The sequence below is a fragment of the Vibrio anguillarum genome, assembly GCF_003390515.1.
GTDB classification, from domain to species: Bacteria; Pseudomonadota; Gammaproteobacteria; order Enterobacterales; family Vibrionaceae; genus Vibrio; species Vibrio anguillarum.
This window is the reverse complement of sequence record NZ_CP031478.1, coordinates 523,313-580,983: the sequence shown is the minus strand read 5'-3', so window position 1 is coordinate 580,983 and position 57,671 is coordinate 523,313. Positions and strand designations below refer to the sequence as shown.

Genomic DNA, 57,671 nt, shown 5'->3' with positions numbered 1-57,671 from the left:
CTACACAGTTTGGCTGTTTTTCCTTGTGGGGTTGATTTGGATTTTTGCCCACCAGTGTTGGCATAGCATTGAGTATCGAGTACTAAGATATTGATGTTTTCACCGCTGCGTAACACATGGTCAAGGCCGCCAAAACCGATGTCATAAGCCCAGCCATCGCCACCTATCAGCCATACCTGTTTTTCAATCAAATAATCAAGTAATAGCTTTAATTCGGCATGTTGAGTGTCTGACGTTAAGCTTGATTTTATATTGCTCAGTTGTTGTCGACGCTCATCAACGTCAGTGAGTAACTCATTGCTGCCGTGAAGGGAGTGTTGAGCAAAGGCCGTTTGTGCTCGCGCCCCTAAGGCTTTGACGGCTAATCGCATTCCCAGCCCAAATTCCGCGTTATCTTCAAATAGGCTATTTGCCCATGCAGGTCCTCTTCCTTGAGCATCTTGGCTGTAGGGTGTTGTGGGCAAATTGCCACCAAAAATGGAAGAGCATCCAGTTGCATTAGCAATATAAAGTCGGTCACCAAATAATTGGGTCAAAATCCGAATATAAGGTGTTTCACCACACCCAGCACAAGCATTAGGGTATTCGAAATAAGGCTCAACATGCTGGATGGTTTTGACATCAATACGGCTCTGTTGGTGGATGTTTTGCATTGGCAGCGCATTAAACAGGGCAAACTGCTGCTGTTCTTGTTCATAACAAAGCGGCTTACTGACCATAGTCAACGCTTTCTGCTCAGGGTCGCGCTTATCTTTGGCTGGGCAAACTTGCGCGCAGAGTTGGCAGCCAGTGCAGTCATCGGGCGATACTTGTAATGCGTATTGCGCATCTTGTTGATGACGAGAGCGATAAGACATGGTTTTAAGCGCGGTCGATGTTTGATGTGCTTCGTTGGGTTCGAACACCCGAGCACGAATTGCTGAGTGCGGACATATCGAGACACAGTAACCGCACTGAGTGCAGAGATCCGGATCCCAAACTGGTAATTGTTCGGAGATATCTCGTTTCTCTAAAGAAGAAGTATTGGTTGGCCAAATTCCGTCAGCAGGGTAGGCAGAGACAGGTAAATATCCCCCTTTCCCAGCGAGTAACCATTCCACCAAAGAACCGGGTTGGCTGCGCTCTTTGATCGCAAATGATGTTTGCGAGGTTTGTGCGGTGATGGTGAAAGGTGAGTCGTTTATCTCGTGCGCTGCTGCCTCAATGCACGCGAGGTTACGCTCGATAAGTGCGTCAGGTTTTCCTTGTAATTGCGTTTTGCACATTGCTTGCAGAACCAGCAAAGTTGCACGCTGTTGAGAAGGTTCTTGGCTTGGGCTGAGCAGTAAAGTCGCCGCTACTTGCATAGCTACGCTGGCTTTGTTTTTGAGTTGATGCTGAGCGCTTAACTTATCGGCATCGATCGTCACCACTTTGATCTGTTTAGCTTGAATTGTCGATTGCAATGCAAATGGCAGAGAATCCCACAGTGCTTGCCCTATAAGCGATGTGTTGATCAATAGTAGCGCGCGCTGACAAAATCGCTGCGTGATATCGATGTCTTTCAGTAGGCCTAATTGACTGAGCGAAATTAATCTGGCTTGCCGAATCGGGTACGGAGTTTGGATCGGTTGTTCGGAGAGTCGCAAGTGCGTCGTCGTAAGATTGCGTGATTTTTTCGAGTCGTACTCGAATTGAGCATTCACATACCAGTGGTTTTGCTTGCCAAGAGCTTTGAGCACGTTTTTTCCTGCCGAGATGCTACCATCACCACCGTAGCCGTACATCAACACCGTTTGCAGCGCCTCTTCTCGTTCAGGCTGTAAGGTGACGGGTAGGCTAAGGTGAGTGACGTCATCATCGATTCCTACCACGAATTCTCTTTTCCGGCCGTGCTCATTTCGCATCATAGCGAAAATGTGCTGCGCATCTTCTGGAAAGAAAGCTTTTCCCGATAAACCATAACGGCCTCGGAATAACTCAATGGGTCGACCACTTTGGTAAATGGCATCAAGCACATCCAGATACAGCGGTTCACCGCTACTTCCGGGTTCTTTAGTGCGGTCCAACACACTGATCTGCTGTACCGATTCAGGCAAGGCGTTGAGTAATGCTTGAGTAGGAAAAGGGCGATAGAGATGAACGGTGACAACACCGACGCTCTCATCTGGCTTGCTTTGAACGTATTGGTTGAGTGTTTCACTGACCGAGCCAAGAGCGATGATTACTCGTGTAGCTTGTGGATGGCCACAGTACTCTACTAAGTGATAGGCACGTCCAGTGAGCTGCGCAAACTCATCCATACAGGTTTGGACAACATCAGGTGCATGCTGTTGATAGCGGTTTTGCGCTTCGCGGCATTGAAAATAAGTATCTGGACCTGCCGTTGCTCCGCGTAAGGTTGGGCGATCGGGCGTTAAGGCGCGCTGACGAAATTCAAGCAATGCGCGATGGGGAAAAAGTTGCGCTACCTGCTCGGTGGTGAGCATGTCTATATTAGTTAAGGTATGAGAGGTGATAAATCCATCAAAAAAATGGACAAACGGTAACCGACTGCGCAGTGAAGCCATGGTCGATATCAACGCCATGTCTTGTGCTTGCTGACCGTTGCTTGCGCATAACATGGCAACGCCCGTTTGCCGAATCGACATCACATCTGAGTGATCGCAAAAAATCGATAGGGCATGGGTTGCGACACTGCGCGCGGCGACATGGATCACGCACGGAGTCAGCTCTCCCACCAATTTATATAAAGTGGGGATCATCAATAATAATCCTTGCGAAGAAGTAAACGTCGTGGCTAATGCACCGCTCATGGCGCTGCCATGCACAACCGCAATGGTTCCCGCTTCAGATTGCATCTCAATTACCTCGGGTGTCTCCCCTAAGATATTGAGCTGATGTTTTGCCGACCATGCTTCACAGCACTCGGCCATGGTGGTACTTGGCGTTATCGGGTATACGGCAATCACTTCACTTAATTGATAGGCTATATTTGCTACCGCAGTATTAGCATCAGTAATCCAATTCATTACTCTGGAAACCTCTTGTGTTTATCGCAATCGTTGCGACTTACGTCTGAAGATGTATGATTCCGTCACTAAGGTGACAAAATCACGAGAAACAAAGATGGTTAAGACGCTAAACATGGCGCGAGTAAACGAGACACAACGGGTCATCTTATTGATATGCCTGTATGTGTTGGTTACTACGGTGGGCGTGATTTACCGAAAAAATATCTTAGAAACAGACATGGCAATGCTGTTTTTATTGCTCAACATTGTTAGTGCTTCACTACTTCGTCCACTCAATGCATACCTCATGACCATTATGGGCGTCATAGTGTATTACTACTTCTTATTGCCGGATTACAGTTCGTTCCGTTTTAAGAATGCACAGCATGTGATTACTTTTTCGGTGATGGTGTTCAGTGGGATGTTCGCGATCAATATAACACAGTCACAGAGAAAGCAAATACAGAAAAATAAGCACCTCCAGATGCGCCATAAGACCTATTATCAGCTTGCTTGCCACTTGTCGGCACTGCGAACCAGTGAGCAAATTGCGCAGGCGACCGTGCAATTTCTTAATAAAGAGCTGAGCTTGCCGAGCGCGATTTTATCTGCTCACCCTCACTGGCATCTGCTTGCAAAAAACGATTCGTTTCCGTATGCCCAGCTAGAAGAATTTGATGGCCGTCATGTACCTGCGACCACCACCATTCACTGGCTTAAAGATCGAGAGACAGTATTGGGCGTATTAGCGGTTGAAAAAGATCAACAGGACAAAGTTACCCCGTGGGTCATTTCATTACTCAGTTTGTCACTGGCACGTTCGCAAGCTAACCAAGCGCTTGCGGAAGTGGAAACGGCTAATCAATTAGAAACCATGCGTAGCACGTTATTAGCGTCAGTATCTCATGATTTGAAAACACCATTAGGGACGATCATTGGCGTGGCAACGACGTTGACCGATGCGGGGTTGAAGCTGGATCAAGAGGTGCAAGATGAGCTATTGAAATCGATCGCTGAGCAAGGTGAGCGGCTCAATCGTAGTTTAACAAAACTGCTTGATATCACGCGTTACACTAGCGCGGCCCTCGTACCTAAGTTGGATTGGGTCGAACCTGAAGAAGTGCTTGGCAGTGCACTGAGCCGTTTATCTCGACGATTGCGTCACCATCATGTGAATTTAAAAAGTGAACCAATGTTGGTTGAACTCGATAGTTTATTGATTGAACAGGTTATCTCTAACCTGATTGAAAATTCAGCCAAATATACACCTAAAGGAAGTGAGATAGAGATCCAGATAGAATACCGCGATGAGGCGTTTATTTTAACAGTAGCGGACAATGGCCCCGGTATTCCTGAGCAAGAATTAACCCGAATTTTTGAGCGTTTTTATCGCCTCAACCATACCCAAGTCGATGGCACAGGGCTTGGCTTAGCGATATGCCAAGTGATCGTCACCGCACATCACGGTACGATAGTTGCTCGCAACCGTGAAAGCCAAGGTGTTAGTTTTACCGTGGCGATACCATGCCGACTTTACGATTTAAAGGGACTGTATGAACAGTGAAATTAAAATCTTGATCATTGAAGATGAAGCACCGATTCAACGTTTTCTCAACGTGTTGATCAGCGGTTATCAGTATCAAGTCAAAACGGCTGGAACAGCAGAGCAAGGGATAGCCTTAGTCGCAAACTGGAATCCGCATCTGATTTTATTGGATTTAGGCTTACCAGATATGGAAGGTATTGCTCTCACCAAAGAGCTTCGGGGTTGGACGCAGACGCCAATCATTGTCATCTCGGCCCGTGATAAGGAATCAGATAAGGTTCAAGCACTTGATGCGGGAGCCAACGATTACTTGATTAAACCATTTGGTAGTGAAGAACTGCTAGCGCGAATACGTGTCGCGTTACGCCAACTGAGCCAACCTCAGCCTCAAGAGTCGGTTTGCTACCAATTCGGCCAGATAGTTGTCGACTTGGCATTTAAGCAAGTGACTAAAAGTGGTGAACCGTTAAAACTGACCAAAACCGAGTACAATATTTTAAAACTTTTGGTGAGAAATATGGGCAAGGTTTTGACTCATAAGCAAATTTTAAAAGAAGTGTGGGGCAGTAACTACATTGAACATCATCATTATGTTCGTATTCATGTTGCCCAGTTGCGTCATAAAGTGGAAGAAAATCCAGCCCAACCTAAACATATTATTACAGAAACAGGGGTAGGATATCGGTTGGTAGAAGGCGAATCAGACCAGTTTGCGGTTTAGGCTACTTTATAAAATCTTTATATCGAGCCTTGCTATCCATACAGCATCTATACGAAGCGCTTGTTAGACTCAATATCGGTTAAGTACTCAGGCAGAGCCAGCGTGAAATGTTAGTGGGATGTTTTGCGAGATATTGGATTAGTGAGCACGTAACAAATACACACATCTTTAGCCGTTTTGTAAGGAGCGCAAGCTTTTTACATTTATAATTAATTATTCTGTTTTAGGGCTCTTTTGAGCCCTTTTTTTATCTATTGTCAGCGTGGCTCGCTGCTATGCTCATTCGATTACAAACGCCACGGCCATTTGAACCGTGGCGTAAGGCCGCTATAATTGGCTTTCTTCACTGATACGAGGGGCTTTTTGCAGTGAACGTTTACGCATTAACCAACCCACTAGTACCGTTGAGATAGCGATCAACAGTGTCATCAGTGGTGCTAATATCAACGCATGATTGGCTATTTTGGCAAGCTTGTCGGGCAAAAGAGAAATACCTAAGCCTGAGCCGACCAAAAACAGAATCCACGCCAGCGCGCTCAGTGGTGAGACGAGCAGGAAGCGTGTTGGTGTTACTGCATTACGCAGCCCCATTACCATAGGCAGCAAAGAACGAACTACCGGCAGAAAGCGCCCCATGAACATGGCCAGTAGCCCATACCTTTGGATCAAGTTATCGGTAGTGCGCCACTGTTTTTCTGAGACTTTGTTGAGCCAAGTTGAGACTAATCGCCACTCTTTAAGTTGGTGGCCTTGATAAAAGGCGATCGCACTGCCCAGCCAACCAGCAAAAACCAGCACGCCAATAATGGCATACAGGTTGAGTACCCCAACGGCCGCAAGGCTACCACACAGTACAATCACACTATCGCAAGGCAGCGGCGCTGCTGGAATAAATGCACTTTCAACGAAGATAAGTAACCCAATGCAGAGGTAAAGTAACGACAGATCGACCTGTTGTAGCGCAAACAGATCTTGATGCCATAAGGCAGAGAAAATAGACAAAAAAGTATTCATAACAAGCTTCCTCAATCAGTAAATAGTAATAATTGGTCCGATTGAAAAAGGTGTTAAGCGTGGGCGAAGCGTGAATACAGGTTGGAAAATTGCAGTGCTTTACGCACAAAAACGTGAGTTGATTGACCTATATACAGAGAACAAATGACGACAAACGCAGTGGTACTGAGAATGTAAGAAAGTAGGGTAGTTTCTGCGCTCGTCTTTTCGTCGTCATCTGAGATTAACCGAAGCCCACTGACTCGTGGCGTTTCATGCCTTGTGGTTAATATCGCTGCATCACGATCAACAAAAAATAGATGACTGGAAAAACGAACATGCTGGATTGTCGTAGACTCACTCGCCGAAAAGCTTTGTGTAGCATTGAGGTTGAGCGAGGAGAACAGGCTCAATAAGCTAAACAAGAAGGCAAACATCAATGACTGGATCATAACTATCGCGAGGCTACTTAAACTGAGGGTGAGTATGCGGCGTGTCAGCGGTGCGTGTAAAGGAATTTTAGCCCTGGAAAAGCGTGAAAAAGTGAGCAGCGCTGCTGCTCACTCATGATGGTTAGATATTAATGATGCAAATTATATTGCTGCCGCGGTTGAGCTCTCGCTCGCTTTTGCGCGGTTTTTAAGGAAGGCGTAACCAAAGCCAGTCACCGCCGTACCAGCCGCAATCGCGATTAGGTACATCAGTACAGGTGTAATCGCATTTGGTATCAGTAGGACAAATAAGCCGCCGTGCGGAGCCATTAATTTCGCGCCAAACAACATAGACAGTGCACCCGTTAACGCGCCGCCTGCCATACAAGCTGGAATAACGCGCATTGGATCTTTCGCTGCAAATGGAATTGCCCCTTCAGAGATAAAGCATAAACCTAGTACAAATGAGGCTTTACCCGCTTCACGTTCACCGGCTTCGAATTTGTCTCTGGCAAGGAAAGTCGCAAGGCCCATACCTAACGCTGGCACCATACCCGCAGCCATAATAGCGGCCATTGGTGCGTAAGTTTGCGAAGCAAGTAGACCAACACCAAAGGTATACGCTGCTTTATTAATCGGCCCACCTAAGTCAAAGCACATCATCGCGCCTAGGATTACACCCAGAAGTACGGCGTTGGCTGAGCCCATGTTGTTTAAGAACTCAGTCATTGCAGCCATGATGCTCGATACAGGGCCACCGACGATATAAATCATCACCAAGCCAGTAAAGAGACTCGCCACAAATGGAATGATGAGGATTGGTTTTAGCGCTTCCATCGATTGAGGTAAGGAGACTTTATCTGCAATGAATTTAGCAGCGTAACCTGCAATGAAACCGGCCACAATACCGCCAAGAAAACCGGCTCCGGTAGAGCTTGCCAGCATCCCGCCAATCAAACCAGGAGCAAGCCCCGGACGGTCAGCAATCGAGAACGCAATAAAACCCGCCATGACAGGGATCATTAATGCAAAGGCTGAACCGCCACCAATGGTCATCAGCGCTGCCGCCAATGTGCCTTGCTCTTTAAACGCTTCAATACCAAACACAAAAGAGAGTGCGATGATCAAACCACCCGCGACTACGACAGGAAGCATGTGAGATACCCCAGTCATCAGGTGCTTGTACACCCCTTTTTTCTCTTCGGTTTGATTATTATTAGACGCTGACGATTGCGTATAAATAGACGCTTGGTTAAACGCGTTGGTGATCTCTTGCTCGGTTTTTTTCAGTGCAAGGCCAGTACTGGTTTTGTACAGTTTTTTGCCGTTGAAACGATCGAGTGGCACTTCGATATCGGCCGCAATGATCACCAAATCCGCATCAGCAATCTCTTGTGCCGTGAGTTGGTTTTTCGCGCCCACAGAACCACGTGTTTCTACTTTGATCTGGTGGCCAAGGCGTTTTGCATGGTTTTCTAGCGCTTCTGCCGCCATAAAGGTGTGTGCAACACCCGTTGGACAAGCGGTGATAGCCACGATTTTTTTAGCAGCTTGCGTTACGACTGGCGCAGACACCGTTTTTGCCTCTTGCTCAGTTAGGATAGTCGCTGCACTTATCGCGCTGTTTAAAAAAGTAACGGGATCAGACGTGCAGGCTGAAATGTCACTTTGGTACACTTTTTTGCCGATAAAGCGGGTGGTATCTATTGGTGTATTACGAGCAATAACCACCACATCTGCGTTGTCGATTTCACTGCTAGAGAGCGTATGGCCTTGAATGATGCTGGAATGACATTCAACCACAGCGGTCCAATTGAGCGATTTTGCCGCTTGTTCAAGCAGCCCGGCAGCAATGATGCTGTTTGCAACACCACTGGGGCATGCGGTAATAATAGCAATCTTCATAGTTACGACCTTCTGTCCTTATGAGTTAGCGCTTAAGCTAACGGGTTGTAATTGGATTTGTTGTTGTAGGGTTTCGAGTTGTTTTCGGTTTGACATACCCACGCCGACTTGCGTAACAGCTAACGCAGAGAGGGCGGTGGCAAAAGTAAGCAGTTCTGTTTTTTCCATCTGCTGCATGTGTCCCCAGCAAAGGCCCGCGACTAAAGTATCGCCTGCGCCAACAGTGCTAACGACCTGCATACGTGGTGGTTTTGCATGAAGCCATTGATGTTGGTTCAACCACATCACGCCATTTGCTCCCATCGACACCACGATATTTTCAATGCCTTTTTCGGCCAGTTGCGCGGCGGCAGCTTGGCATTGCTCAGGAGTGTGTAGTTCACGCCCCATAAATTGAGAAAGCTCTTCATCGTTTGGTTTAATCAACCAAGGCTTTGCGTCAAGACCCGCTTTGAGGGCATCACGACTGCTATCAAACAGCACTTTTTTACCCATGGAGTGCAGTTTTTCGATCCACGAAGCACATAATGCAGGGGAGATGCCCTGTGGCAAGCTGCCTGCGAGCACAAAATAGTCGTGATCAGCGGCTAATCTATCGAGGGTGCGTTCGAACTGCTCAATGGCAAGCGGCGTCACTTCAACTCCGGGGAAATTGATGTCGCTCACTTCGCCCGATTTCTCGACCAATTTCACGTTAATACGGGTTGCACCATCAACACGAACAAACTCATCAATTGCGGCCATTTGATCAAATAGCTGACAGAACAACTCTTGGTTATCACGGCCAAGAAATCCGGTCACAGTCACCTTTGCACCGAGATCGCTCAGTACTTTCGCAACATTAACTCCTTTACCTGCGGCGTGAAGTGAACCTTGTTTGACTAGGCTCACTGAGCCAACATTCAGCACATCCAAGCTACCTGTTAAATCAAGCGCTGGGTTGAGCGTGATAGTGACGACTTTATTTGTCATGACTTAATCCTCACCCTTCACCTAGACCAGAAGCAATCGCTTTACCGATCGATTCTAATGCTTGCTCGGCGTCTGGCCCCTCAGCTGAAAACTGAAGCTGGTGGCCATGTTTTACGCCCAGCGCAATGACTTTCATCAGGCTTTTCGCGTTGGCTGTTTTTCCGTCGCCATCTAAGTTAGACACTTTGATATTGGCTTCAAATTTCTTCGCTTCGGCCACCAACATCGCTCCTGGACGAGCGTGCAGACCATGTGCGTTTTTGATTTTGAATACCGCAACCTTGCTTGTTGCGCTCTCATTTTTTGCCGGAGCTTGCTCATTGTCATTGCTGAAGAAAGCCAATAATTGGGCAGCATTCGCATTGAGCAAGGTTTCTTGTTGTTGCTGAAGCACAAGCTGCGTTAGCTTATCCAGAATGTTTTGGTGAGCATTATTACAAGCGGCAATCGCGATCAAGGCTTTGACGTTGAGTTGATTGTATTCACACGCATTGGCGGTTGACACAAACGAAATGCCCGTGCGTTTGACCGCTTTGTCACTGCTGATTAACCACAATCCCTTGCCTAGGTGGGTTGGCTCTTTCGTGACCAGTTCGGCAACAAATTCATTGTCGGCACAGCCGGTATTGCGTAGCAAACCGCCAGCGACGGCGCTCATCTGTACCATATCACTGGCAGGGAAAAGCAGTTGGATCAACGAAGCATCAAAATCAGGCTCAAATTGCACTTCACCATTGAGGAGTGCAATGACATCATTGGCACTGGACGCTTGTTTCAGTTTCTCTTCAACGCCATCGGCGGACAACACTTGCGTCAGTTGCTTCAGAATGCCCAAATGTTCATCGGATTTCGCTGCAATACCAATCGCGACATAAACGGTTGCGTCGTTACCCCAGTCAACGCCGTTGGGGAAGTGGTGAACAGCAACACCCGTTTGCTTAACCAGTTTACGTGTATCGGTTGTACCGTGTGGGATCGCGATACCATTACCAAGAAAGGTCGAATTCTGAGCTTCACGGTTAAGCATGCCATCGACATAACCTGCTTCGACGAACCCTTTGTTGGTTAGATCCGCTGCGATAGCTCGAATCGCCTCTTGCTTGTTCGTGGGTGATTGGCCCAAAGTAATATTGTTGGAATTGAGTTGCAGCATTTTGGCCTCTTTGCCTTACGGCTTAATTCGTTATCACTTTGAAGTATAGATTTCACCTAAGTGATAGTTTATTAATATGACTTATTCAAGCTGAATCGTTTCAGCTTTTTTCCAAAAAAAATTCAGCAAACCTATTTTTGACGAAAAATAGCGCTGTTCAACTTATTACTCGCACTGCCGCACTGCTCATTTTTTATAACACTCACATTTGGTGATCTTTACATCGATGAAGTGATGGTCAAATGTAGCCTTAGTTATCATTTTGTAATTTTGCTGAATCCTTTCAGCTTTTATACTGAATCGATTCAGCGTATAATTCAACTTCATCAAGGATCAAAAAATGAGTTCTATGATCCGACGCACAGAACAAGAGTGGTTGATATGACACTAGATGAGATAGCGAAGTTAGCGGGAGTCTCTAAAACCACCGCCAGTTATGTAATCAATGGCAAAGCGCAGAAGTACCGCATTAGTGAAAAAACCCAGCAGAAAGTGATGGCCGTGGTGGATGCTCATAATTACCGTCCCGATCACGCCGCTTCTGCTTTGCGAGCAGGAAATAGCCGTTCTTTTGGGCTCATCATCCCTGATCTTGAGAACACCAGTTACGCGCGTCTTGCTAAATTGTTAGAACAGAACTCTCGCCAAGCGGGTTACCAAATTCTCATCGCCTGTTCGGACGATGACCCACATACCGAGATGTCGGTGGTGGATGCCTTGGTCTCACGCCGCATCGATGCGCTATTTGTCGCCAGCGCGATTCCTAACGCCAGTGAGTTTTATCTCAAGTTGCAACATTCAGGCACTCCGGTTATTGCGATTGACCGCCCGTTAGATGATGAATTTTTTGCCTGTGTGATCAGTGAAGATTTCAACGCCGCGTTTGAATTGACTCACTCTCTATTAACGTCGGAGATTAAAACCGTTGGTTTGGTCGGTGCATTACCAGAGCTCAATATTTCGCAAGAGCGTCAGTTGGGTTTTGAAGCCGCGTTAAGAGCGAAAACTGTGCACAGTATCATCGGTTATGGCGCGCACTTTAATCGAGAAGAGGGCAAACGAGTGGTGAATGATTGGATCGCCAATAACAGTATGCCAGATGCGATCGTCGCGACTTCTTACACTCTGCTTGAAGGGATTTTAGATGTATTGTTTGAAAACCCAGGCTTGATGAATCGTGTGAAGTTATCGACATTTGGTGATAATCGTTTACTTGATTTCTTGCCGATTAAAATCAACTCGTTGCCGCAGCAATTTGAACTGATTGCCGACAGCGCACTCGCGTTGGCACTCAACGCTTCGGCAAAACGTTATCAAGCTGGGATCGAATTGGTGCCTCGTAAACTGAAAGTTCGTGAGACGCATTAGCCAAACATAACTTATTTGATGCTTATCGCACTGCAACAGCGATAACTGCTTAAGGCTTTATTGCTTCGGTTCTATCGAATTACGTAATAAAGCCTGCATTTATCGCAAACAATCTTCGTTAACATTCCAATAACATGAAGCATATTGCTAACTCCATGGACAAATAAGCTAGTAAAATTATTTTGTGATTTTGGTCGATTTATATTCTATTTAGTTAAATTAATGTCTTTTCACCCACATCACATAATTGCTTATCGATTCATTAATTTACTTTGTAAAATATATCTTAAATTGATGCGATTGAGCCGTGTAAATATAAAATCAAGTGGGGAGTTAAATGTTTAAAATAAATTACGTGAAACTCTACAACAGTAATAAGGGACAAATTATGTTGAAACCATTAAAAATGGCCACTGTCATCAGCACAATTTTGATGTGTGGTGCAAGTTATGCGAACTCTCTCACCGTTGGATTCTCTCAAATTGGTTCTGAATCAGGTTGGCGGGCCGCCGAAACAAGCGTGGCAAAATCAGAGGCAGAGAAACGTGGCATCATACTGAAGATTTCCGATGCACAGCAAAAACAAGAGAACCAGATCAAGGCGGTTCGATCGTTTATCGCTCAAGGTGTTGACGCGATTTTTATCGCACCCGTTGTGCAAACCGGCTGGGGACCAGTGCTGGAAGAAGCAAGAGAGGCCAAGATTCCGGTGTTTTTATTGGATAGAGGCATCACAGTGAACGACGATTCTCTCTACATGACATCGGTAGCCGCGGACAGTGTTCATGAAGGTGAAGTCGCTGGTAATTGGTTGAAAGAGGTACAAGCTGGAAAGCCATGTCATATCGTTGAACTGCAAGGAACGGTTGGAGCGAGTGTGGCCTTAGATCGTAAGCAGGGCTTTCTCAATGTAGTGAATAAGGCAGACAACCTAAAAATTATACGCACTCAATCGGGCGAGTTTACTCGCAGTAAAGGCAAAGAAGTGATGGAAAGCTTCATCAAGGCTGAAAGCAACGGTAAGAATATTTGTGCTGTCTACGCTCATAATGATGATATGGCGATCGGTGCTATTCAAGCTATCAAAGAAGCTGGGTTAAAACCAGGGGTAGATATTAAAATTGTCTCAATTGATGGTGTGCCAGATATATTTAAAGCGATGATGTCTGGTGAGTCGAATGCGTCAGTTGAATTAACACCTAATATGGCCGGCCCTGCTTTTGATGCATTACATGACTATCTAAATAATGGCACTCTGCCTCCTAAACATATTGTTACTGAGTCTAAGTTGTTCCTGCCAGATAGTGCTAAAACCGAATTAGCACTCAAAAAAGATATGGGTTATTAATCATTGTTGTTTAATTTGAATTTACCTTAAATAAAGTCTCATCATATTTTTCTATTATATAAAACATGTGTTGGGGAGTGTTGATGTAAGAAATATGGTGAGATGACTTGCGGTGCAATTATGTCATACAGTCAAGATGAACATGTATTATTGGATGCTAAAGGGATAACGAAAGAATTTCCTGGGGTTAGAGCATTATTTAATGTCGACTTTACACTGAGGCGTGGCGAGATCATGGCGTTGCTCGGTGAGAATGGTGCAGGGAAGTCAACGTTGGTCAAAACGTTAACTGGGGTCTACCAGCGCGATGAGGGGCAGATCTGCTTAGATGGAGAGATGATTTCGCCTCAAAGTACCGCACATGCACAAAATTTAGGTATCGGTACTGTGTACCAAGAAGTCAATTTGCTGCCCAACATGTCCATTGTTGATAACCTTTTTATTGGCCGTGAACTGAAGAAATACGGTCTTCTCGATCGTAGCAATATGGTGTTGCAAGCAAAGCAAATGATGAAAAGTTACGGCTTTGACATCGATGTGAGTTTGCCTCTGAACCAATATTCTGTTGCGATGCAGCAAATTGTTGCGATTGCTCGTGCTGTGTCGTTCTCAGCCAAGATCTTGATTCTTGATGAACCTACCGCCAGTTTGGATTCGCATGAAGTTGAAATGCTTTTTACCATTATGCGTCGGCTAAAAAGCCAAGGGATGGGGTTGGTTTTTATTACTCATTTTCTCGATCAAGTTTATCAAGTGAGTGATCGCATCACTGTTCTACGTAATGGTGAGCTGGTCGGGACGAAAATGACGGCTGAATTGAGCCAGATAGAACTAATCAAAATGATGCTTGGTCGCGATCTAGAGGACAATGCACTACACCGTGCGGGTAAAACGCGCTTAAGTGATAGCCCTTTGGTCAGTTTTGATAACTATGGCAAAAAAGGCACGATTGACCCGTTTTTCTTAGAAGTTCACCGAGGTGAAATTGTCGGGTTAGCGGGTCTGTTGGGTTCAGGACGTACGGAAATGGCACAAGTGATATTTGGCATTATTCCTACTGATGCTGGTTATTGCACTGTGGATGGTAAACCTGCAAAAGTTCGCTCTGCTCGGCAAGCATCATTAAATGGCTTTGGTTTTTGTCCTGAGGATCGAAAAACCGATGGCATTATCGCGTCAGCCTCTGTCCGTGAAAACATTATTTTGGCGCTGCAAGCTCAGCGTGGTTGGTTTAGCCCGCTCTCTAAACAAGAGCAAAAAGAGATTGCGCAGCGTTTCATTCGTCAGCTCGACATAAAAACGCCTACGGCTGAGCAGCCGATTCAGTTTCTTTCTGGGGGCAACCAGCAGAAGGTTTTGCTCGCTCGTTGGCTACTGACCAAACCGCAATTTTTGATCCTTGATGAGCCGACACGTGGTATCGACGTTGGTGCTCACGCAGAGATTATTCGATTAATTGAATCACTATGTGCAAATGGATTAGCAATGTTAGTCATTTCGTCAGAATTAGAAGAGTTAGTCGGCTATGCCGATCGCGTTATTGTACTGAAAGACCGAAAACAAGTCGCTGAGATCCCGACTGCTGATCTCTCCGTTCCTGCCATTATGAATGCCATTGCGATGTGAGGGTCAGTATGACGATGTCAGTTATCAAACCTGTCGATCAGGCAAATCGATGGAAAATAAAAATGCCGACAGGGTCGCCGCAGATTGTGGCGTTAGTGATTGTGCTACTGGTCAACGCGATTGTGGCCGATAACTTTTTTTCCATTAATATCCAAGATGGGCGGCTGTTTGGGAGCGTGATTGATATCCTCAATCGCTGTGCACCAGTGGCTTTACTTAGTATTGGAATGACGTTGGTGATCGCGACCGGAGGCATTGACCTTTCGGTAGGAGCGGTCATGGCGATCAGCGGTGCGACTTTGGCCAGCATGGCCGCTCACGGCACTTTTGGGGTACCGTTGATGCTGTTCTCTGCTGTTTGCGTTGGCGCACTTTGTGGCTTATGGAATGGATTTCTCGTTGCTATTTTCAAAATCCAACCCATAGTCGCCACTTTGATCTTAATGGTGGCTGGCCGCGGTATTGCACAGCTCATCACTGAAGGGCAGATCATCACCTTCAATAATGAAGCGCTATCGTGGATCGGCAGTGGCTCTTGGTTATTACTCCCGACACCAGTAATCATCACCATCGTCGCCGCACTCGGTATTTGGTTATTAACGAAAAAAAGTGCACTCGGTCTGTTTATTGAAGCGGTGGGCATTAATATTCGTGCGGCGAAAAATTCCGGTGTAAATACGCCGCTCGTTGTGATCAGTACTTATGTCATTAGCGGTATTATGGCCGCCATTGCAGGTATTATCGTTACGGCCGACATCCGTGGGGCAGACGCCAATAATGCGGGCTTATGGTTAGAGATGGACGCCATCTTAGCCGTCGTTATTGGCGGCACGTCGTTAATGGGTGGGCGTTTTAATCTGTTTTTAGCCATTGTGGGCACCCTCATTATTCAAGGTGTCAACACGGGTATTTTACTCTCAGGCTACCAACCGCAGTGGAACCTAATTGTGAAAGCAATTGTGGTGCTTGTCGTGCTAGTGATCCAGTCCCCTGCGTTAGTACAGTTTATCAAAGGGAGATCGCATCATGTTTAAACGGAACTTACCTTTAGTTATCACTATTATGGTGTTTGTGCTGGGTTATTTGGTTTGTTTATTTGAATACCCGACATTTCTCTCGACTCGTATCATTTGTAACATACTGACTGACAATGCTTTTTTGGGAATTATTGCCGTGGGTATGACTTTTGTTATCCTCTCCGGCGGAATTGATTTGTCGGTGGGATCAGTCATCGCATTCACTGGGGTGTTGTTAGCCAAGATGATTGGTGAATGGTACGTTGCACCAGCCATTGCTATTCCTGCTGTTTTAATGTTAGGCGCTCTATTTGGAGCGATGATGGGCTGGCTGATCCACACCCTGAAAATTCCAGCATTCATCATTACTCTTGCCGGAATGTTTTTCTTACGCGGTGCCAGTTTTTTAATGTCTGAGCAATCATTACCGATTGATCACCCCGTGTTTCATTCTTTGTCACGTATGTCATGGAAGGTGGTAGGGGGAGGCCGATTAAGTTTACTTGCTGTCATCATGTTAGTGGTGGTCGCCGTAGGCATGCTGATCGCTCACCGTACGCGTTTTGGCAATAATGTGTATGCGATTGGAGGTAACACTACTTCTGCGGAGTTGATGGGTGTACCCGTGAAGCAAACGACGATCGGTATCTATACGTTATCGACCCTCATTGCGAGTATTGCTGGTGTCGTATTTTCTATCTACACATCTGCAGGTTATCCACTAGCCGCTGTTGGCGTTGAGTTGGATGTAATCGCTGCGGTTGTTATTGGCGGGACACTACTTTCAGGAGGGGTTGGAACTGTATTTGGCTCGATGTTTGGCGTGCTGATACAAGGACTTATCCAAACCTACATCACCTTCGATGGGTCGCTTAGCTCGTGGTGGACAAAAATTATCATTGGAATTTTATTGTTTAGTTTTATTGGGTTACAGCGTCTGCTGATTATTTTTACGCGCAAGCAGAGAGTTAAGGCGAACTTATCGGTACAGTCTTAGTGGAGCAGTATTAGGCCTTCCATTTTTTGTTGAAGGTCTAAGCATATTCCGCAACTAATATAAGTCGTTTCAGCCGTCAATTTTTTCGATGAAGTGGTGTTTTTCTCGATCTTACGTCGCTTTTCTTGGTTAATCGCGTATTATGAAGCACTTTGATTTTCGCTATCTTTAGGGTTGGAATGAAGTTTCTTCACACCTCTGACTGGCATCTCGGTCGACAATTTCACAACGTTTCTTTATTGGATGATCAGCGCGCAGTACTCAATCAGTTGATTGAGTATCTGCAGTGTAATCGGGTGGATGCTTTAATCGTCGCCGGAGATATCTACGATCGTTCAGTTCCACCGACTGCAGCCATTGAATTGATGGATGATATAGTCAACCGGGTGTGCAACGAGCTTTCCATCCCCTTAATTATGATCCCCGGTAACCACGACGGGGCGAAGCGTTTAGGCTTTGCGGCCAAGCAGATGCAACACTCGGGCTTGCACATTATTAGCAATTTTGAACAGATGATGCAGCCTGTGGTGCTAAAATCAGCCACTGCTGGTGAAGTGGCATTTTATGGTATGCCTTATAACGACCCTGAAGTCGTTCGCCACCACTTTGGAGAGTCCGTAACCAGTCATGATGAAGCCCATCAATACCTTATTGAGAAGATTATATCGCAGTGGAATCCGTCACAACGTCACGTTATGATTGGCCACTGCTTTGTTGATGGCGCTATCGAATCTGACTCTGAACGTCCTTTGTCCATTGGCGGCTCTGATCGTGTCAGTCATCAACACTTTGTACCTTTTGATTATGTTGCGCTCGGCCATCTGCACCAACCGCAGAAAAAGGGGGAAGAGTATATCCGTTACTCTGGCTCTCTAATGAAATACAGCTTTTCAGAGCAGCACCACAAGAAAGGAGCGACCTTGGTTGAATTTGATGAACAAGGTTTTGCCAGCGCCACGCATGTGCCACTGACTGCTCCTCATAGCATGCGTATTATTGAAGGTGAGTTGCTGGAGATCATAGAGCAAGGCAAAACAGACCCACACAACCACGATTATCTGTTGGTTCGTCTTACCGACAAACACGCGATACTGGACCCGATGGAAAAACTGCGTCAATCCTACCCCAACGTACTGCATTTAGAAAAACCGGGCATGTTGGTGGGAGTTGATCAAGCAATGGGGCGTGCACGTTTGGCACGCGGTGAGGTGGATATGTTCCGCGATTTTTTCTTAGAAGCTAAGCAAGAAGCGTTAACCGCAGCGCAAGAGCAAGCGGTGATCGACGTCATTCAAGCACTAAAGCCGGGAGCCCAAGTCTAATGCGTCCAATACAATTGACCCTGCAAGCATTTGGCCCCTTTGCTCATAAAGAAGTGGTGGATTTTACCGCTTTGGGTGCCTCGCCGCTATTTTTGATTAATGGTCCAACCGGAGCGGGCAAAAGTTCACTGCTCGATGCCATTTGCTACGCTTTGTATGGTGAAACGACAGGCAGTGAGCGCACTGGTGATCAAATGCGCTGCGACTACGCGGCCCCGCACACGCTCACCGAAATCAGCTACCAGTTCGAGCTTGGCGGGCGAATCTACCAAGTTGATCGCTCGCCCGACCAAGAAGTGCCGAAAAAACGCGGTGAAGGCTCAACAAAAAAATCCCATGCCGCGAGCTTGTTTGAATGGGTCGATGGCGAAATGAAATTGCTTGCTAACAAACCCAATCCCGTCGGTAAAGCAATGGTGGAATTGATCGGTTTAGATGTAAAACAGTTTCGCCAAGTGATGGTCATCCCCCAAGGGAAATTTCGTGAATTACTGACTGCCAACTCCAAAGAGCGGGAGCAAATCTTTGGTCAGTTGTTTCAAACCCACATTTATAGCCAAATTGAACGAGCGCTGTTTGAGAAAGCGGCGGGGATCCGCAAAGCGAAAGAAGAATTTGATCACCAAATTAAAGGCGCATTGGACGTCGTGAACGCAACTAGCGAGTCACACCTTGAAACGTGCATTGCTGAGCTGTCACCGCAATTGACGGCCGCTCACGCAGCGTACCTAGATGCCCAGCAAAGGTTTGATGCAGCGAGCAGCGAGCAAAAGGCGGCGCAAACCCTTGCTAAACAATTTCAAGAGCAGCGTCAACTCGTGCAACTTAAAGCCGATCACGATGCACAATCGTCAGTCATCGATGCGGTAAAAGCTCAAAGGCATCAAGCCTTGCAAGCTACGCGCTTAGATTCACCCTATTACGAATTACAATCGTCACAACGTCAGTTAGAAGCGGCCAACCAAGCAAAAGTCGAAAAAGAACAAGCGCTTACACAGTCACAACAGCAGTGGCAACAAGCTAAAGTGGCTCAAGAAGACGCGGCAGAAAAAGTCAAAATAGTGCCGAATCTGATGCAACAAATTTATGACTTAAACCTAATCAAAACTAAGCTTGTTGAGCGAGAACATCATCAAAAAGCGCTGCAACAAGCCTTACGTGAAGTGGAGCTCGCGACGCAAAATCGCCACAACTTGCGCACCGCTGTTGAGCAGTTTGAGCAGCAAATTATGCTTAAGCGTCAAGAGTGCGAAAGAGTTAGCCAGCAGTTGGCTGAGTTAAAAGGCCAGCGCTTAGAGCTTGAAACCATCAAACAGCAGATTGATCGCTTATTAAAGCGGCAGCAGCTTGAACAGCGTTTAGCCACAGAGCAAGCTGCACTGAGCTATAGTCAGCAGCAGTTTGAGTTGGCGCAGCGCGCGACATTGGACGCGAAACAGCAAGCCGATAAATTAGAGCTGATTTGGCACACCAACCAAGCCGCCGAGCTGGCTCGAACCTTGGAGCAAGGCGACGAGTGCCCGGTGTGTGGCAGTTGCGATCATCCTAAATTAGCGCGTTATGCCGGAGAAACGGTGACTAAGGCGCAAGTGCAGCAGGCAAGAGCGATACAGCAAAACAAACTGGCCACAGAGCAAGAAACGCTAAAACAGCAACAGCAACGAGCGACCCAATACGCACGGCTTGAACAAGAGATGGCAAGTTTGAGGGAGTCATTATCTGGAAATACGCAAAGTTTAGTACAACTGCAGCAAGCTCAAAGCGATCTTGAACATTCCATTGCTCATCTTGAATCGCTCAATCCAGAGCAATTAGCTCAACAATTGGCAAAATTAGAACTGCAGTTAGCACAAGCTAAGCAAAATGCTGAAACGCAGCAGCATAAAGTCGAACAGGCCACCCTGACGGTTGCCAAAGAGCAGACCGAAGTTTCTGCCTTAAGCCAAGGGATCCCGGAGTCGTATCAAGACAGTTTGCATTTGAACGAATCTTTAACCCAGTTAGAGCTGCAATTGGCTAATCTCAACCGTTTAGATGCGGAAACCAAAGCGCGCTTCAATCAAGCGAACGCCGATTTTTCTGGTGCGAAAGCGGCGTTGGCGGCGGCGGTCGAACACCAGATACATTGGCAAAATGCGTTTACGCAGTCACAGCAGCAGTGGCACAGTGCGCTGATTGAGAGCCAGTTCGACGATACTGAGCACTATTTACAGGCGCGTTTATCTTCGCAGCAGATCGAGCAGCTTGAAAAGCAGATCAAACAATTTGACGAAAGAAGTACGACGTTAAACGCCCAGCTTCAAACATTAGCCAGTGAGCTGAGTGAAAAAAGTGAGCCCAATCTTGCTGAGTATGCAAGCGCGGTCGAGGCTGTAGCCATGTTACAGCAAAGCGCATTGGATCAATGGAGCACGTTACGGTCTAAAATGGATGCCTTAACCAGTGTGAAAGAAAAAATCGCTATTTTACATATAAAAAATGAAGCCTTAGAGCAAGAGTACCAAGTATTTGGGACTTTGAGCGATATCGCCAACGGCAAAACAGGCGCTAAAGTGAGTTTACACCGCTTTGTTCTTGGCGTGCTGTTAGATGATGTGCTGATCCAAGCCTCAATGAGGCTGCAGATCATGAGTAAGGGGCGTTACCTGCTCAAGCGTAAAGAAGATCGCGCCAAAGGTAATGTGGGTTCAGGGCTTGATCTGATGGTCGAAGATGGCTACACCGGAAAATGGCGAGATGTGGCGACCTTGTCTGGTGGTGAATCTTTTATGGCGGCGTTGTCATTAGCGCTGGGTTTATCGGATGTGGTGCAATCATACAGCGGCGGTATTAAACTGGATACACTGTTCATCGATGAAGGTTTTGGCAGTTTAGATCCTGAGTCATTGGACTTGGCGATTCAAACCCTTGTCGACTTACAACAAGGAGGCCGAACGATCGGCATCATTTCTCACGTGAGCGAGCTGAAAGAGCAAATAGCCTTACGCATTGATGTCGATGTGGCGAGAAATAACGGCAGCTCAATAAGACTTGTTGCATAATGAATGGGAATGTGGTCTATCTTGTGCTAGTTATTAATAGGTATGGCGTGATGAGTGTAACTGACTTCGACGCTTTCAAAAAAACAGGTTATGCACAGTCAGGCTATGCATAATTATGATTATAAAAATGAATGTATCAGTTTGGTAAGGTTACATGGACGTAGTAAAAAAAATATACCAGTACGCTGAGCCGAACCTCACCCTTGTGGGATGGATGGGGTTCATTGGTTTTCCCCTTTATTATTACGTGTGGACTTATCTCTTTCCACAACCTTATGAAAGTATGGAGTTACGGGCGATTTGCGCCATTTTATTTGCGGGGATTATTTTTCGCAATTCAACGCCGAAACATTTACAGCACTACTTACCTTACTATTACTTGTTTTCAATAGGATTTTGTTTGCCATTCTTTTTTGGCTACATGATGCTGATGAACGATTGGTCAACGATCTGGGCGATGTCGTTCATGGCGTCTATTTTCCTCCATATCCTCTTAGTCCACGAAACAAAAGTCATGCTGATTCAAGCCGCTATTGCATTAGCATGTGCTTACTTTGTGACTTATGGCGTAATGGACGCGGAACTGCGAGTGATGGTGGAATGGCCGTACGTACCGATTTTTCTATTTACTTACATTTTTGGCAACCTGTTCTATTTTCGTAACCAAATTGAACATGAAGCGAAGGTGTCGATTGCCAAGTCTTTTGGCGCAGGGATTGCGCATGAAATGAGAAATCCATTAAGTGCGTTAAAAGCGTCAATTGAAGTAATGGGTTCAGTATTGCCCAATCCTACGGCATCCAAATCAGAATCTTATACGCTACCGTCTAAAGATTTAGAGCTGATTGCTGGGCTATTAAGAGATGCTGATGAAGTCATTCGCTCCGGTAATGAGACCATTGATTTGCTGTTAACCTCGATTGATCAAAATAGGGTCTCAACATCGACCTTTAAAAAGCATGCTGTAAAGCCTGTTATAGAAGAGGCACTGCGCAGTTTTTCTTATAAAAGACCAGAAGACAGGCAGGCAGTGACTCTTAAGGTGGTGGATGACTTTGATTTTTTAGGCAGCAGTACACTGTTAAAATACGTGCTCTACAATCTACTCAAGAATGCGTTCTACTATCAAAATAACGATATGTTTAATATCCATATCACCTTGAAATCAAGTGAGAATTGCCACCAAATTACAGTGAAAGACAATGGTGTTGGTATTGAACCTCATTTGCTGGACGATATTTTTAAAGACTTTTATACCTTCGGTAAAAATGGCAGCTATGGTCTGGGGTTACCCTTTTGCCGTAAAGTAATGCATGCTTTTGGAGGGGATATTATCTGCCGTTCTGAACTTGGAGAGTGGACGGAGTTTACTTTAACGTTTCCCGAGTATGATTCGCAAGCCGTCGCTAATATTAAACTCGATCTAATGAAGGCGAAATCTCTGCTTTATATTGGCAAAACGAGCATAGTGAATCGTTATCTCAGTGAGAAATCGTTCTATCTTGGTTTCCAGCTTAATGTCTTAGAGCCTGAGAGTGCTTTGCGTCGAGAAGAGTTTGAATTTGAGTTTGATCTGATCTTTGTGGATCTGCAAACGTTGGATGAAACGCCGGATTACTTAACCAAACTGGAACCTAAACTGCATTTTACACAAGCAAAAGTTTGCTATTTATATGACCAAAATCAGCGTTACGCGCTGACGATGGAGCGTCATTTAACCATTTACCCAATTGAAAAGCACAAATTGTTATTGGATGGATCGGCGATTATTGATGAACTACTCTTTGAAACGGAAGAGCTTATTGCCGATAAAAATGTTATCCCGTTAAAACAATATGATTATGAAAAACGAATTTTGTTGGTCGATGATAACCACTCCTTACGTAGCTTCACCGCTCTGCTGCTAGAAAAGCAAGGGTATGAAGTACTGCAAGCGAGCGATGGGGAATTAGCATTACAAATGTTGGCCAATAATTCAATTGACTTGGTGTTAATGGATATTGAAATGCCGATTATGGATGGTATTTCGGCCACTTTATCTATCCGTTCATCCACCGCTTCTTACAGTAAAGTGCCTATTATTGGGCATACGGGTGACAATAGCCCTTCAACGATAGAAAAAATCCGTACATCAGGAATGAATGATTACGTTTTAAAACCAGCGGATAAAACGCTATTGTTAAAAAAATTAAGTCACTGGATTTAATAACCCTAGGTAAACCCTAGGGTTATTCCTTACCTTATCCTTCTTATTTGAGATTGCACCATTGGTTTAGTATGTCGATGCGTGACTTACTTGAAATAGAGACTGCTATCATTTTGGGCCCTTTCACACACAGTTAATATGGTATCAATTTGTGAGTCAGTGACATTACTATTTAACGAAAGCCGAATAATGTTTTTATTCTTTGAAGTGGCAGGCCTGCAAAAAACAGCACCAAATATTTGATTCTCTTCTAAATAATCGCGAACTTTTTCTGTATTTCGTTCATCTCCGGTTTCTAGCGCTATGATTTGGGACTCACTTCGTACGCTTAGCCCTATACTATTTAGTCCACGACGCAGTGTGTGTGCATTGCGGTGCAACTGAGTTCTTTTAGAATCGGCTGATTTGATAATGTCCAATGTCGCTTCTAACGCTTCGACTTCATAAGGCAAAATAGTTGAACTAAAAATAGCGGGATAACCCACAAAAGGGATACAGTGATTCACATTATTATTCGCCCAAATAGCGCCAGCGCGATACGCGAACGTTTTCGCAAGGCTAGCTGTAATAAAGTCAACCTCTGCTGTTAACCCTAATTCACTGACAAGTCCTGCACCTTTTTCGCCATGTGTGCCAAGTGAATGCGACTCATCAACTAAAATGGCGCATCCATACTCTTTGGCGATAGTGACCAAATCGGTGAGTGGTGCAATCGTACCTATAGTGCTGTAAATCGAATCAACCACAATGAGCCCTGGGCCGTGTCGAGCGATTAGTTTTTGCAAATGATCACAATTATTGTGCATGAATGGGTGAATATTGGCATTAGCATAACGAGCACCTTCCCACATTGACATGTGAGCAAAAAAATCAATGTAGACGTTACTTTGTGGCCCACACACGGCTTGCAACAAGGCAGTATTAGCATTCCATCCTGATTGAGAAAGAAGGCAACTATCAAAGCCTACAAATTCTGCAAATTTCGTTTCTAATGAAGGTTTAGACTCTTCATCTTGTAGAAAAATAGCGGACATAAAAACACTATCATGTGTTTTATCGATGGCATTTTTCAGCCGTGCTTTAATTAATGGATGATCAGCCAAGTTTAAATAATCATTACTTTGTAACACTATGTCGTTTTTTGTTGGCCTTTTCCCTAGGACTAGGTGTTTTCCGTTAGCATTTGCATTAATCAAATCATTGATAAAATAGTCAATTCTAGATTGTATAGAAGCCGGTAGTTCGTGTTTCCACTTACGTGAATTCATGGTTATATCCTTTATATGTTTTTAATTAAATGCCAGCTGACAAAGGATATATTGAATATTAATTTAAAATTGTCACGAGTGAGTTTTTATTATTTTGGCTGCTATTGCAAATTAAGGTATAGTGTCTTTTATATTGTTCGTCATTGCCTAGGCTTATCCAGCCCTAATTAATTTTTAATTAAAGATAAATATTAGGTTTTTATTTATTAGCAAATAATTCAGGCCAATACATTTTTATATAACCAATAGAAACCCAAACGACTAAGAAAGTAGCAATAGTCAATTCAAATAACCCAAATTGATGTAACCAGTGCCATTGCGGGTACTGTCCTTCAAAGAAGGTGGTTAAACGATGCATGGCGATAGCACTGATGACAGAAGGGAAGGTCACAGCAGCAATAGACGGTTGAAACTTGAGCCTGAGCAGACGGATATAGCAAAGGTAAATAAGCAGTGTCATGGTGATGGCAATGCCAGTCAGTGCGCCTGTTAATATTGGATCAGGATGAGGGAAGTTGACCAAATACGTCGCGAGGGTGAGGTTAATAGGTGCAGCCATAATCGCGAGTGTTGGGCGTGCGCGTTTAGGTAACATTCCAGCAAACACCAAACGATATAACACTAACGGCAGCATAAAAAAATAGATAGCGATACAGACAGAGACGAGTGTTTCTGAAAAGACAGTGTGGCCAAATTGCGTGCCAGCGAGCGAGCTACTGATTAACCCAACCGGATAAAGAAACCAGCTTGGTACAATATGGCTGATTTTAAAGTTCATGGCCTGAAAACTGAAGAAAAGCAGCATCATGGTGAAGTGCAGCAAGAGCGCGGTAAACCAAATAGGATAAGCAATCATCGGTGAAATTAAAGCGAGATAATCACTTAGGATCAGTAAAGTCATGCTCATTGGAGCCATCAAGCTACCTGAAAGAGGGTGGCGAATGTCCTCCATGAATGTCTTGAAGCTGGTGAGGTATTTTAGCAAGACAGGCAGCAGTAATAATGCACCGAGCAGTGCCAAATAGGGGCGAATAATGAGACCGACCGAGGGAATATAAAGCGCCCACGCATGCCCGAGGCTGATCACACCTAATGCTAGCGCCGCTTGAGAGGGCGGTGTGCTTTGTACTTGAATTAACCTTTTCCAGTTCAACGATAAACTCCATGTCATCATTTGCTCTAGAAAATGAATAATGTATTTCTAGCAGCCAGCAAACGAGCGCATTATCAAGTTTATCGAGTTGTGGTGCAACATCTCACCTTCTAATTTGTTACTTAGACATAACAATTCGCAGCGGAGTCAATATTCATGAGTCTCACGATTACTCTTTTGGTGGAAGATCTTGTTGTTGCAGCTTGGCGTTTTTCAAGGTGCGATGGAGCAACTGACTATAAATGGGTTGGCCGCCAAGTAATTGAGCGAAAATAACCGCGCCAAGGCTAGTAATAATCAGCGGTAAAATTAAATAATAATTATTGGTCATTTCAATAACTAATAAAATACCTGTAATGGGTGCGCGAACCGTTGCGGCAAACAGTGCACCCATGCCTGCAATGGCGAACATTCCTGGGTCAATCGCTAATTGTGGTAACAGTTCTTGCGCAATCAGGCCAAAGGCGTAGCCAAACAGCGTGCCTAATGCCAGCATTGGCGCAAAAATCCCGCCCGGAGCACCAGAACCAAAGCAGATCAAGGTGGTAAAAATACGGCCAATGAACAAAAGCAGCAAGATAGCGGCACCATAGTCACCATTGGTGATATTAGGGATCAGTGAGATGCCACCCCCAGTCAATTCTGGAATATACAATAAAGTTAAGCCAAAACAGCCTCCCAATAGTGAACCCGTGAGTAAATATCGCTTACGATCATTGCGATGAATTCTGGCAAAAATATCTTGTGATAGTGTGATTAAACGGTTGAATAGCACACCGAAAATACCAAACAGTCCCCCAAGCAGCAGAAACAGCCACAGTGAAGCCAGCTCTGGTGCTTGATATTGCGGCATTTGGATCACAGCATGTTGGCCATTAATCACGCGAAAGACGATATTTGCCGCCACCGCAGAGACAATGACGGCACGTACTGAAATGAGGGTATAGCGAAACTGCGGGCGCATCTCCTCTATCACAAACATGATGCCCGCCAGCGGCGCATTAAATGCGGCAGCTAGGCCTCCAGCTGCGCCAGAGGCTAAGAGTGAGTGGCGGGTATCGTCATTTTTGATGCGGAAAATATCCGACACCATTCGGCCAATGGCTCCCCCCATTTGAACCGTGGGCCCTTCACGTCCCAAAACCATACCAGAACCTAAGGCGCCCATACCGCCAAAAAACTTCACTGGCAGTACTCGCCACCAACGAACGGGGCGCATACCATCCATCGCGCCTTCAATTTCAGGAATGCCAGAACCGGCGGCTTCGGGCGCAAACCGGTGCACAAGGAAATAACCGATAAACGCCAACGCTGCACTGATAAGAAAAGCGGCCAACCACAAGGGTAAGATATTACCAATCTCACTTTTTAACCACTCGGTGCGTGTTTCCGAAACCAAGTGCACAGCGGCCTCAAAGTAAGTACCAACAATCCCAGCAAGAATACCGACAATGAGCGAAAGAAAAAGGATTGAGAGTGGTGTTTTGTCCTTAGAGAGAAATTGGTTAATCGTATCTTTTGGAACTTTTGCAAGCAGTGACTGTTTCAATCTCTCTCTTTTGGTCATGTAAAAAAGGGCCTCGATTGGTAAAATGTGAACATATTTTGTTACAGAATTATACGCGCCAAAGTGATTAACTATAGCGTCAAAGCTGCAATGTTGATTTCCATATCTGGAAGATGGAGAGATTCTCTACTAAAAACGAGATCTGAGTTAAAAATGAGTTAAAAAAACAGAGATTGAACCTTGCTAAGCCAGCCAAATGAACCATAGTTAAAGCGTAAGGCAGATTCGATATCGTACAGGGAGGAATTCAAGCCTTACCTACAATTTGGATGGAATCAGCAATATTTCAATTCTATGTCCTCGTTTATGATCGGGTTGCATCTATAGTCCTCCCGATTCGCGAACTCACGATTGAGTTACGAGGGGAAAGGCGCGCTCACCGTAGTGCGCCTTTTGTCGTTTATGTACACCTCGGCTCATTGTTGCCTGTCTAACTGGCAAACCATGCACTGGCTTCTTATTTCGGTATATACTGCCGCAAAAGGAGTGCTGACATGACAAAAAAAGTACCAACCAACATTATTACCGGTTTTCTTGGTGTAGGAAAAACGACGGCCATTTTGAATTTATTGAAGAATAAACCTGCTGATGAAAAGTGGGCGGTGTTGGTCAATGAGTTTGGAGAAATTGGTATTGATGGGGCGATGATGTCTGACCAAGGCGCGCTGATCAAAGAAGTACCGGGTGGCTGTATGTGCTGCACTGCGGGTGTTCCTATGTCTGTTGGAATTAACGCCTTACTTAGGCAAAAGCCCGATCGTCTATTAATTGAGCCAACAGGGCTTGGGCACCCTAAGCAAGTGGTGGCAACTTTAACTTCTGATCAATATGCACCGTATGTCGATTTAAAAGCCACGATCACTTTAGTGGATCCGCGCAACTTGCGTAATGAAAAATACACATCCAACCAAAATTTTAATGACCAATTGGCCAGTGGTGATGTGGTGATTGGCAATAAAGTGGATCAATGCACTAGTGCTGATGTGGATGCGTTTAATGACTGGGTGACTGATCAATCACCCGCGAAGATTTTTAGCAAGTTAGTCAAGCAAGGTGAGTTGCCTTTAGAATTATTAGATATTGAACGTCTTCACGGCGCAGCTTCTACTCATATTGAAGCGCATCACCATCATCATGCTTCGTTAGAACCACAGTTTGCCTTACAGCCGGGTAAAGCGTTTGTGCGCAAAGAAAATCGGGGCCAAGGTTATTTCAGTTGTGGTTGGTTAATCGGCGCTGAATACCATTTTGATTTTGATGAGCTCTTTTCTATGCTGAGTGCCCTGACCGCTGAGCGTGTTAAGGCGGTCGTCAATACCGATAAAGGATGCTACGCCTTCAACATCAACCAAGGAGTCGTTTCAGTGAATGAGATGAGCTTAGAAGGGTTTGAATCACGCTTAGAAGTGATTGACTCACAGCTCATGCCATGGGATCAACTCGAAGCGGTATTGCTGAAATTGGCGGGTATCTCTCAATAGGATCCAAAGAAAAACCAACAAAGAAAGAACAAAGAAAAAATGAACTAAGAAAGGCGAACTGGAACGGCTTCGTCTTTCTCGTTCACTTTATAACTTCTTACAATGCGTTGAGCTATCTATGGCTGCCTTGTTGCGTGATCAACGCGTTCATCAGATAAAATCTGCCCATCTTTGATATTCACTATTCTGTGAGTTCGCTTCGCTAACGCTAGGTCGTGAGTGACGACAATAAGCGTTCGTCCTTCTTGATGAAGCTCATTGAACAGGGCTTCAATTTCAGCGCCCGATTTTGAATCTAACGCACCTGTCGGTTCGTCGGCTAAAATAATTTGCGGATCATTGACCAACGCGCGTGCAATCGCCACCCGCTGTTTTTGTCCCCCCGAGAGCTGGTTGGGTTTATGCTGCATGCGATCGCCAAGCCCCACTTTTTCTAATAGTGTTGCTGCACGTGCTCGGCGCTCTTTTAATTTTACTCCGCGATAGACCAAGGGTAGGGCGACGTTATCGAGAGCATTAGCGTATTCGAGCAGGTTGAAACTTTGAAAAACAAAGCCAATTTTTTGATTACGAATATGAGCTAATTGATGGCTGCTGAGCGAGGCGACCGCCTTGTCGTCCAACTGATATTCACCCGATGTAGGAACATCCAAGCAACCGAGGATATTCATTAAGGTTGATTTACCCGAGCCTGATGGCCCTAAAATAGAGAGAAATTCGCCTGTTTGAATCGATAGCGAAACGCCGTCTAATGCTTTGACCAACTCTTCACCACTGCGATAGTGCTTGCTGATATTGGTCAATTGGACAAGGTTTGGTAAGTTTTGTTTATTCACTTTGTAATGCCTCTAATGGCGTAATGCTAGCCGCGCGATTGGCGGGAAACCACGCGGCAATCACACCGACAATCGCCAGCGCCGCGATCACAAGAAAGACAATCGAAAACGACAGTTCGGGTAAGGGTTTCCCTAATTGCTCAAACAGCATATTGCCTTCTAAGGGAGCGTATCTTAATAAGGTGATCAGCCCGTAAGTGGATCCTAAGCCAGCTAAACCGCCAAGTGACATCGTGAGCAAGGCTTGCACTAAATAATGGAGTTTGATAGTGGTTGGCGTAGCTCCGACGGCCATTCGTACACCGATGTCTCGCGTGGATCGTTTTACCGTGGCGTACATGACATTGGCAATACCAATGCCTGCTACGCCGAGGGTAATAAGCCCAATAATGCCCAAAAAGCCTTGTAGACCGAATAAGAAACGGCGCATGCTTTTTTGCCTCAATAGCATGTCTTCGACTTGCAAGAGCTGCGTGTCTGAAGCACTGGCACCGTACTTTCTGGCGATCACTTGCTTAATCACTTGCGCGGCTTTTTCGCGATCAACCGTGGCATTGAGCTGCACATTGATCGCTGCAATCGCTGCGTTGGGGTTAAAACGTTGCCAAGTGCGAAAAGGCACAAATACCGCGTAGTCAATAGGGGTTCCTTGTTCTACCTCTGCACTTGTCTGCGCTATCACGCCGATAACGGTAAAGTTTTCATCACCTATTTTTATCAATTGACCGACGGGGTTTATGCTCAGCTTCTGGGGTTCCAGCCAACTCCAACCATCCTCAGAATTGAACAATTGCACTGCGGCGTTATAACCGATTACAACCACTTTACGCTGCTGTTGATTATCGAGCGGGTTGATCCATCGCCCTCCTTTGGCTATCTCAATACCAGTTAAGGACTGATATTCTGGGTTAACCGCTAGTGGGCGCTGCCAGGTGCCATTGTCTTGATTGCTGACGCGTTTATCCCATTGTGCGCTAACTTCAGCGCGTTGGATAAAGGGCAGTGCGCGAACAAGCTCAACATCATCCGCTTGCAAAGAGAGGGCTTTCCCTTCAAAAAAGCGTCCGGCGGTCTGGCTGGCATAACCCCCGGTCACATAGAGTAAATTGCCATTGCCACTTTGTGATGAGCGTGTCAGCCCTTGGCGTAATCCTTCGCCTGTTGCGAGCATGGTGGCGATGCAAAGTGTACCCCAAGCCACCGCTAAAATAGTGAGTAGCAAGCGCAGTTTTTCGGCCGCCATCTCTTGATAAATTTGCCTGATAGGTAACATCATTATTAAGCCCTCGCACTTAAGGCGATGACGGGGGTGAGATTGGCGGCACGCTTTGCTGGGAAATAAGCAGCCAGCAGTGCAAACAACGTGGTGACGAGCAGTGACCAGCCTAGAGCTGGCACAGTGATGACTGGTTCGCCGAGCCAATCAGGTAAGCCGATGTAATTCAGTAATAGCACCACCAGATAGGAGAGGAGCATTCCAATCACTGCACCTAATGCCACTAGCAACCCACCTTCTAAAATAAACTGGCGCAAAATGATCTTCGGTGTTGCGCCAATGGCTAAACGCACACCAATTTCCCGCGTTCTTTCCGTGACAGAAAGGAACATGATATTGGCGACGCCCAAAGCGCCGACCGCAAGCGTCATCGCTCCACTTGCCCCTAAAAATAGTTGTATACCTCGAAACAAGGCATTGAAAAATTGAGCGCCGCTGCTGAAGTCAGGTAGGTTTATGGCCTCAGTATCGCTCGGATCAAAATGTTTCTGTTTGGCGAAGAAAGAGAGGATGTTCATGCGCAATACCGCTGCTGGTATCCCTGCGGCGGGCTGCACAAGGAAAAATTCAGGCTCACTTTGCCAAAGATCAGTAAAAGCGCTGCTTGGGATCATCACTTGGCTGTTTTCATTGTTTATAGAAATGCCCCCTTCTTGCTGCTGAGTAATGCCGACAACCGAGAAGGGAATGGTATTGACTTTGATCGTATCACCAATAGATAGCTGACCAACTTGTGCCAACTGCCAACCAACCACCGCAATTCGGGAATGGTTTTGCTGATCGCTGGCGTGAATGCCGCGTGACCCCGCGGTCAGTTGTAAGTTGCGCAATGCTAAAAATTGAGAGTCGATCCCGCTGACGTAACCGGGAAGCATTCGGCCTTTTACATTCGTCACTTTAGCATCCCATTTTCCGTAGATAACTGATAAGGCGCTGATGTTTGGGTGCTGTGCCAAAGCGCGCATTTCCGGCTCTGAAAGGGTAATCGCTCGTCTTGCCGCAAGGCCTTGCCAAGGTTTGGTGGTTTGGCTGGGGAAAGCCATTTGTGTATCGCTCATTAACAGCGCGAAAGATTGTGTATTGACGCGATAAAATCCTTCACCTAAGGCAACGAGCACTAAAACAGAAACAATACCCCAAACGATAGCAATGACCGCGAGGGCGCTGCGTAGCCGATGGGCAAGCAGCGTTTGCACGACTTGTTGTAGGCTTGAGATCATGAGTGCAGAGCCTGAGAGAGCGAAGCAATCACGTCATCATCTAACTTCCCAGCAGCTTTCAGCAGGCCAATCCGCTGCTTCCAATATTGGTACAATCGCCGTTGTAGACTGTTTTTACTGTTAAACAGAGCGTTATGGGCGTCAATCAAATCAGAAGCTTCAGTCATTCCTGAATCATAAACGGTTTGTTTACTTTTTAAAGCTTGCTCTCTTGAGCGGACTTGTAACTGAGCCATCTCCACTTGTCGCCAATCCAGATGGATTTGGTTAAAGCCACTTTGAATTTTGCGTTTAATCTCGATATCTACCTTGCGCAGTACTTGCTTGGCGCTTAAGACTTGCAGCGCAGCCTGATCGACCGTGGCGCGCGTGGAACCATTCAAATCCAACGGAATTTTTAAGCTTAAACCTGCACTGAGATCCCCATCTCGACCCTGATCATTGTCTTGGTAAGAAACACTGCCAGATAAGGTGGGATAATATTTGGCTTTGGCTGCATCTCGGCCAAATTCAGAAGCGGCGACTTCCTGCTGGGCAGCTAATAACTCAGGGCTGTTATTCTGCGCAAGCTTTAACCATTCAGTTTCGCTGCTGACTTGCATTGGCGGTTCAATGAGGTCGGTCGTTTTAATTTGGTCAATGTGCTGTGGGTCTTGATTGATGAGCGCGATAAGGGCTGACTTTTTCTCTTCTAGAGCGGCTTGCGCACTGAGTATATCGGCTTGCTCATCGACGTGGTTAGCACGCATGTCTTCCAATGCCGTTGATCGAATTTTTCCTGCTTTGTAGCGCTGCTCGGTAATCTTCAGCAGTTTTGCACCTTCTACGAACTTTTGTTCAGCAAGTTGTAGATCGCCTTGTGCGCTGGCGAGATCGAGATAGGCATACAGTAATGTTGCAGCCAGCTCATTATGTGCAGTCTTCACTTTTAATTGTGATGCCACATAGCTTGCTTGAGATTGGTCGAGCTGTGCCCAATTAGCGCTATCCCAAATGGTTTGGCTTAATGTGGCACCATAGCCTTTAGTGTTGTTGCCATCGTCATCCCATGAGGTATCCGCGCTGAGGCTAAAAGAAGGCAGCAAGGCACTTTTGGTACTTCGGACCTCTGTTTCACTGATTTGAGATTGGATCTGCGCTTGTGAATAAGTAGGGTCAAAAGCTTTTGCGGCTTGCCAAGCTTGTTCAATAGTGATGGCGTGAGCTGAAAAAGTCACCGCGCCACAGAACGTCATTAGCGCGGCTGCTAGCGCATTACGTTGAAAAGGGCGCTTAGTGGTCATCTTTGCCTCCGAATAAACTGTTGTCGATGATCACATCGTCCGCTGATAAACCCGCAATCACTTCCACATTAATGCCATCGGACAAACCTAAGGTTACGGCACGCACTTGGTAACCTTGTTCTGACTGATCTGGGATCAAGACTTCAGGTTTTTCACCGCTAAATCGTAATGCGCGTTCTGGAATGGTGATGACGTTTTCCACGCTCTTTAATGTGATCTGTGCGGTAGCAGAAAAGCCCGAGCGAATCACCATATTGTCAGGAAAGCGAATCTGGTTAATCTCCACTTCAAATCCATTATCAAAGCTAGTCGTTTTAGTATCACTAGGGTTATTCAACTTATCAGATTGAACCGCAACTTTGCTTAATACGCCGCTGATTTCTGCTTCTGGATACGGTGCTAACGTTAAGTTGACGGCCATCCCTGCGGCGAGTTGTGCCGCATCATGTTCACTGACACTGCCTTTGAAAATCATGTCATTCATATCGGCAATCGACATCATTTCAGTTGCCGCTTGGCTTGAGGCAGTGGAGATGATCGGCTCTCCTACTTCCACTTTTAGGTTTAAAATGGTGCCATCAATGGGGGCGACGAGTGTGGACGTGAGTTTCGAATCGCCAACCGATGCTTCACCGCTGCGGATCAGCTCAAGGTTCTGCCTTTTTTGTTGCACTTCGGCTTGTTTTGATTTCAGCTCTGATTTTGCTTGGATTAGCTCACCGTAGTTTTCCGGCACAATCTTTTGTTCAACTAACTGCTGCAAGTTTGCCAGCGTCTGTTTGGCGGAATCTAAGCTCGCCTCACTTTGCATTAAAGCGGTGGTTGCGTCGGTTAACGCTTGCGGTGTTGGATTTGGACGCACTTTGATCAAAGGCGTGCCCAAGGTAACTTGTTCACCGACCCGATGATAAATTTCACCGACAATCCCCTCAATTTGCGATTTTATAGATACCGAGTGAGCTGGCACGATTTGGCCAACAGCGATTGCCTGTTTGGCAATATTTCCCTGTTCGACCGTCAGAGTGGGGAAAGCCGAGAGAGATTCATTGCTATTGGTAGTTAGGTAATAGCCCCCGCTGATTAAGGCGGCGCTAATTACCGCGATGGCCCAACGCTTTTTCATGAACAATTCCATATCAAGGAGAAAATAAACAATGGTGGTATGACTTGAGTGTCATCAGAAGGTTCCTTCATGCTATAGAAGTAGCGCATAAAAACCTATATTGATTTGTCATGATAATGTCAGCTAGAAATAGCAAACAGCATGCAGTTGTCTGTTCTTATGAAAAGGGCGATCATTGACCGCCCTGATGGTAATAGTAGAAATGAGGTGTAGCGTAGAAGGGATCCGAGAGGAATTTAGCGTTTATTACGCAAATAACGTTTACGACGCTCTACTTTTTTGGCTGCTTTTTCCTCGGCTTCCCTAGCCGCTCGTTCTTCCACTTCCACTAACTCTTTGGTGATCATTTCAGGGCGTTCAAGAGTAATTTGGCCGAGAATACCTTGGCGTAACTCATGCAGTAGGATCTCCGACGCTTTGTGCAGATCAATACGGCCACCGGGGCGCAGAGCACCACGTTTGCGGCCAATTTCTTCCATCCATTCCACATCAGATTGAGGTAGCTCATCGATTTGATAACGCTCTTGCAAACGCTCAGGATAAGCTTGCGCTAAATACTCAACAGTATAAAAGGCTACATCCTCATATTCCATTGCAGTATCTTTTACCGCGCCAGTAGCAGCTAGGCGAAAACCACTGTGTGGGTTTTCCACTTTAGGCCATAAAATTCCCGGAGTATCGGACAGCACAATGCCATTTTGCAAATTGATACGTTGTTGGCGGCGAGTAACGGCGGGTTGGTTACCTGTTTGAGCCACAGCGCGACCGGCTAACGTATTGATGATGGTTGATTTACCGACGTTCGGGATACCCATGATCATGGTGCGAATATTTTTCCCCACTTCTTCACGATGTGGTGCCAACTTACGGCAAAGCTCCATGATCTTATGCACTTCTTGAGGGTTAGACGTGGTTACCGCCATTGCTTTCACCCCTTGTTCTTTCTCAAAATGGTCGATCCACAATTGCGTCATTTCAGGGTCTGCTAGGTCACGTTTATTGAGTACCTTCACACACGGTTTATTACCACGCAAATGGGAGATAAGTGGATTCTCGCTGCTAAACGGGATACGAGCGTCCAACACTTCGATAATCACATCAACTTGCGGAATGACCTCTTCGATCTCCTTACGTGCTTTATGCATGTGTCCCGGAAACCATTGAATTGTGTTGTTAACCATTTGAAAACTGCCTTTTAATGTAAAAATTCTGCTGGTGGAGGTAGAGAGTTTTTATTGATGTTTATGAGAATCATCAACAAGGTTTACTGATAACCACCGCAGTTTTAGATGTGATGATGTTAACATTTAATTGGCGAGGCTGGAATCTAAGCTGTGCGGTGAACTTTACGTGTTCTGTCAATGGTGAGATGGCTTAGGATTGACGACGCTTGTGCAGTTACATCTCTTGTCGGTGAGAGAGCACTGAACCGAGCAAAAATTCGGTCAGATCGTGTTTGGTTAAGCAAGTTTTTGCCCAGCGGAGCAATTTATTGCTCAAGTAGTCAAAAGCAAAAGTTAACCTATTGAAATATAATAATTTAACACTGGCATTGCTTTTGCTTAGTGAGGCATTACATTATGCGATGCGATTCACGAAAAAGGACCAAACCATGCCAGCCGCTCTTCGAACCATTTCTTACCAAGCGTTATTAAACGCAGAGCAAGCCCATATGCCAGCCGTAAGATTATGCTCTACGCAGGGGAAACCGTCATGATCCTCTCTTGGTTTCAACAGCAGCAAAATCATCGCTATTGGTTAGTTGATCGCAAGCTTCACAAGCAGGCCTTACAGCAAAATGGGGGCTTTGGATTTGAAGAAGCCGTGCCTCTGTTTTATGGTGCAATGTTTACTGAGGTGATGCCACTCTCTCCATGGTTAATCCCTGTTTCTGAATCGATATTGTCGCTCCCTGAAGCGTTACTTGAACAGGGTATTGGGCTGTCAAGCCATGCCGTGGGTGATGAAGTTTTGCAGCATCTTCGCAGTTTATTAATTGCCGGATTGGAGGGCGAGGAAGTGATGTTTCGCTTTTACGATAGGTCGGTCATTATTGCTATGTTAGCGCGAATGGACCAATCAGAAGTGAACCAGTTTTTGGGCAATATCAATCAATTGGCTGCATTAGATAATGGTGGCCAAGGCCACTTAGTCACGTTTGACAACACCTCGCACGCGCCATTTAATGCTCAGCAAGGCTCTTGGTGGGTAATAAAAGCGCATCATCTTGATAAACAAGAGAACTTACCTTTGTTAAAAGCTAACCTTGAATCTTGGTTATGGCAGCATTTCCCCAAGGCAATGGACCAGCATCTTACGCAAGGGCGTGATATCGCTTCCATGCTCACACCGTTTCTCTCTGCTGCTGAGCAAACCTTAACGTATCGTGTGATGAGCGCGGCCATCGCGGCGATTATGGGCAACGAATACTTGGCTCAGCCTAGCATGATAGAACTGATCAAAGACAATCAAGATGAAGAGATTAAATACGCTCTGCATGCCTTAAGTTGCCAATTACAACATGAGGGATAATCATGGATTCATTTAACCATTGCGTGCAGTGCAACCCCGAGAAAAACTGGTTGGAACTGGAGTTCATGAGTGAAAACGATGAACCGATTGATGGCCTTGCCGTCACCATTACGAACAAAATTACCTCCAACACACACACGCAAACCACCAGCGCCGGTAAAGTATTATTTGCAAATATTGCCGCAGGTGAATGGCGCGCTTCCGTCAGCCAAGCCTCTTTGTTAAGCGAAGTCGAAAAGTACGCCAGCCGTAAAGAAGGGCAAGAGTCGCCAGTGAAAACCCGCGCATCGGCAGAGTTTGATGCTGCTGAGCAAAACCCGAAACGGTATCACAGCACCACCATAGGTGATTTTTGGGATGAAGCCCCGCAAGATGAGTTTTTGCAAGAGCATCATAAAGGGATGGATACCAATGCCTCTGCGGAAAAAGCAGGGTTCAGCCTTAGCCACAACCAAAGTTACGTTTTCGAAATCAAAGCACTGCGCAGTTATATGCCAGTGATTATTGATACCGATGAATTTAGTTTGGTGAATAGTTATACCTTTGCGTTGTTATCGAAATTGGCTTATGCGACAGATAAGGCCAATTTAGACGATAAAGTTACGTCGGCTAATGAAGGATCAATTAAAACGGTCATTTGGGCATTGAAACAGAAAATTAAGCCAACACATGCTGCTGACATGTCCGTTAACTGGTTAGTTGAAGAGGTTCCCTATAGCCAAGCCCTCGATTTTACCTACTACGCACAAAAGGAGGTTGGGGCTGAGGGATATATTTTATTTAACCACAAAACTGCCATTGTTGGAGTCAGAGGGACAGAGCCTTATATTTCTAATGGTGAACCTTCAAATTCTGGTACATGGGAAATTGTGAAAAATATTGATGGCTTTGGGGCGGTTGTCAATGCTATTCCTGCTGTGCAGAAGATTACAGACTCCTCTTTAATCAAAGATATGGTTGGAACTAATATCGATGCCGCACAAGTTTCTATAAACGAGTTTGGGGGAGCCTATGTTCACCAAGGATTTTATCGATATGCGATGACATTATGGGAGGGAGACCCAATAGCATCATTAAAAGAAGACATATATAAATATCATCATAATAAAAAATTTTATATATGTGGTCATAGCTTAGGTGGTGCGGGTGCGCTGATGATTGCAGCAATTCTAAAAGAGAAGCTTTCTCCATCAATATTGCGATTATTTACTTATGGAGCACCTAGAAGTGGTACTAGAAGTTTTTCTGAACGTTATAAAAGTATTACGCACTATCGACATGTGAATAATCATGATTTGGTTCCCCAAGTTCCTTGGAAGTGGGTCAATACTGCGGATACAGAAGACAACCTTTATGTTGCTATATTAAAAATGTTTCATGTACGAGGCGCAAAAACGGTTGAAAAAATCTTTGAGACGACAGATAGCGATGATGATAATTACCACCACCACGGCGAACTTACGCAGCTATTAACTTATGAAAAACCTTCTGAACAATTACTACTAAGCCCACGTCAAACACATATGCCCATATTAGATGCTATTAGTGCGGCAGATAATGATTCCTTTCCACTACTAGACAAAATTAATAATAATGTGTCTCTGTCAGAGCAGGTGAATGAGCATGGTATGGTTGAGTACATTCCAAATTTAGCTAAACTTTTACATTTATTACTTCATGTGCCATTAAAAGAACATTACTTACAAGCGATCAGCTTTCTGGATGAACAGCAAAAAACTTTATCAAATGAACTGATGGATGTAAAAAACAAGCAAGCAGAAATGTCCGGAACATGGCAGTATTCTGATATAAATAAAGCTAAGAATCTTTATTTAAAAAGGAAGAAAACTCTAACGGAAAATATGCTTGCAACATATCGTCAGATTAAATTTGAACTATTGACAATAATGAACGATCCTCAATTAATGCCTACCGAGAAGTTACTGGTAGCAAATAAATCTTTACCTGATTTTATCAAGGAACAAATATGAAAAATAGAAAGTTAATATTAATAATGATTGTGATGATGGTAATTGTTTTATCCTTTATCCTTTATCCTTCATTTAAAACTTTCTTCGTGAATAATGATAAAATCTGGGGAAATGAACCAGATGAACCCTATATTACGATCACAGGTAAAAAACCAACCGATGCTCACATAGTTGCATGGGCTGCATTTTGGGTAACGGGTGATGAATGTAAAACCTATTCCTATGATATGTTTGGCCGTAAAGCTCATCAGGGAGGGAAAATTGACAAAAAATATACCTATAATTTTTCAGACGATCCAAACCGTTATGAATTACGTTTACCTTTTAAATCTGTAGTAGATAATAATGATTGCAATATTGAATTGAGAGATTTTCAGGTAAATGTCTTAAATAACTTTGATGGAATCGCAGGATTTAGAGCTTATCCTCAGGGCGAGCTGCCTTATGAAAAGGCTATTTCTACATCGATGATAATAGAAGCACGAGATTGTAATGCTGAATTCCACCGAGGGAAAAACGATATGTGGGATGGATGGTTTAACTGTGAGTATTTTGTTGGTAATAAATCCAGACTAAAAGATGTTAGACCTTATGAGTTCTATTACGATTTTTCTCAGTTTTCTGATGATACGATAATAAAATTTAATGTTTTAGCCGGCGAGAATTACCGCTCTGAACCGTTAGATAAAGAGCAAGGGCCGAAATAGTGAAATTTATCGCTAATACCAATAGGAAAAAGCGAATATCAATTGTTGTATTATTTATCGCATTGTTTTTTCTTGGGTCTGATTATTACCAGATTTCTCAGCCGAATATTTGGGGCGATGAACCTGATGAGTCATATATTACTATATCAGGTAAAAAGCCTATCGATACTAAAATAGATGCTTGGGTTGGATGGGGAGCAAGTGGAAGCAACTGTAAGGCGCGTACGTTCAGTTTTTCTAATGTGAAATGGTCAAAAGGGGCAAATGTAGATTTACATATCACCTATGATTTTTCTGCGGATCCCAACCGATATGAATTGAGAATGCCCTACCAGAAATATTATGACGCATTAAACTGTGATGTTACTCTTGGGGATATTATAGTTCAGGCATATAACGCTTTCGATACTGTTGGTTTCGCTCAATTAAGAATTTATAGTCCAAATTCAGCTGACGACAAATTTTTACCATTTAGTTCTTTGATTGAAGCAAAGGATTGCAATGGCGATATATTTAAAAGTATAAGAAAAGAGTGGGCAGGGGCCATTGGTTGTCATTTTTATGTCGATGGAAAGAAAAAGACTAAAGATGAAGAATTCAACGCCTACACTGTCTACTACGATTTCTCGAAATTCAATAATGGCACTGTGATTCATTACGATATTTTAGCCGGTGAAAATTACCGCTCTGAGCCGTTAGTGCAAGAACAAGCCGCTGTAGCGCAATAATTAGGCATAATGAATGTAGACTGTGAACTTGCTGATAAATTAAAATTCTTTAATAATTTGATTAACTAATTTAAGCGCTGATAAAAGCAGGCCATATTCATGTGGCCTGCTTTTATCATTATTGTTTAATTTACCCAAGTAAGATTAGGATCGTAAATTAACATTTTATACTCAGTTAGAGTTTTAATCGATAGTCATAGGGCTTAATCCTGCGATTTCTAGTAATCCTAGAGTAGTATAGGACTTAAATTTTTCTGTTAATTGGGTATTCAAAAAAACAATTATATCATTTTTCATACTTTCTTTACTTTTTATGTTTGCCATAAAGTCACGACGAAGTCGATCCATATTTATTTTTCCATTTTGTTTCTCGAAGCGTAGTTCGCCTTCATCACCTTGTATAAATGGCATTGATTCAAAAACATTTAAAGCAGCTTGTTTATAGTGGTCACCAATGTAATCAAGTTTTTTATTTGGCTTGGTTTCTAAAATATCATTTAATGTATTATTCGCTAAACGATTGGCTTTTGAGCGCATAGCATCTTTATTACTCAACGTTACTTGGTTCTTATGATCGGTTACGCGGAACGTACGAGTTGACGGTGCGGAGTTGAACCGGCTAAACGCTCTTTTAACGACAGATGGGATATTTTTTGTCGACGTAGTTTGATCTGAGCGTGTGTGTGGCTCGTTAATTAAATCTGGTACACAGCTGAATATTGACCAATAATCTTGAATTTCTTTGCTCATTTGTGGCAAAGCATGTGCAAGTTTTTCTTTAGTTTCATAATGACCTAGTTTTTCCGTCACAATTTTTTCCCAATCGACACTCATTCCGTCATAGATAATTATTGCCATTTGTTCTGCGATTTTTTTGCATTGTTCCTTATTTATGAAGCTATTCAGAAGATCGTCTTGGTAGACCATATCTTGCGTTTCTTGCGTTGTATTATAAATAGGCTGTCTATCTACAGTGCGAAGTTGTATTCCATTTTTAATGCTTTTAAACAACGCGTCTCTATCCATCGGTGTTGCCATTTTAGGTTTGGTATCCATAATCGTCGGTGGAGCAGGTGGAGCAGGTGGAGCATATTTTGGTTCTTCATGCACATCGGTATTCTTGGGTTTGAATTTAGCCTTAGAAGTTACTCTTTCTCCAAATACAGCGATTAATTTATGTATTTTTTTCGTTGGCTCATCAGGCAATGTTGGATGTTGTTTAACTTTAGATATTTTTACACAGGATTGTTTTTCCTGTTCACTATGATGCGGTACGTTGTCGTTAGCTATATGTGTGGCTTGTTGTATATTACCCATGAATATATCCTATTAGATGATGTTGGTGTGTCGATTTTTTACTTTAAATAATAATCAACCATCAGTCGATGAACTGCACGTGAATTTAATTGAATTATTGTTAGTTCTGTTAGTAGTTTTGGTGGGTAAGTAATTGATACTTTAAATGAATTGAAGTCGAGTGGAAATTTTCAATTTTATTCACCATCTGTATAGGATGATTGTGATTTAATTTCCCAAGTTTGTTATCAGCGTCGAACTTTACTTAACTTGATCGCCGATTGAGAAAATTGTCTTTTTCTATCTATTCAGGCATGGTTGGGAACATTAATATACTTTTAATCTTAATGGTAACAATGAAAGTTGTTTCCTAATAACCTTGAGTTAGAAGATCATCGGTATGAAGTGAAATTGGTTTTGTAATTGAAAGTAGCGTTCTTTAAAAAATTAAATAGAATTTATCGCAGTGAGATGAAATAATTTTATTAAATGTATTTCAACTTATTACCAGTATAGGGTAAGTCGGAAAATGTAAACCTAGTTAACTTTGAATAGGATACTTAACAAGATGTCCGGACTTATAGATGTAGAACTGTGAAATGAATATAGGATTTGATCGAGTGGCTAGGTTGCTGTTGAAGATAAATTTGAGTCCTTTATTCCATTTATAGGCTGATTTTGCAGAAGATTGACGCATAGCATCAAGTTCAGGATTAGGCTGTCGTTAGTATCGCTATGGGTTCGAATAGTGAGTAAAAATGACATGCGGAGATTTCAACTATAATTAACGAACAATTAAAGCGTGCCGTGCCGAACAAGGTTGCGCACAACAAGAAAGGAATGAGCAGCAAGATGAAAAAAATGCTGATGTTTCTATTATTACTGCTTGGGCTGGCGGGCTCGGGGGCTGGCTATTACTTTCTTTATTATCTTCCCGAGCAAGAAGCACTGCAGGCCGATTCGTCGAGTTCGAACGATGAAGAACAAGTGCCAACCACTGAGGCGGCTCCTAAAACGGCCTTGCCACCAAAACCGCTTGTTAATGATTTATATGTCGATTTAGCAAGACTCGGAGTAAGAGAAAAGCCCGATGCACAAGCGTTTGTTGAGCGGGTTCTATACCGTGGTGATAAGGTTAAAATCTTGGAGCGCAAAGCAGGTTTTGGCCGCATTACCGATTATTTTGTCTATGAGGAAAACGGGCCGGAAGTCGCGGAGTGGATACCTTTGGATGGTTTAGTGGAGCAAGCCCCGCTGATCACGGCAGAGGAGCGCCGTAAAACGGTCACGCAGTACATTGCGAATTCGGATGATTTTAAACTCTATGAAACGGCTTTTGTGCAGAAAACCGATGAGTTGCTGAAAAATGAAACCTGCGTACCAGAAGATTTTGAAGAGCTTGGTGGCTGGGTAAAGTCGCTCAAATATCAAGAACGTGAGGTTTATTTTGTGTATTGTGGTGGCCGCAAGTTAGCCAACAAAATTTACTTTGATATACAAAGCAAAGAAATATTTTACGCTTCTCATTAGCTAAAGTGATAAGAGCATTTAGATCTTTTTACTTGAGGCTTATGGTTGTCAGGAATATGATGCCTGCTTGAGTTGAGAGGAATGATTTTTTCATGCATTGGCACTTTATTAAATATGTCTGGTTTACGCTTCTTGCGGTGGTTCTGCCTTCGCAAGCGTTCGGCTATTTAATTGAGAGTGAAACGCACAGCCACGCTGAATGTAAAGTTATCCTACAACATGGTGAAAAAACCTCGCTCACGGCGATTGTTCATCAGCAAACATTGCCTCAAGCTATTGCTATTCAACAACCTATCTCTGATCAACAAGATAAACAAACGGCTCCACCCGTATCAAAATCGCTTCACTCAGACACTTCTGCTGCAATCGTCACTGCGTCTCGTTGGGGGGTAACTTCCCGAGTCGTTGAATACGATGGCCCCACTTTTGTCGATAACACACCCAATTACGACGTCACCGTCGCTCCCTTTAGGCTTTATCTTTTTCCTGTCGCTGAGTTGGCGGCATGGCAAGCTCGCCCCTATAGTTCTAACCACAGAATTTCTGGTTGGAAAGAAACGAATGCCATGTATGTGGCGTTAAATAGCCAGTACTGATCCCTCTTACTTTATATCAAGTGACAAAGTCACTCGCTTGTTCATTTAACTTGTTTATTTAAAGTAATAACAACTCAGCTTTGCTGAGAGGATTGGTATGAAAAAAACACAAAATAAAAAGGCGTCAGCACGTCTTATTAATCACTATTCTGCGTGGAAGTATATCGTATTGGCCGCCACTTTGGTTGTGCTTGCCTTGAGCGCTATACCCACCTGGTACGGCGAACAGCCGTCGATTCAACTGCAAGTCTCCGCTAAAAATGAGACGCTTAATTCAGTCGTGGAATTAACTCATCTACTCGAAAAAAACGATATTGCGGTACAAAACATACAGCAGCAAGGTGGGAAAACGACCTTAGTCTTTGCTGATGAAGTCCAGCAAACACACGCCAGAGAATTACTCGATGGCATGATTGAAAAAGAAGACAGTATTACGTTCTCTTACGTTTCGGTTGCACCAACATGGTTGACAAATTTAGGTTTTAACCCGATTAAACTAGGGTTGGATCTGCGTGGTGGTGTGCAATTTTTGCTGAACGTTGACGTGGATAAAGCGTTCCAAGAGCAGCGTGACAGCATGATCGATACCGTGAAAGATAAGCTTCGTGACGAGCGTCTTCGCAGCGTGAAAGTTAGCTCTGAAGGCATTGATGGCTTCAAAGTAATAAGCAATTCAGCGGAAGATCTCAATAAAATCAATGCATTTCTTAAAGAGACTTACTCAGGGTGGGATATTCAACGCTCTTCTGATCAACTGCTGATCAAGCCTTCAAAACAGAATCGAGTCGATTTCCAATCAACGACGCTGCAACAGAACCTCAAGATTATGCGTGATCGCATTGAAGAGCTAGGCATCACTGAAGCTATGGTTCAGCGCCAAGGTGAACACAGCATTCGTATCGAATTACCGGGCGTGCAAGACCCATCACAAGCGAAAAACGTGATTGGTGCGACGGCGAGCCTTGCTTTTTATGAGGCGAAATCACCCAGCGAAGCGTTTACGTCGCAAGACATTGTGCTAAAAGATGAAAATGGCCGCAATGTTGTACTTACTAAACGCCCTGTATTAACCGGCGATCACATTGTTAATGCGCGCGCAGGTATTGACCAAGTGGGAATGTCTGAGGTCAACATCTCGCTTGACCACGCGGGTGGCAAAATCATGAGTGATTTTTCATCCAAGCATATCGGTAAGCCGATGGCGACCGTGTACCGTGAATACACCACCAATGCTCGTGGCGAAACAGAGCGTAGCGAAAAAGTGATCAGTGTTGCGACCATTCAATCGCAGCTGGGTAGCCAATTTAGAATCACTGGTGCAGGTTCGATGGAAGAAGCACAGCAGCTGGCTTTATTGCTGCGTGCAGGTTCATTAACCGCGCCTGTGACTATCGTAGAGGAGCGTACCATCGGCGCTTCATTGGGCGCAGAAAATATTCAAAATGGTTTTGCCGCATTAGCCTTAGGTATGGCATTAACGCTGACTTTTATGGCGCTTTGGTATCGCCGTTTAGGTTGGGTGGCGAACGCGGCGTTGCTGTTTAACATGGTGTGTCTCATTGGTCTGATTGCCTTATTGCCGGGTGCTGTGCTGACCTTGCCGGGGATTGCAGGTCTAGTTTTGACGGTTGGCATGGCTGTCGATACCAACGTGCTAATTTTTGAACGTATCAAAGACAAAATTGCAGAAGGACGTAATTTCGCCCAAGCGATTGATTCTGGGTTTAGCAGCGCCTTTAGCACCATTCTTGACGCCAACGTCACCACTATGATCACTGCCGTGATTCTGTATTCGATCGGTAATGGTCCAATCCAAGGCTTTGCCCTGACCTTAGGGCTCGGCATTATGACCAGTATGTTCAGCGGTGTGTTTGCTTCGCGTGCGGTTATCAATCTCATTTGGGGACGAGATGCTCGTCGTGATGTAAGGGTATAAACATGATTGATTATTTGAAAAGCCATATTCGTCCAATTCGTTACATCACGAGCGTACTTTCTGTGACATTGATGCTGATCTCATTAGTGGCGTTTGGTGTGAAAGGCCTCAACATGGGTTTGGATTTTACTGGTGGGATGGTCACCGAAGTCACGGTCGATAAAACCCTCACCAACAAAGAGTTACTGCAAGCGTTGAAACCTACATTAGGAGATTCAACGATGCTCACCAAAGCAGGTGAAGAAGGACGTTGGGTTATCCGCTACGCTCTTCCTGAAAGCGATCAAGAGACGCCTAACATTCCAACTTTGCTCAGCGACGTCTCTGAGCATGTGACGGTGGTGAGCAACAGTATGGTCGGCTCGCAAGTGGGGCAAGATCTGGTGGAGCAAGGTAGTTTAGCGTTGATGATCTGCTTACTGTGTATCTTAGGTTACTTGTGTTTCCGCTTTGAATGGCGTTTAGCGAGCGGCTCGTTGTTGGCCTTGCTGCATGACGTTATTTTAGTGCTCGGTTTCTTTGCCCTGACACAGATGGAGTTCAACCTAACCGTGTTTGCGGCGGTACTGGCGGTATTAGGTTATTCATTGAACGACTCTATTATCATTGCCGACCGCATTCGTGAACTGCTCGTGGCCAAGCAAAGTACGCCAACCAAAGAGATTACCGACCAAGCCGTGATTGCGACGTTCTCACGCACTATGGTGACTTCGGGTACGACATTACTCACCGTTTCCGCATTGTGGTTAATGGGCGGGGAGCCGCTTGAAGGGTTTGCTATTGCAATGTTCATCGGTATTATTTCTGGAACTTGGTCTTCAATCTCAATCGGGACTGTGTTACCAGAGTGGTTGAAACTTGAACCTAAACATTACTTGCCCGTAGTGGTGGATTCCGCGCCTTAGTATTTCTGCGCATGTCATTTAAAGTGAAGTAAAAAAATCCGCCTTATGTACAGGCGGATTTTCATTGGTAGTGGACTATAAATTACGGTAGGAAGTGTAATTTATAGTTCTTTATCTTTACTCAATGACAGCAACCAAAGTGAAACGGCGGCAACCACCGCAAAGCCGCCGAAGATAATAACAGGCATCGCGCTGTAACCAAGAATATGCCAAATCACCGATTCTAATGTACTCATGGGTTAATTCTCCTATTGCCAGCCTTCAACGCCTTGCATGTCTGGCAGTTTATGTGCAATACCTTTATGGCAATCGACACAGGTTTTTTCACCACTAGCAAGGGCGGTTGAATGCTGTTTGGCACTGCGTGGACCTTGCTCTGAAAAATCCATGTATTCGAACTCATGGCAGTTGCGGCACTCTAATGAGTCATTATTTTTCAATCGTGACCACTCACGCTCCGCGAGATGTGCTCGACGTGCTTGAAACTTTTCGGGTGTGCTAATGGTGCCTAATACCACATGAGCAAACAACTCTTTGGAGGCTTGCACTTTGCGGATAATCTTGTCTGTCCACTCATGGGGAACATGGCAGTCAGAGCAGATAGCACGTACGCCGGAACGGTTAGAATAGTGAATCGTCTCTTGGATCTCAGCCACAATCGGTGCATGACAGCCTGAGCAGAATTCTTCTGAGTTTGTTGCTTCCATACCGGTGTTAAATGCGCCCCAAAATAGCAGACCACCTGCAAACCCCATGAACAATACGATGCCAACGGCCGCTTTACTTGGGCTTGTGAGCCTTTTCCAAAACGCTTTTAATAATTTCATAAATAGCCTCTTAAGTTATTATCTGGCTACGATTAGCGAAGTGAATCAACGGATTTGAACTCATTTTCCACCAAAGGCTTCGCAATGGCTTGCGGTACATGGCACTGTAAACAGAAATAACGGCGCGGTGAGACGTCAGCTAGCACCGCATCTTCACGGTTAACATAGTGGGTCACACTGATTTTGGTTGCGCCCATCTCTTTGGCATTTTTCCAACTGTGACAAGCAAGGCACTTATTGGCGTTTAGCGACACTTCGTAGCCACGAATGTTATGCGGGATCAAAGGTGGCTGATAGACGTATTCGCTTTCAAGCGCCTGATCTCTTGGGTACTTCTTAAAGTCGTCTGTAGGACGAGTCTCTTCAAGTTGCGTTGCGCCACGCAGCGATTCCAGCCCACCGTTTCCGCCGGGGTTATTCAGTTCCGCCTGTACCGTTTGGCCAAATAAAGCCCCAAAAGATAAAAGGGCGATCAGTAGTTTTTTCATCTTAAATTCTCCGCCTAATGGCTCATTCTGAGATCGGCTCCCCACAGGGCAGCCGATGCATTCATTAACTGGCTTACGCTACTTTAGTGATTTTTACCGGACATTTTTTGAAGTCTGTCTGCTTCGACAGTGGGTCCGTGGCATCTAAAATCAGCTTGTTAATCAAAATGCGAGCATCAAAGAATGGGATAAAGACCAAACCATGCGGTGGACGATTTCGGCCGCGCGTTTCCACACGAACACGAACTTCGCCGCGTTTGTTGGAAATCAATACTTCATCACCACGTCGTAACCCACGCGCTTTGGCGTCATCTGGGTGGATGTAACAGAGCGCATCGGGTACGGCTTTATAAAGTTCAGGCACGCGCCGCGTCATAGTGCCGGTGTGCCAGTGTTCTAACACGCGGCCTGTACACAGCCACATATCAAATTCGGCATCAGGTGATTCCGGCGGAGCTTCATAAGGAGCGGAGATGATCCACGCTTTACCATCCGGTTTGCCGTAGAAATCCCAATCAGATCCTTTTTTCGCATAAGGGTCAGAGCCTTCTTTAAAGCGCCATAACGTTTCTTTGCCATCCACAACTGGCCAGCGTAAACCGCGAACGTTATGGTAGGTATCATAAGGAGCTAAGTCGTGGCCGTGACCGCGTCCGAAGCTGGCGTACTCTTCAAATAACCCTTTTTGTACATAGAAACCGAAGTGATGTGCGTCATCGTTCAGTTCACGCGCTTCTTCAAGCGGGAATTGGTCAACCTGTCCGTTTCTGAACAGCACATCAAACAGGGTTTTACCGCGATATTGTGGCGCTTTGGCGAGCAATTCTTCTGGCCACACTTCTTCCATTTTGAAGCGTTTAGAGAACTCCATCACTTGCCATGAGTCTGATTTTGCTTCGCCCACAGTACCAACTTGTTGATACCAAGCTTGAGTGCGGCGTTCAGCATTGCCGTAAGCGCCTTCTTTTTCCACCCACATTGCGGTAGGGAGCACTAAGTCGGCCGCTTGCGCTGTGGCTGTTGGATACGGGTCAGACACGACGATAAAGTTTTCTGGGTTGCGATAACCCGGTAAACGTTCTTCGTTAATATTCGGGCCTGCTTGCATGTTGTTATTACACTGCACCCAGTAAGCGTTGAGTTTGCCATCTTTGAGCATTCGGTCTTGAAGTACCGCGTGAAAGCCCGGTTTTTCAGGAATGGTGCCTTGCGGAAGCTTCCATGTTTTTTCAGCAATCGCGCGATGTTTGGGGTTTGCCACCACCATGTCAGCAGGCAAGCGATGAGAAAAGGTTCCGACTTCACGTGCCGTGCCACAAGCGGATGGCTGGCCTGTTAATGAAAATGGACTGTTGCCAGGTGTAGCAATTTTGCCTGTCAGTAAGTGCAGGTTGTAGACCAAGCTTTGCATCCAAACACCGCGAGTATGTTGGTTCATGCCCATAGTCCATAGTGACATCACTTTGGTGTTAGGGTCAGCGTACTGTTTTGCAAGCGCGATCAGTTTATCTTCGGCAACGCCTGACATTTGCGCGGCTTTTTCAACCGTATAAGGTGCAACCGAGGCTTTATAAGCTTCAAAGTCAATCGCAGTCACATCACCGGAGTTGGCATTTTTCGCTTTAACTTGCAGTGGGTGCTCGTCACGCAGGCCATAACCAATATCCGTAGTCGCTTGTTTGAAGTGGGTATGTTTATTGACGAAATCCCAGTTCACCGCATTGTTTTGAATGATGTAGTTGGCGATGAAGTTGGCGATGGCAAGGTCACTTTGTGGGTGGAAAATGTAACCGTGGTCGGCCAGCTCAAACGAACGATGATAATAAGTCGAAAGGACATTTACTTTAACGTGTGGGTGACTTAAACGACGATCGGTAATACGAGTCCAAAGAACCGGGTGCATTTCGGCCATGTTTGAACCCCAAAGCACAAAGGCATCAGCGTGTTCAAAATCATCATAGCAGCCCATCGGTTCATCAATACCAAAGGTGCGCATAAATCCAACAACGGCTGAAGCCATGCAGTGGCGAGCGTTCGGATCAATATTATTAGAGCGAAAACCCGCTTTCATCAGTTTAACGGCGGCATAACCTTCCATCACGGTCCATTGGCCTGAACCGAACATGCCAACACTGGTTGGCCCTTTCGCTTTTAGAGCTTGTTTCCACTTTTCAGCCATCACATCGAAAGCCTGATCCCACGACACTGGCGTGAATTCTCCATCTTTATGATATTGGCCATCTTTCATGCGCAGCAGTGGCTGTGTTAAGCGATCTTTGCCATACATGATTTTTGAAAGGAAGTAGCCTTTAATACAGTTCAACCCTTTGTTAACGGGCGCTTCAGGGTCACCTTGTGTGGCAACCACTTTGCCGTTTTGAGTGCCGATTAATACTGAACAGCCCGTACCGCAGAAACGACAAGGCGCTTTATCCCAAGTGATTTTTGTTTGGTCTGAGCTGGCAATCAAGTTTGTAGCGCTGGCGGGTAGAGTAATACCAGCGATAGCGGCTGCGGATGCGGCTGCGTTTGCTTTCACAAACGCGCGTCTTGTCATTTTCATACGTCATCCTCAATGTGGGAATGTTGTGTTCCAGTGTTGGTATCCGTGTCATCCAGCCCACTTTCTATTTGGTGATAAACCAAAGCGGTGCTGAGAACATGTGGTAAGTTGTTAATCGCATCGATGGTGTCAGTAACGAAGCCTTGATTTTCCGTTTCCAAAACGACGATCATTTTCCCTTCGTTGCTTTGGCCATACACTTCGGCGTTCTCAAACGATTCGATTGTCGCTTTGAGCGCTGCTAAATGTTCAGGTACGACGTGAACGATCAAACTTGAAATATGTACTTCATTGAGTGACATGTTTATCTCTCATTATTATTAATATTGCTCACACGGATGGCTGAGGTTGGACAGATGGAAACGCACGCGCCACATCCGTTACAGGCATCAATATCGACATTCGGTTGCGCCACTTTTCCGATCACTAAATTGAACGTTATAGCGCTGACTTCACATGACTCAGCGCAGCTACGGCACTCCACATTGCGTTTAGCCAAGCAGCTTTCTTCGAGCTTTGCTTTAGCCAGCCACGGTTGTGTTGAGCGCGGTGCGAAAATTGGCTCTGGGCAGCTTTGCGCGCACTGATAACAAAAGGTGCACTCATCAATATGAAAATCTATGGTTGGGAAGCCGCCATCACCTAAGGTGATGATCTTTGTTTCGCACGCGTCTAGGCAGCGGCCGCAGCGAGTGCACTCATCTGAAAAGGAGAGGGGGTGAGCAATCCAAGGCAAGCGGACAATGGTGTCATCGACCTGATTACGAGAAAAAAAACGCCTTTTCGAGAGATCAACCAAAGTGCATTCCTGTATTTGTTAACAAATCTTCATTTATCCATACACAAATTGTAGTTTTTGTCCTATTTCTATAAATACCCCCAAGGAGGTAATTGGCTAGTCATGTTGTTTTAGATCAATAAATTCAAGCGCGAGTGATCACATATTGAATGGCTTTAACGACAGCGGTGCCCAATCAGATACAATAGGCAAGGAGAGGTTCACGGAGAGATGTTTTGAGAAAACGATCCAAACAGTCGGTCACCAGCACCATTGCCAAAGCCATGGTGTCGATTTTACTGTTATCGGTTGCCATCACAGGGTACGCCATTTTTACACTCGCTTCCTCACTCAATGATGCGGAAGCGGTGAACGTTGCTGGTTCAATGCGTATGCAAAGCTATCGATTGGCACATGATATTCAAAGTAACTCGGTGGATTATTCATCTCACATTTATCTTTTTGAACGTTCGCTTTATTCACCATCAATGAAAGCATTGCAGCGTTGGCCTGTGCCAAACGACATCACCAAAGATTATTATCAGTTGATCATTCGTTGGCACGAACTGAAAAGCTTGTTAAATAGCGAGAACAAAGACCGCTATCTTGATGAGGTAGCGAAATTTGTCAGCCAAATCGACCGTTTTGTCTTTAAGTTGCAGCACTTCTCAGAACAAAAGCTGATCCAACTGGCTTGGTTTGGCGGCATGGGGTTGGGTGGTGTGTTATGTATCTCATTGTTTGTGGTGCATTTTATTCGTAAGGAAGTGGTGGGGCCATTGCGTTCGCTAGTGACCGCCAGTGAGCAGATCCAAAACCGTTCATTTGATGTATCGCTCAATGTCACCAGCCATAATGAAATGGGGATCTTAACCCGCACGTTTAATAAAATGGCCACCGACCTTGGTAAGCTGTACCTCGGTTTGGAGCAAGCGGTGAATGAGAAAACCCATAAGTTGCAAAATGCCAACCAAGCACTGCAAGTGTTGTATGACTGCTCGCAAGAGTTAACCGCATCGCGCATTAGCCAAGATAATTTTCAAGCGATTTTGCAACACTTGGTCACCATTGAAGGGGTCACATTTGCCCAGTTAGAAATTGGTGATGACGCGGGTAAAAGTACGCGCTTATCCGAAGGTGAGAGCAATGGATTCTCCCTTTCTCCGCTTTTGCTGAGCTTAGATGGGATGCAACTGGGTTACTTGTATCTGCAATACAGCTTGCCTTGTCCAAATAGCGCCTTGATTGATAACTTCGTACAAATATTGTCGCGTGCCATTTATTATAATCAAGCACAGAAACAAGCCGAACAGTTGATCTTGATGGAAGAACGCGCCACCATCGCACGGGAACTGCATGATTCGTTGGCTCAATCGCTTTCGTATCTGAAGATACAAGTATCACTATTAAAACGCGTGATTGGCCGAGCAGAGACCCCGCACGCTGCAGAGAAAAAAGAGCAAATCATTTTAGATATTGATCAAGGTTTGTCGGGCGCTTACACCCAGTTAAGAGAGTTATTAACCACCTTTAGGCTAACGATTAAAGAAGGCAATTTTGGTCAAGCGCTTAAGGGCATGCTAGAGGAACTTGGCGAGCAAACTACGGCGGAGATAGTGCTTAATAATAATTTGTCATCGATTGATTTAGATGCGCATCAACAAGTGCATTTACTGCAATTGATCCGAGAAGCGACTATCAATGCTATCAAACACGCTCAAGCTAATGTTATTCAAGTCAACTGTGATGAATTAGATGATCAGGTGATGGTGACGGTCAAAGACGATGGAATTGGCTTTGATCAACAGCGTGCTAGGCTCAATCACTATGGATTAAGCATTATGCAAGAAAGAGCGGCGCGGCTGCATGGCGCAGTGTCAGTAACCTCCGCACCCAATGCTGGGTGTGAAGTTATATTGAAATATAAACGTTCAAAGGATACAAATTTTGACGAGATGTAGAGTAATGTTGGTAGATGACCATCCTTTAATGAGACGTGGTATCAACCAGCTATTGAGTTTTGAAGATGACTTTGAAGTGGTTGCTGAAGCTTGTAACGGCAGTGAAGCCATCGCTTTGGCACATGACATCGAGCCGGATCTCATTCTGCTTGATTTGAATATGAAAGGCATGTCAGGGCTCGATACGTTAACAGCGCTTCGTGCGGATGAATCAACCGCTACCATTGTTATTTTAACCGTATCAGACAGTGCGCTCGATATTGAAGCTATGGTGAAAGCGGGGGCTGATGGCTACCTTCTTAAAGATACAGAACCAGATGAGCTGGTGGAACTGCTTAGACAGGCCGCGACGGGTGTAAAAGCGTACAGCGAGTTTGTTACTCAGTACCTCGCCGAACGTCATACGCATGAAGATCTTTTTGAGGCATTAACCGACCGTGAAACTCAGATTTTAAAAGAGGTCGCGAAAGGGTATCGGAATAAACAAATTGCGGATCGTCTGTTCATTTCTGAGTCGACAGTAAAGGTGCACATGAAGAGTTTGCTGAAGAAGCTACGCGTCCCATCGCGCACGGCAGCAACGATTTTATACTTGGAACGCTATAGCGAGAGTAAATAACACCTATTTGGAAATAGCGGTTTGAAAAAAGGGCGTCCTGTTGAACGCCCTGATTGTCTGTCAACGTTATGCTGTCATCGGTACAAGGATTACTGTACCAATAATGACCGTGATTAAACCGAGGATGACAGGAACGGAAGTGCGTTTTACCACTTCAAATGGACTGATTTGACCCATACCAGCTGTTGCTACAACGACGCCTGATACTGGTGAAATGGTGCGCCCAAGGTTTGAAGCTTGCAGCATCGGGATAATGAGAAAGGCTGGATTCACGCCCAATTTAGCCGCCAACGATGGCGCTAACTCAACAAAGGCGTAGAACGGAGCGTTGCCTGAACCCGTCGCAATAGCGGCTGCTACGGTAAGGCCTGTCAAAATCAGCATCAAGGCTATGCCGCCTGCGCCTGCGGTTTCTGCAAGATGAAGCAGGTTATCAATTGCCCCAATCGACATCAAACCTTGTGCGAACACGCCCGCAGCAACCAATAACATCACCACGCCTTTGAATGCTTCGGCCATGCCTGCGTAGCATGATTCTAGATCTTCTAACGTCTCTTTACCTTTAAAACGCTTCGTCACGAAGTCAACCAATGCACCGATGAAGATGGATCCGACCACAATGGTGTAAATATCAAGGCTCAAACCTTGAATGGTTTCTCCGTTGAATAAGAACACACCCACAATAGGTAAGAATGGAAGAGCCGCATAGTAAGCCGGTGCTTTCACTTCGATGGCGGAAACATCGATTTTTTCCATCGGTGTGTTGTCTTTCTTATCGAGATATTTGTTCCAGAAGAAGGCCGCGATCGCCATGACGATAATGGCGCAGATCGAAACAGGAAGAACCGTTTCCACGGCAAAAACGTGTAAAGGTAGGCCTGATTTTTCCGCCGCAATAACCACATCACCGGATGTCGGGGAAAGGATGATCGCAGCAGGAGATGCACATACCGCAACTGCGGCCGGACGAGAGATCCCCATCGCTACCATCATCGGAAATAAAGTGGCCATTAACAGCACGCCAAGACCCGTTGCTGAGCTCACTGCTAAAGACATCAAACATGCCACAATGTAAGCAGCAACCAGCAAGATATAAGGGGATGTAATAACCGAAAGAGGTTTAGAAAACTGTTTTACAACCACATTGTTGGCGCCGATGTGTGTCATGTACGAAGCAAAACCACACAGCAACATAATTTGCATGCCTAAACCGCCACCACTGTAACGCAACATGTATTTCACGAATTCGAGTGCATCCGTTACCGTGTTACCGGTTGAGGGTACTTTGGCTGGCAGCACTGAATAGCCAAGTGCGCCAGTTAATAGCAATAAAACGATACCTGCGGTGAGTAACACACCGGCTGGCTTGTAACCTTTAACAATGAAATAACCCACCGCTACTGTTACCGCCAAGCCAATTAAAAGCTCTAGCATTTAAGTCTCCTGAAATTATGAACAATATTGCAAAAACGTGTATCAATTTATGACAAGGAATTTACCGAAAAGAATGCTGTAGCACGAGAGCAAGTTGAGCTTTAGATGATCTAAAACAATAAAATTATCAATTGATAACCTAGTTGAAAATTCTTTAACTTTGAATATGTTTTAGTCGTTCTAACTATTCATTTAGCAAATATGCGGCTAGAAGTTCTGTTAGAGGGGAGAATAATTTAAGCTAAGAAAAATGAAGCCATTTAAGGCATGGCTTCATCAAATCTGTAAAGTATGAATTTAGGAGTACTGACGCACAATGAGCTGCCAATTGGATTTTTGTAGTGCTAATTGTTGCTTCACTTGTCGATAGCGCAGCATCAATAGGGAGTGTTCATATCTACGAACCATATTGTTTTTTTTACTTTCGATCAGCTGTTTCTTTAATTCATAATACTCTTGCAACTGCATGACTAAAGCGTCAAATTCACGTTGTATGCTGGCCATAACGAGTTGCTGATTGGGTAACGCGGCGATCTGTTTTTGCGCATGGCTTAATGCCATTAACGCTTTCGCTTTTTCTACCTTAAGGGGAGGAGAAGTGCGCAGTTTACCAGCCAACCCAAGCCACGAGCACAACTTGATCAGCCATTTTGTTGGGTCGTATTGCCACCAATAAATCCCATTACGATAATCGTTTTCAAAAATATGGTGATAATTGTGGTAGCCCTCGCCAAAAGTGAAGAAAGCCAAAATACCGTTATCGCGGGCTGTATTTTTATCAGTATAAGGCTGGCTACCCCATATATGAGCGAGCGAATTGATGAAAAATGTTGTGTGATGATTGAGCACTAAACGCAGCGCACCGACGATCAGTAGCATGCCCAGCATATCGTTATAAACAAAACCAAGGATCAGAGGAACGCCCAAGTTCATTGCGAGTGCCAAAGGCACATAATATTTATGCTGCCACATTACGATCTTATCTTTTTGCAGATCACGGCAGTTGGAGTAGTCATTGTACGTGGTTTTATTGTAGTGACGCAGCATCCAACCTATGTGTGAAAACCAGAATCCACGTTTGGCTGAATAAGGATCTTTGTCATTATTGTCTACATGCTTGTGATGAACTCGGTGATCAGAAGACCAATGTAGCGCACTGTTTTGCAGTGCAAACGCCCCACCTAATGCAAACAATAATCTCAGTGCCCAATGTGCTTCATAGGCTTTATGTGACCATAAACGGTGATATCCCGCGGTAATGGAAAGGTTGCAAAAGGAAAAACAAATCATCAACCAAAGCCAATGCTCCATGCCGTAGCCAAATTGCCATCCATACAAAGGGGCTGCAATCGTCGCTAAGCCCAAGCTGAAGCTAAAAATGACGATGTTTATCCAGATAAGTGGTGGTTTTGATGCCGATTTCATGATTAAAATCCTTGAGCTTACAGTTGTTCGCTAGAATATCAGCGAACAACTGTAAGTCAAAGAGGTTTAATGATTCTTTTAAGGGATTGTGACTAGTATATTTTGCTTTTCTATTTGAACCGAATAGTATGAAAGACGATGTTAATCCTTACAGGAAGTAATAAGGACTAGAATATGGAAATAAAAGCAGCTGAATATTGCGATTTTGAAAGAATTGCTCAGCTACACGCTCAAAGTTGGCGAACTCACTACCAAGGCATATTAGGCAAAGAGTACCTTGATAACGACGTTCTAGAAGACCGTTTACTGATTTGGCAAACTCGCTTAATCAATCCACCATTTAATCAACATGTCCTACTGATTGAAGAGGGAGGGCTGCTGTGTGGGTTTATCTGCGCCTTTGGTAACCACGATTTTGACAAAGGCAGCATTATCGAGTCTCTGCACATTGATGAAAATTATCGAGGAAGGGGGATTGGTCGCCAGTTGATTCAAGAGATGGCGGCATGG

Annotated in this window: 46 protein-coding genes (2 of these 46 running past the window's edge); 22 read left to right on the top strand and 24 right to left on the bottom strand. The window is 44.8% G+C overall.

Going from position 1 to position 57,671, the window contains the following annotated elements:
- A protein-coding gene (gene nifJ / locus DD616_RS02510) for a pyruvate:ferredoxin (flavodoxin) oxidoreductase (protein WP_208871393.1) crosses the window boundary here: on the bottom strand, window positions 1–3,011 show its 5' portion. 274 nt of this gene lie to the left of the window's left edge; the window shows 3,011 of its 3,285 coding nt (coding positions 1–3,011); its start codon is at window positions 3,009–3,011; its stop codon lies off the left edge, out of view.
- A 115-nt stretch (window positions 3,012–3,126) separates the two neighbouring features.
- On the opposite strand from nifJ, the gene DD616_RS02505 reads away from it, so the two are divergent.
- Window positions 3,127–4,557 (top strand): sensor histidine kinase, encoded by a 1,431-nt coding sequence (locus DD616_RS02505; protein ID WP_208871673.1) that lies wholly within the window; start codon window positions 3,127–3,129, stop codon window positions 4,555–4,557.
- The gene (locus DD616_RS02500; protein WP_017046943.1) at window positions 4,547–5,260 is read left to right on the top strand and encodes a response regulator; all 714 of its coding nucleotides are present in this window, start codon (window positions 4,547–4,549) and stop codon (window positions 5,258–5,260) included. The genes DD616_RS02505 and DD616_RS02500 overlap by 11 nt, the downstream gene beginning before the upstream one ends.
- Before the next feature lie 327 nt (window positions 5,261–5,587).
- Here DD616_RS02500 and DD616_RS02495 read toward each other — a convergent pair whose 3' ends face one another.
- The 5 genes from DD616_RS02495 to fruB all read right to left on the bottom strand — a co-directional run bounded on the left by DD616_RS02495 (window position 5,588) and on the right by fruB (window position 10,714).
- Window positions 5,588–6,274: a DedA family protein gene (locus tag DD616_RS02495; protein WP_026027215.1), complete on the bottom strand. Its 687-nt coding sequence runs from the start codon at window positions 6,272–6,274 to the stop codon at window positions 5,588–5,590.
- 53 nt (window positions 6,275–6,327) lie between these two features.
- Window positions 6,328–6,705, bottom strand: a complete 378-nt coding sequence (locus DD616_RS02490) for a hypothetical protein (RefSeq protein WP_231140440.1) — start codon at window positions 6,703–6,705, stop codon at window positions 6,328–6,330.
- 141 nt (window positions 6,706–6,846) lie between these two features.
- Window positions 6,847–8,589: a PTS fructose transporter subunit IIBC gene (gene fruA, locus DD616_RS02485; protein WP_017050018.1), complete on the bottom strand. Its 1,743-nt coding sequence runs from the start codon at window positions 8,587–8,589 to the stop codon at window positions 6,847–6,849.
- Window positions 8,590–8,607: 18 nt separating this feature from the next.
- Window positions 8,608–9,561, bottom strand: coding sequence for a 1-phosphofructokinase (gene pfkB, locus DD616_RS02480; protein ID WP_208871392.1), 954 nt, complete (start codon window positions 9,559–9,561; stop codon window positions 8,608–8,610).
- A gap of 10 nt (window positions 9,562–9,571) precedes the next feature.
- Window positions 9,572–10,714 (bottom strand): fused PTS fructose transporter subunit IIA/HPr protein, encoded by a 1,143-nt coding sequence (fruB, locus tag DD616_RS02475; protein ID WP_208871391.1) that lies wholly within the window; start codon window positions 10,712–10,714, stop codon window positions 9,572–9,574.
- 234 nt (window positions 10,715–10,948) lie between these two features.
- Between fruB and cra the strand changes: the two genes are divergently transcribed.
- From cra to DD616_RS02435, 8 genes are all read left to right on the top strand, one after another.
- A complete protein-coding gene (gene cra / locus DD616_RS02470; protein ID WP_208871390.1) occupies window positions 10,949–12,082 on the top strand; it encodes a catabolite repressor/activator in 1,134 nt (377 codons plus the stop codon).
- A 388-nt stretch (window positions 12,083–12,470) separates the two neighbouring features.
- Entirely contained in the window at window positions 12,471–13,430 is a 960-nt protein-coding gene (gene ytfQ, locus DD616_RS02465; protein WP_094151555.1) for a galactofuranose ABC transporter, galactofuranose-binding protein YtfQ, read from the top strand.
- Between the two features lie 120 nt (window positions 13,431–13,550).
- A complete protein-coding gene (locus tag DD616_RS02460) occupies window positions 13,551–15,056 on the top strand; it encodes a sugar ABC transporter ATP-binding protein (protein WP_208871389.1) in 1,506 nt (501 codons plus the stop codon).
- 8 nt (window positions 15,057–15,064) lie between these two features.
- Window positions 15,065–16,090, top strand: coding sequence for a galactofuranose ABC transporter, ATP-binding protein YtfT (ytfT, locus tag DD616_RS02455; RefSeq protein WP_199868234.1), 1,026 nt, complete (start codon window positions 15,065–15,067; stop codon window positions 16,088–16,090).
- Window positions 16,083–17,069: a galactofuranose ABC transporter, permease protein YjfF gene (gene yjfF, locus DD616_RS02450; protein WP_208871388.1), complete on the top strand. Its 987-nt coding sequence runs from the start codon at window positions 16,083–16,085 to the stop codon at window positions 17,067–17,069. Before ytfT ends, yjfF begins: the two co-directional genes overlap by 8 nt.
- Window positions 17,070–17,248: 179 nt before the next feature.
- Complete coding sequence (locus tag DD616_RS02445) at window positions 17,249–18,391, top strand: exonuclease SbcCD subunit D (RefSeq protein ID WP_029388470.1); 1,143 nt, start codon at window positions 17,249–17,251, stop codon at window positions 18,389–18,391.
- The gene (locus DD616_RS02440) at window positions 18,391–21,432 is read left to right on the top strand and encodes an SbcC/MukB-like Walker B domain-containing protein (RefSeq protein WP_208871387.1); all 3,042 of its coding nucleotides are present in this window, start codon (window positions 18,391–18,393) and stop codon (window positions 21,430–21,432) included. The genes DD616_RS02445 and DD616_RS02440 overlap by 1 nt, the downstream gene beginning before the upstream one ends.
- A gap of 154 nt (window positions 21,433–21,586) precedes the next feature.
- Window positions 21,587–23,638: an ATP-binding response regulator gene (locus DD616_RS02435; RefSeq protein WP_013868489.1), complete on the top strand. Its 2,052-nt coding sequence runs from the start codon at window positions 21,587–21,589 to the stop codon at window positions 23,636–23,638.
- 86 nt (window positions 23,639–23,724) lie between these two features.
- Here DD616_RS02435 and cqsA read toward each other — a convergent pair whose 3' ends face one another.
- The 3 genes from cqsA to clcA all read right to left on the bottom strand — a co-directional run bounded on the left by cqsA (window position 23,725) and on the right by clcA (window position 27,626).
- The gene (gene cqsA / locus DD616_RS02430; RefSeq protein WP_105977146.1) at window positions 23,725–24,906 is read right to left on the bottom strand and encodes an alpha-hydroxyketone-type quorum-sensing autoinducer synthase; all 1,182 of its coding nucleotides are present in this window, start codon (window positions 24,904–24,906) and stop codon (window positions 23,725–23,727) included.
- A gap of 199 nt (window positions 24,907–25,105) precedes the next feature.
- Window positions 25,106–26,059 (bottom strand): TDT family transporter, encoded by a 954-nt coding sequence (locus DD616_RS02425; RefSeq protein WP_473778382.1) that lies wholly within the window; start codon window positions 26,057–26,059, stop codon window positions 25,106–25,108.
- 169 nt (window positions 26,060–26,228) lie between these two features.
- On the bottom strand, window positions 26,229–27,626 hold the full coding sequence (clcA, locus tag DD616_RS02420; RefSeq protein ID WP_013868492.1) for a H(+)/Cl(-) exchange transporter ClcA: 1,398 nt from the start codon (window positions 27,624–27,626) through the stop codon (window positions 26,229–26,231).
- Window positions 27,627–28,120: 494 nt separating this feature from the next.
- On the opposite strand from clcA, the gene DD616_RS02415 reads away from it, so the two are divergent.
- A complete protein-coding gene (locus tag DD616_RS02415; RefSeq protein ID WP_010320211.1) occupies window positions 28,121–29,107 on the top strand; it encodes a CobW family GTP-binding protein in 987 nt (328 codons plus the stop codon).
- A 116-nt stretch (window positions 29,108–29,223) separates the two neighbouring features.
- Here DD616_RS02415 and DD616_RS02410 read toward each other — a convergent pair whose 3' ends face one another.
- The 6 genes from DD616_RS02410 to ylqF all read right to left on the bottom strand — a co-directional run bounded on the left by DD616_RS02410 (window position 29,224) and on the right by ylqF (window position 36,026).
- On the bottom strand, window positions 29,224–29,943 hold the full coding sequence (locus DD616_RS02410; RefSeq protein WP_013868493.1) for an ABC transporter ATP-binding protein: 720 nt from the start codon (window positions 29,941–29,943) through the stop codon (window positions 29,224–29,226).
- Window positions 29,936–31,219: an ABC transporter permease gene (locus tag DD616_RS02405; protein ID WP_208871385.1), complete on the bottom strand. Its 1,284-nt coding sequence runs from the start codon at window positions 31,217–31,219 to the stop codon at window positions 29,936–29,938. The genes DD616_RS02410 and DD616_RS02405 overlap by 8 nt, the downstream gene beginning before the upstream one ends.
- Before the next feature lie 2 nt (window positions 31,220–31,221).
- Window positions 31,222–32,439, bottom strand: a complete 1,218-nt coding sequence (locus DD616_RS02400) for an ABC transporter permease (RefSeq protein WP_094151669.1) — start codon at window positions 32,437–32,439, stop codon at window positions 31,222–31,224.
- Window positions 32,436–33,722 (bottom strand): TolC family protein, encoded by a 1,287-nt coding sequence (locus DD616_RS02395; RefSeq protein WP_208871384.1) that lies wholly within the window; start codon window positions 33,720–33,722, stop codon window positions 32,436–32,438. Before DD616_RS02395 ends, DD616_RS02400 begins: the two co-directional genes overlap by 4 nt.
- The gene (locus DD616_RS02390) at window positions 33,712–34,857 is read right to left on the bottom strand and encodes an efflux RND transporter periplasmic adaptor subunit (RefSeq protein WP_013868497.1); all 1,146 of its coding nucleotides are present in this window, start codon (window positions 34,855–34,857) and stop codon (window positions 33,712–33,714) included. The genes DD616_RS02395 and DD616_RS02390 overlap by 11 nt, the downstream gene beginning before the upstream one ends.
- Window positions 34,858–35,081: 224 nt before the next feature.
- A complete protein-coding gene (ylqF, locus tag DD616_RS02385) occupies window positions 35,082–36,026 on the bottom strand; it encodes a ribosome biogenesis GTPase YlqF (RefSeq protein ID WP_013868498.1) in 945 nt (314 codons plus the stop codon).
- Window positions 36,027–36,534: 508 nt separating this feature from the next.
- On the opposite strand from ylqF, the gene DD616_RS02380 reads away from it, so the two are divergent.
- The 4 genes from DD616_RS02380 to DD616_RS02365 are packed head-to-tail and all read left to right on the top strand — an operon-like array spanning window position 36,535 to window position 40,803.
- Window positions 36,535–37,377, top strand: coding sequence for a DUF4123 domain-containing protein (locus DD616_RS02380; protein WP_208871383.1), 843 nt, complete (start codon window positions 36,535–36,537; stop codon window positions 37,375–37,377).
- Window positions 37,378–37,379: 2 nt separating this feature from the next.
- The gene (locus tag DD616_RS02375) at window positions 37,380–39,368 is read left to right on the top strand and encodes a lipase family protein (RefSeq protein WP_208871382.1); all 1,989 of its coding nucleotides are present in this window, start codon (window positions 37,380–37,382) and stop codon (window positions 39,366–39,368) included.
- Window positions 39,365–40,075 carry a hypothetical protein gene (locus DD616_RS02370; RefSeq protein ID WP_170900839.1) on the top strand — a complete coding sequence of 237 codons (711 nt, stop codon included), beginning with the start codon at window positions 39,365–39,367 and terminating at the stop codon, window positions 40,073–40,075. The genes DD616_RS02375 and DD616_RS02370 overlap by 4 nt, the downstream gene beginning before the upstream one ends.
- Window positions 40,075–40,803, top strand: coding sequence for a hypothetical protein (locus DD616_RS02365; protein WP_208871381.1), 729 nt, complete (start codon window positions 40,075–40,077; stop codon window positions 40,801–40,803). The genes DD616_RS02370 and DD616_RS02365 overlap by 1 nt, the downstream gene beginning before the upstream one ends.
- A 183-nt stretch (window positions 40,804–40,986) precedes the next feature.
- Here the strand turns inward: DD616_RS02365 and DD616_RS02360 are convergent, their stop codons facing one another.
- Window positions 40,987–42,120, bottom strand: a complete 1,134-nt coding sequence (locus DD616_RS02360) for a hypothetical protein (RefSeq protein ID WP_208871380.1) — start codon at window positions 42,118–42,120, stop codon at window positions 40,987–40,989.
- Between the two features lie 786 nt (window positions 42,121–42,906).
- Between DD616_RS02360 and DD616_RS02355 the strand changes: the two genes are divergently transcribed.
- The 4 genes from DD616_RS02355 to secF all read left to right on the top strand — a co-directional run bounded on the left by DD616_RS02355 (window position 42,907) and on the right by secF (window position 47,066).
- Window positions 42,907–43,629 carry an SH3 domain-containing protein gene (locus DD616_RS02355; RefSeq protein WP_208871379.1) on the top strand — a complete coding sequence of 241 codons (723 nt, stop codon included), beginning with the start codon at window positions 42,907–42,909 and terminating at the stop codon, window positions 43,627–43,629.
- A gap of 92 nt (window positions 43,630–43,721) precedes the next feature.
- Window positions 43,722–44,225: a hypothetical protein gene (locus tag DD616_RS02350; protein WP_208871378.1), complete on the top strand. Its 504-nt coding sequence runs from the start codon at window positions 43,722–43,724 to the stop codon at window positions 44,223–44,225.
- Between the two features lie 97 nt (window positions 44,226–44,322).
- A complete protein-coding gene (gene secD / locus DD616_RS02345; protein ID WP_170900831.1) occupies window positions 44,323–46,161 on the top strand; it encodes a protein translocase subunit SecD in 1,839 nt (612 codons plus the stop codon).
- 2 nt (window positions 46,162–46,163) lie between these two features.
- The gene (gene secF, locus DD616_RS02340; RefSeq protein WP_017042927.1) at window positions 46,164–47,066 is read left to right on the top strand and encodes a protein translocase subunit SecF; all 903 of its coding nucleotides are present in this window, start codon (window positions 46,164–46,166) and stop codon (window positions 47,064–47,066) included.
- Window positions 47,067–47,167: 101 nt separating this feature from the next.
- Here the strand turns inward: secF and DD616_RS02335 are convergent, their stop codons facing one another.
- The 6 genes from DD616_RS02335 to napF all read right to left on the bottom strand — a co-directional run bounded on the left by DD616_RS02335 (window position 47,168) and on the right by napF (window position 51,743).
- Window positions 47,168–47,302, bottom strand: coding sequence for a TIGR02808 family protein (locus tag DD616_RS02335; protein ID WP_013868527.1), 135 nt, complete (start codon window positions 47,300–47,302; stop codon window positions 47,168–47,170).
- A gap of 12 nt (window positions 47,303–47,314) precedes the next feature.
- Entirely contained in the window at window positions 47,315–47,893 is a 579-nt protein-coding gene (locus DD616_RS02330; protein WP_013868528.1) for a NapC/NirT family cytochrome c, read from the bottom strand.
- Between the two features lie 32 nt (window positions 47,894–47,925).
- The gene (locus DD616_RS02325) at window positions 47,926–48,381 is read right to left on the bottom strand and encodes a nitrate reductase cytochrome c-type subunit (RefSeq protein ID WP_208871377.1); all 456 of its coding nucleotides are present in this window, start codon (window positions 48,379–48,381) and stop codon (window positions 47,926–47,928) included.
- A 73-nt stretch (window positions 48,382–48,454) separates the two neighbouring features.
- A complete protein-coding gene (napA, locus tag DD616_RS02320; RefSeq protein WP_094166349.1) occupies window positions 48,455–50,944 on the bottom strand; it encodes a periplasmic nitrate reductase subunit alpha in 2,490 nt (829 codons plus the stop codon).
- Window positions 50,941–51,246 carry a chaperone NapD gene (locus DD616_RS02315; protein ID WP_013868531.1) on the bottom strand — a complete coding sequence of 102 codons (306 nt, stop codon included), beginning with the start codon at window positions 51,244–51,246 and terminating at the stop codon, window positions 50,941–50,943. The genes napA and DD616_RS02315 overlap by 4 nt, the downstream gene beginning before the upstream one ends.
- A 2-nt stretch (window positions 51,247–51,248) precedes the next feature.
- Entirely contained in the window at window positions 51,249–51,743 is a 495-nt protein-coding gene (gene napF / locus DD616_RS02310) for a ferredoxin-type protein NapF (RefSeq protein ID WP_017045373.1), read from the bottom strand.
- A gap of 215 nt (window positions 51,744–51,958) precedes the next feature.
- Between napF and narQ the strand changes: the two genes are divergently transcribed.
- Window positions 51,959–53,683, top strand: coding sequence for a nitrate/nitrite two-component system sensor histidine kinase NarQ (gene narQ, locus DD616_RS02305; RefSeq protein ID WP_208871376.1), 1,725 nt, complete (start codon window positions 51,959–51,961; stop codon window positions 53,681–53,683).
- A complete protein-coding gene (locus DD616_RS02300) occupies window positions 53,670–54,302 on the top strand; it encodes a response regulator (RefSeq protein WP_013868534.1) in 633 nt (210 codons plus the stop codon). The genes narQ and DD616_RS02300 overlap by 14 nt, the downstream gene beginning before the upstream one ends.
- A gap of 66 nt (window positions 54,303–54,368) precedes the next feature.
- Here DD616_RS02300 and dcuC read toward each other — a convergent pair whose 3' ends face one another.
- Together dcuC and DD616_RS02290 are read right to left on the bottom strand one after the other, a co-directional pair.
- Window positions 54,369–55,736: an anaerobic C4-dicarboxylate transporter DcuC gene (dcuC, locus tag DD616_RS02295; RefSeq protein ID WP_019281627.1), complete on the bottom strand. Its 1,368-nt coding sequence runs from the start codon at window positions 55,734–55,736 to the stop codon at window positions 54,369–54,371.
- Window positions 55,737–56,033: 297 nt separating this feature from the next.
- Window positions 56,034–57,161 (bottom strand): acyl-CoA desaturase, encoded by a 1,128-nt coding sequence (locus DD616_RS02290; protein ID WP_208871375.1) that lies wholly within the window; start codon window positions 57,159–57,161, stop codon window positions 56,034–56,036.
- Between the two features lie 174 nt (window positions 57,162–57,335).
- On the opposite strand from DD616_RS02290, the gene DD616_RS02285 reads away from it, so the two are divergent.
- Window positions 57,336–57,671, top strand: partial view of a GNAT family N-acetyltransferase gene (locus tag DD616_RS02285; RefSeq protein ID WP_013868537.1) — the 5' portion only. Its footprint extends 207 nt past the window's final position; 336 of the gene's 543 nt are visible here — the first part of the coding sequence; the start codon lies at window positions 57,336–57,338; the stop codon falls past the right edge of the window.

What these genes read in the sequence shown, in the direction of transcription:
- fruB (WP_208871391.1), bottom strand. Translation starts at nt 10,714, where the DNA reads ATGCTGCAACTCAATTCCAACAATATTACTTTGGGCCAATCACCCACG.
- DD616_RS02415 (WP_010320211.1), top strand. Translation starts at nt 28,121, where the DNA reads ATGACAAAAAAAGTACCAACCAACATTATTACCGGTTTTCTTGGTGTA.
- DD616_RS02505 (WP_208871673.1), top strand. Translation starts at nt 3,127, where the DNA reads ATGGCGCGAGTAAACGAGACACAACGGGTCATCTTATTGATATGCCTG.
- DD616_RS02325 (WP_208871377.1), bottom strand. Translation starts at nt 48,381, where the DNA reads ATGAAAAAACTACTGATCGCCCTTTTATCTTTTGGGGCTTTATTTGGC.
- ylqF (WP_013868498.1), bottom strand. Translation starts at nt 36,026, where the DNA reads ATGGTTAACAACACAATTCAATGGTTTCCGGGACACATGCATAAAGCA.
- DD616_RS02400 (WP_094151669.1), bottom strand. Translation starts at nt 32,439, where the DNA reads ATGATCTCAAGCCTACAACAAGTCGTGCAAACGCTGCTTGCCCATCGG.
- DD616_RS02315 (WP_013868531.1), bottom strand. Translation starts at nt 51,246, where the DNA reads ATGTCACTCAATGAAGTACATATTTCAAGTTTGATCGTTCACGTCGTA.
- DD616_RS02395 (WP_208871384.1), bottom strand. Translation starts at nt 33,722, where the DNA reads ATGACCACTAAGCGCCCTTTTCAACGTAATGCGCTAGCAGCCGCGCTA.
- DD616_RS02390 (WP_013868497.1), bottom strand. Translation starts at nt 34,857, where the DNA reads ATGGAATTGTTCATGAAAAAGCGTTGGGCCATCGCGGTAATTAGCGCC.
- dcuC (WP_019281627.1), bottom strand. Translation starts at nt 55,736, where the DNA reads ATGCTAGAGCTTTTAATTGGCTTGGCGGTAACAGTAGCGGTGGGTTAT.
- DD616_RS02445 (WP_029388470.1), top strand. Translation starts at nt 17,249, where the DNA reads ATGAAGTTTCTTCACACCTCTGACTGGCATCTCGGTCGACAATTTCAC.
- cqsA (WP_105977146.1), bottom strand. Translation starts at nt 24,906, where the DNA reads ATGAATTCACGTAAGTGGAAACACGAACTACCGGCTTCTATACAATCT.
- DD616_RS02490 (WP_231140440.1), bottom strand. Translation starts at nt 6,705, where the DNA reads ATGATCCAGTCATTGATGTTTGCCTTCTTGTTTAGCTTATTGAGCCTG.
- cra (WP_208871390.1), top strand. Translation starts at nt 10,949, where the DNA reads ATGGTCAAATGTAGCCTTAGTTATCATTTTGTAATTTTGCTGAATCCT.
- DD616_RS02350 (WP_208871378.1), top strand. Translation starts at nt 43,722, where the DNA reads ATGCATTGGCACTTTATTAAATATGTCTGGTTTACGCTTCTTGCGGTG.
- DD616_RS02360 (WP_208871380.1), bottom strand. Translation starts at nt 42,120, where the DNA reads ATGGGTAATATACAACAAGCCACACATATAGCTAACGACAACGTACCG.
- DD616_RS02440 (WP_208871387.1), top strand. Translation starts at nt 18,391, where the DNA reads ATGCGTCCAATACAATTGACCCTGCAAGCATTTGGCCCCTTTGCTCAT.
- secF (WP_017042927.1), top strand. Translation starts at nt 46,164, where the DNA reads ATGATTGATTATTTGAAAAGCCATATTCGTCCAATTCGTTACATCACG.
- DD616_RS02405 (WP_208871385.1), bottom strand. Translation starts at nt 31,219, where the DNA reads ATGATGTTACCTATCAGGCAAATTTATCAAGAGATGGCGGCCGAAAAA.
- ytfQ (WP_094151555.1), top strand. Translation starts at nt 12,471, where the DNA reads ATGTTGAAACCATTAAAAATGGCCACTGTCATCAGCACAATTTTGATG.
- DD616_RS02460 (WP_208871389.1), top strand. Translation starts at nt 13,551, where the DNA reads ATGTCATACAGTCAAGATGAACATGTATTATTGGATGCTAAAGGGATA.
- ytfT (WP_199868234.1), top strand. Translation starts at nt 15,065, where the DNA reads ATGACGATGTCAGTTATCAAACCTGTCGATCAGGCAAATCGATGGAAA.
- DD616_RS02500 (WP_017046943.1), top strand. Translation starts at nt 4,547, where the DNA reads ATGAACAGTGAAATTAAAATCTTGATCATTGAAGATGAAGCACCGATT.
- DD616_RS02375 (WP_208871382.1), top strand. Translation starts at nt 37,380, where the DNA reads ATGGATTCATTTAACCATTGCGTGCAGTGCAACCCCGAGAAAAACTGG.
- secD (WP_170900831.1), top strand. Translation starts at nt 44,323, where the DNA reads ATGAAAAAAACACAAAATAAAAAGGCGTCAGCACGTCTTATTAATCAC.
- napA (WP_094166349.1), bottom strand. Translation starts at nt 50,944, where the DNA reads ATGAAAATGACAAGACGCGCGTTTGTGAAAGCAAACGCAGCCGCATCC.
- DD616_RS02370 (WP_170900839.1), top strand. Translation starts at nt 39,365, where the DNA reads ATGAAAAATAGAAAGTTAATATTAATAATGATTGTGATGATGGTAATT.
- clcA (WP_013868492.1), bottom strand. Translation starts at nt 27,626, where the DNA reads ATGACCAAAAGAGAGAGATTGAAACAGTCACTGCTTGCAAAAGTTCCA.
- DD616_RS02290 (WP_208871375.1), bottom strand. Translation starts at nt 57,161, where the DNA reads ATGAAATCGGCATCAAAACCACCACTTATCTGGATAAACATCGTCATT.
- DD616_RS02330 (WP_013868528.1), bottom strand. Translation starts at nt 47,893, where the DNA reads ATGAAATTATTAAAAGCGTTTTGGAAAAGGCTCACAAGCCCAAGTAAA.
- DD616_RS02335 (WP_013868527.1), bottom strand. Translation starts at nt 47,302, where the DNA reads ATGAGTACATTAGAATCGGTGATTTGGCATATTCTTGGTTACAGCGCG.
- DD616_RS02495 (WP_026027215.1), bottom strand. Translation starts at nt 6,274, where the DNA reads ATGAATACTTTTTTGTCTATTTTCTCTGCCTTATGGCATCAAGATCTG.
- DD616_RS02380 (WP_208871383.1), top strand. Translation starts at nt 36,535, where the DNA reads ATGCTCTACGCAGGGGAAACCGTCATGATCCTCTCTTGGTTTCAACAG.
- pfkB (WP_208871392.1), bottom strand. Translation starts at nt 9,561, where the DNA reads ATGACAAATAAAGTCGTCACTATCACGCTCAACCCAGCGCTTGATTTA.
- DD616_RS02435 (WP_013868489.1), top strand. Translation starts at nt 21,587, where the DNA reads ATGGACGTAGTAAAAAAAATATACCAGTACGCTGAGCCGAACCTCACC.
- yjfF (WP_208871388.1), top strand. Translation starts at nt 16,083, where the DNA reads ATGTTTAAACGGAACTTACCTTTAGTTATCACTATTATGGTGTTTGTG.
- fruA (WP_017050018.1), bottom strand. Translation starts at nt 8,589, where the DNA reads ATGAAGATTGCTATTATTACCGCATGCCCCAGTGGTGTTGCAAACAGC.